Annotated in this window: 42 protein-coding genes; 17 read left to right on the forward strand and 25 right to left on the reverse strand. The window is 64.4% G+C overall.

All coding sequences use genetic code 11. The annotated features are described in order from the left end of the window. Positions 1-2,587 (forward strand): cation-translocating P-type ATPase (locus tag L21_RS06560; RefSeq protein ID WP_074369694.1); only part of this gene is annotated, 2,587 nt, incomplete at its 5' end. Here the strand turns inward: L21_RS06560 and L21_RS06565 are convergent. Beyond that, complete coding sequence (locus L21_RS06565) at positions 2,545-4,470, reverse strand: beta-propeller domain-containing protein (protein WP_074369695.1); 1,926 nt, start codon at positions 4,468-4,470, stop codon at positions 2,545-2,547. The two genes, L21_RS06560 and L21_RS06565, sit on opposite strands and share 43 nt — an antisense overlap. Before the next feature lie 567 nt (positions 4,471-5,037). Then, positions 5,038-5,973: a calcium/sodium antiporter gene (locus L21_RS06570; RefSeq protein ID WP_074369696.1), complete on the reverse strand. Its 936-nt coding sequence runs from the start codon at positions 5,971-5,973 to the stop codon at positions 5,038-5,040. Between the two features lie 280 nt (positions 5,974-6,253). On the opposite strand from L21_RS06570, the gene L21_RS06575 reads away from it, so the two are divergent. From L21_RS06575 to L21_RS06585, 3 genes are all read left to right on the forward strand, one after another. Beyond that, positions 6,254-6,988, forward strand: coding sequence for a YkgJ family cysteine cluster protein (locus tag L21_RS06575; protein ID WP_256712571.1), 735 nt, complete (start codon positions 6,254-6,256; stop codon positions 6,986-6,988). Between the two features lie 67 nt (positions 6,989-7,055). Beyond that, positions 7,056-8,864, forward strand: a complete 1,809-nt coding sequence (locus L21_RS06580) for an SLC13 family permease (protein ID WP_074369697.1) — start codon at positions 7,056-7,058, stop codon at positions 8,862-8,864. 61 nt (positions 8,865-8,925) lie between these two features. Then, positions 8,926-10,296, forward strand: a complete 1,371-nt coding sequence (locus L21_RS06585; protein WP_074369731.1) for a dihydrolipoyl dehydrogenase family protein — start codon at positions 8,926-8,928, stop codon at positions 10,294-10,296. A gap of 424 nt (positions 10,297-10,720) precedes the next feature. Here the strand turns inward: L21_RS06585 and L21_RS06590 are convergent, their stop codons facing one another. The 9 genes from L21_RS06590 to L21_RS06630 all read right to left on the reverse strand — a co-directional run bounded on the left by L21_RS06590 (position 10,721) and on the right by L21_RS06630 (position 18,546). Next, on the reverse strand, positions 10,721-11,098 hold the full coding sequence (locus tag L21_RS06590; RefSeq protein ID WP_256712574.1) for a 4Fe-4S dicluster domain-containing protein: 378 nt from the start codon (positions 11,096-11,098) through the stop codon (positions 10,721-10,723). 22 nt (positions 11,099-11,120) lie between these two features. Continuing rightward, positions 11,121-12,200, reverse strand: coding sequence for a hydrogenase large subunit (locus L21_RS06595; RefSeq protein ID WP_074369699.1), 1,080 nt, complete (start codon positions 12,198-12,200; stop codon positions 11,121-11,123). After that, positions 12,185-12,565 (reverse strand): NADH-quinone oxidoreductase subunit C, encoded by a 381-nt coding sequence (locus L21_RS06600; RefSeq protein ID WP_074369700.1) that lies wholly within the window; start codon positions 12,563-12,565, stop codon positions 12,185-12,187. The genes L21_RS06595 and L21_RS06600 overlap by 16 nt, the downstream gene beginning before the upstream one ends. Further along, entirely contained in the window at positions 12,562-13,038 is a 477-nt protein-coding gene (locus L21_RS06605) for an NADH-quinone oxidoreductase subunit B family protein (protein ID WP_074369701.1), read from the reverse strand. The genes L21_RS06600 and L21_RS06605 overlap by 4 nt, the downstream gene beginning before the upstream one ends. 5 nt (positions 13,039-13,043) lie before the next feature. Continuing rightward, positions 13,044-13,904: a respiratory chain complex I subunit 1 family protein gene (locus L21_RS06610; RefSeq protein WP_074369702.1), complete on the reverse strand. Its 861-nt coding sequence runs from the start codon at positions 13,902-13,904 to the stop codon at positions 13,044-13,046. After that, entirely contained in the window at positions 13,901-15,805 is a 1,905-nt protein-coding gene (locus tag L21_RS06615; RefSeq protein ID WP_074369703.1) for an NADH-quinone oxidoreductase subunit 5 family protein, read from the reverse strand. The genes L21_RS06610 and L21_RS06615 overlap by 4 nt, the downstream gene beginning before the upstream one ends. Positions 15,806-15,961: 156 nt before the next feature. Beyond that, positions 15,962-16,327 carry an HIT family protein gene (locus tag L21_RS06620; protein ID WP_074369704.1) on the reverse strand — a complete coding sequence of 122 codons (366 nt, stop codon included), beginning with the start codon at positions 16,325-16,327 and terminating at the stop codon, positions 15,962-15,964. Positions 16,328-16,538: 211 nt separating this feature from the next. Then, positions 16,539-17,717 carry a DUF362 domain-containing protein gene (locus L21_RS06625; protein ID WP_074369705.1) on the reverse strand — a complete coding sequence of 393 codons (1,179 nt, stop codon included), beginning with the start codon at positions 17,715-17,717 and terminating at the stop codon, positions 16,539-16,541. 1 nt (position 17,718) lies between these two features. Further along, the gene (locus tag L21_RS06630) at positions 17,719-18,546 is read right to left on the reverse strand and encodes a ribonuclease III family protein (protein WP_256712581.1); all 828 of its coding nucleotides are present in this window, start codon (positions 18,544-18,546) and stop codon (positions 17,719-17,721) included. A gap of 78 nt (positions 18,547-18,624) precedes the next feature. Here L21_RS06630 and L21_RS06635 point away from each other — a divergent pair, with 78 nt between their 5' ends. Beyond that, positions 18,625-19,437 (forward strand): hypothetical protein, encoded by an 813-nt coding sequence (locus tag L21_RS06635; RefSeq protein ID WP_178377693.1) that lies wholly within the window; start codon positions 18,625-18,627, stop codon positions 19,435-19,437. A 14-nt stretch (positions 19,438-19,451) separates the two neighbouring features. On the opposite strand, the gene L21_RS06640 is transcribed toward L21_RS06635, so the two are convergent. The 5 genes from L21_RS06640 to L21_RS06660 are packed head-to-tail and all read right to left on the reverse strand — an operon-like array spanning position 19,452 to position 25,078. Continuing rightward, on the reverse strand, positions 19,452-20,708 hold the full coding sequence (locus L21_RS06640) for a molybdopterin-binding protein (RefSeq protein WP_074369707.1): 1,257 nt from the start codon (positions 20,706-20,708) through the stop codon (positions 19,452-19,454). A gap of 59 nt (positions 20,709-20,767) precedes the next feature. Beyond that, positions 20,768-21,568, reverse strand: coding sequence for a formylmethanofuran dehydrogenase subunit C (locus L21_RS06645; RefSeq protein WP_074369732.1), 801 nt, complete (start codon positions 21,566-21,568; stop codon positions 20,768-20,770). Positions 21,569-21,578: 10 nt separating this feature from the next. Then, positions 21,579-23,291: a formylmethanofuran dehydrogenase subunit A gene (locus L21_RS06650; protein WP_074369708.1), complete on the reverse strand. Its 1,713-nt coding sequence runs from the start codon at positions 23,289-23,291 to the stop codon at positions 21,579-21,581. 3 nt (positions 23,292-23,294) lie between these two features. Continuing rightward, complete coding sequence (locus L21_RS06655; protein ID WP_074369709.1) at positions 23,295-24,665, reverse strand: formylmethanofuran dehydrogenase subunit B; 1,371 nt, start codon at positions 24,663-24,665, stop codon at positions 23,295-23,297. Then, the gene (locus L21_RS06660; RefSeq protein ID WP_074369710.1) at positions 24,665-25,078 is read right to left on the reverse strand and encodes a molybdopterin dinucleotide binding domain-containing protein; all 414 of its coding nucleotides are present in this window, start codon (positions 25,076-25,078) and stop codon (positions 24,665-24,667) included. Before L21_RS06660 ends, L21_RS06655 begins: the two co-directional genes overlap by 1 nt. A gap of 961 nt (positions 25,079-26,039) precedes the next feature. Here L21_RS06660 and mcrB point away from each other — a divergent pair. From mcrB to L21_RS06710, 11 genes are all read left to right on the forward strand, one after another. Further along, a complete protein-coding gene (mcrB, locus tag L21_RS06665) occupies positions 26,040-27,344 on the forward strand; it encodes a coenzyme-B sulfoethylthiotransferase subunit beta (protein WP_074369711.1) in 1,305 nt (434 codons plus the stop codon). Between the two features lie 16 nt (positions 27,345-27,360). Continuing rightward, the gene (mcrD, locus tag L21_RS06670) at positions 27,361-27,831 is read left to right on the forward strand and encodes a methyl-coenzyme M reductase operon protein D (protein ID WP_074369712.1); all 471 of its coding nucleotides are present in this window, start codon (positions 27,361-27,363) and stop codon (positions 27,829-27,831) included. Between the two features lie 90 nt (positions 27,832-27,921). Next, a complete protein-coding gene (gene mcrG / locus L21_RS06675; protein WP_074369713.1) occupies positions 27,922-28,686 on the forward strand; it encodes a coenzyme-B sulfoethylthiotransferase subunit gamma in 765 nt (254 codons plus the stop codon). A gap of 5 nt (positions 28,687-28,691) precedes the next feature. Beyond that, positions 28,692-30,398 carry a coenzyme-B sulfoethylthiotransferase subunit alpha gene (mcrA, locus tag L21_RS06680; RefSeq protein ID WP_074369714.1) on the forward strand — a complete coding sequence of 569 codons (1,707 nt, stop codon included), beginning with the start codon at positions 28,692-28,694 and terminating at the stop codon, positions 30,396-30,398. 732 nt (positions 30,399-31,130) lie between these two features. Next, on the forward strand, positions 31,131-32,216 hold the full coding sequence (gene dinB / locus L21_RS06685) for a DNA polymerase IV (RefSeq protein ID WP_074369715.1): 1,086 nt from the start codon (positions 31,131-31,133) through the stop codon (positions 32,214-32,216). 159 nt (positions 32,217-32,375) lie between these two features. Further along, a complete protein-coding gene (locus tag L21_RS14405; RefSeq protein ID WP_256712583.1) occupies positions 32,376-32,711 on the forward strand; it encodes an SDH family Clp fold serine proteinase in 336 nt (111 codons plus the stop codon). 7 nt (positions 32,712-32,718) lie between these two features. Next, positions 32,719-33,204 carry an SDH family Clp fold serine proteinase gene (locus L21_RS14410; protein ID WP_256712585.1) on the forward strand — a complete coding sequence of 162 codons (486 nt, stop codon included), beginning with the start codon at positions 32,719-32,721 and terminating at the stop codon, positions 33,202-33,204. Between the two features lie 82 nt (positions 33,205-33,286). After that, positions 33,287-33,715, forward strand: a complete 429-nt coding sequence (locus tag L21_RS06695; RefSeq protein ID WP_074369716.1) for a hypothetical protein — start codon at positions 33,287-33,289, stop codon at positions 33,713-33,715. Between the two features lie 61 nt (positions 33,716-33,776). Next, positions 33,777-34,208, forward strand: a complete 432-nt coding sequence (locus tag L21_RS06700; protein ID WP_074369717.1) for an HNH endonuclease — start codon at positions 33,777-33,779, stop codon at positions 34,206-34,208. 76 nt (positions 34,209-34,284) lie between these two features. Beyond that, on the forward strand, positions 34,285-35,157 hold the full coding sequence (locus tag L21_RS06705) for a tetratricopeptide repeat protein (RefSeq protein ID WP_256712588.1): 873 nt from the start codon (positions 34,285-34,287) through the stop codon (positions 35,155-35,157). Between the two features lie 137 nt (positions 35,158-35,294). Continuing rightward, positions 35,295-36,155: a MerR family transcriptional regulator gene (locus tag L21_RS06710; RefSeq protein ID WP_074369719.1), complete on the forward strand. Its 861-nt coding sequence runs from the start codon at positions 35,295-35,297 to the stop codon at positions 36,153-36,155. Positions 36,156-36,165: 10 nt separating this feature from the next. On the opposite strand, the gene L21_RS06715 is transcribed toward L21_RS06710, so the two are convergent. The 3 genes from L21_RS06715 to ablB all read right to left on the reverse strand — a co-directional run bounded on the left by L21_RS06715 (position 36,166) and on the right by ablB (position 39,862). After that, a complete protein-coding gene (locus L21_RS06715) occupies positions 36,166-37,590 on the reverse strand; it encodes an alpha-amylase family protein (protein WP_074369720.1) in 1,425 nt (474 codons plus the stop codon). 143 nt (positions 37,591-37,733) lie between these two features. After that, positions 37,734-38,951: an NAD(P)/FAD-dependent oxidoreductase gene (locus L21_RS06720; RefSeq protein WP_074369721.1), complete on the reverse strand. Its 1,218-nt coding sequence runs from the start codon at positions 38,949-38,951 to the stop codon at positions 37,734-37,736. Between the two features lie 32 nt (positions 38,952-38,983). Then, positions 38,984-39,862 carry a putative beta-lysine N-acetyltransferase gene (gene ablB / locus L21_RS06725; RefSeq protein ID WP_074369722.1) on the reverse strand — a complete coding sequence of 293 codons (879 nt, stop codon included), beginning with the start codon at positions 39,860-39,862 and terminating at the stop codon, positions 38,984-38,986. Between the two features lie 300 nt (positions 39,863-40,162). Between ablB and L21_RS06730 the strand changes: the two genes are divergently transcribed. Continuing rightward, on the forward strand, positions 40,163-41,365 hold the full coding sequence (locus tag L21_RS06730) for a radical SAM protein (RefSeq protein ID WP_074369723.1): 1,203 nt from the start codon (positions 40,163-40,165) through the stop codon (positions 41,363-41,365). A gap of 27 nt (positions 41,366-41,392) precedes the next feature. Here the strand turns inward: L21_RS06730 and L21_RS14295 are convergent, their stop codons facing one another. From L21_RS14295 to L21_RS06760, 6 genes are all read right to left on the reverse strand, one after another. Further along, positions 41,393-42,586 (reverse strand): DUF2795 domain-containing protein, encoded by a 1,194-nt coding sequence (locus tag L21_RS14295; protein ID WP_256712592.1) that lies wholly within the window; start codon positions 42,584-42,586, stop codon positions 41,393-41,395. A gap of 194 nt (positions 42,587-42,780) precedes the next feature. Next, on the reverse strand, positions 42,781-44,397 hold the full coding sequence (locus L21_RS14415) for a DUF2795 domain-containing protein (protein ID WP_256712594.1): 1,617 nt from the start codon (positions 44,395-44,397) through the stop codon (positions 42,781-42,783). A gap of 150 nt (positions 44,398-44,547) precedes the next feature. After that, positions 44,548-45,855, reverse strand: a complete 1,308-nt coding sequence (locus tag L21_RS06745; RefSeq protein ID WP_074369726.1) for a methyl-coenzyme M reductase glutamine C-methyltransferase — start codon at positions 45,853-45,855, stop codon at positions 44,548-44,550. Between the two features lie 66 nt (positions 45,856-45,921). After that, entirely contained in the window at positions 45,922-47,133 is a 1,212-nt protein-coding gene (locus L21_RS06750) for an RNA-guided endonuclease InsQ/TnpB family protein (protein WP_218600634.1), read from the reverse strand. A 98-nt stretch (positions 47,134-47,231) separates the two neighbouring features. Further along, the gene (locus L21_RS06755; protein ID WP_074369728.1) at positions 47,232-47,915 is read right to left on the reverse strand and encodes a hypothetical protein; all 684 of its coding nucleotides are present in this window, start codon (positions 47,913-47,915) and stop codon (positions 47,232-47,234) included. Positions 47,916-47,981: 66 nt separating this feature from the next. After that, a partial coding sequence (locus tag L21_RS06760) for an ABC transporter permease (protein WP_074369729.1) occupies positions 47,982-49,006 on the reverse strand: 1,025 nt, incomplete at its 5' end.

Raw genomic sequence — 49,006 nt, forward strand, 5'->3', positions numbered from 1 at the left:
GACGGTGCTTGAGACCTTCCTCCGCCAGTTCACGAGCCCGCTCATCTACGTGCTCCTTGCAGCGGGGATCATCTCGCTCCTCTTCGCCGACTTCACCGACGCGGTCTTCATCTTCATCGTCATCCTGGTGAACGCCGTCGTCGGGGCGTTCCAGGAGGTGAAGGCGGAGCGGAGCGCAACGGCGTTGCAGCAGATGCTCAAGATCCATACGCGGTTGGAGCGGGACGGTCGCGAGGAGACCGTCCCGGCAGAAGACCTTGTCCCCGGCGACCGGGTCGTTCTGGAGTCGGGCGACCGTGTCCCTGCCGATATCCGTATCGTCAGGGCGCAGTCACTCGCCGTCGACGAGTCGCTCCTGACCGGCGAGTCGCATGCGATTCAAAAGCGTCCGGATGCCCTCGACGCCTCGCTACCCCTGGCCGACCGTCTGAATATGCTCTATGCCGGCAGCACTATCATGAGCGGCCGGACTACAGGAGTCGTGGTCGCGACCGGCCAGAACACCGAGATCGGGCAGATCGCCGAGACGGTCACGACGTCGGAGGCGGGCAAACCTCCGCTCGTCATCCGCATGGAAGACTTCTCGAAAAAGATCAGCATCGCCGTCCTTGCCGCCACCGGGGTGCTTGCGTTCATCGTCCTCGGCCAGGGGGTGCCCCCGCTTGAGGTCTTCTTCCTCGCCGTCGCGCTCGCCGTCTCGGCGATCCCCGAAGGCCTGCCGATCGCCCTGACCGTCGCGCTCTCGATCGCGACGTCACGGATGGCCGGACGAAACGTCATCGTCCGGTTCCTCGCGGCCGTGGAGAGCCTCGGGAGTTGCACGCTGATCGCGAGCGACAAGACCGGCACCCTCACGGTAAACCAGCAGACCGCCCGGGTCGTCGCTCTGCCCACAGGCGAAGTGTTCTCGGTCACTGGAGCCGGGTACGCGGGTGAGGGGGAGGTTGTCAGCGAGGAAGGGAACCCCGTATCCGGTTCCGCCCGCAACCGACTGGAACACCTGGCCCGGGCGGCGACGATCAGCAACGAGGCCGCCCTGGAGCGAACCGATGAGGGGGAGTGGGCGCACCGGGGCGACGCGATCGACGTGGCGTTCCTCGCGCTCACCTACAAACTTGGGCTCGACCCTGCCGGTATCCGTGAGGGCGTTCCCATCGTCGCCGAGATTCCCTTCGAGTCCGAGCGGCGGTACGCCGCCGTCTGGTACCGGGATGGGGAGGAAACCCTGGTGGCGGTCAAGGGGGCCGTCGAGACCGTTCTCCCGTTCTGCCGCACCATGGCCGGCGGGCCGGACGGCAGCGTGCCGCTCGACCAGAATCGGGTGCAGGAGGAGCTCGATACTCTCACCTCCCATGGCTACCGGGTGCTCGCCGTGGCAGAGGGTCGTGCGGAGGGAGAAGTCCCCGCAGAGAACCCCACGCTCCCTCCCCTCGAGCTCCTCGGCCTGGTCGGGTTCATCGACCCGATCCGGCCCGACGTGCCCGACGCCGTCCGGCGGTGCCGTGACGCCGGGGTCGACGTGGTGATGGTGACGGGGGATCACCCCGCCACGGCTCTTGCCATCGCACGGGACCTCGAGATCGCGGATTCTCCGGGTCAGGTGATCACCGGCTCGGAACTGGGCGATGACGAGATCCCGACGTTCTCGGAGTTCGTCGACCGGGTGCAGGGTGCCCGGGTCTTTGCCCGGGTGACGCCGCTGCAGAAACTCCGGATCGTCGAGGCCTACCGGGAGAGCGGGGTCTACGTCGCGGTCACCGGGGACGGGGTCAACGACGCGCCGGCGCTCCGGAGCGCGAACATCGGGGTCGCGATGGGCTCCGGGACCGACGTCGCTAAAGATACGGCGTCGCTGATCGTCACCGACGACGACTTCGCCTCGATCGTTGCCGGGATCGAGGAAGGGCGGTATGCCTACGAGAACGTCCGTAAAGTCGTCTACCTCCTGGTCTCGACCGGGTTTGCGGAGGTGCTCCTCTTCATGCTCGCCCTCCTGATCGGTCTCCCGCTGCCTCTCCTCGCGGTCCAGCTCCTCTGGCTGAACCTGGTGACGAACGGTATCCAGGACGTGGCGCTGGCGTTCGAGGGCGGTGAGCCCGGAGTCATGAAACGGCCGCCGCGTAGATCGGAGGAGGGGATCTTCAATCGGCTGATGATAGAGGAGGTGCTCATCTCCGGGACGACCATCGCGCTCGTCGCGCTCGGAACCTGGCACTGGCTTATCTCAAACGGGTGGGACGTGTTCGCGGCCCGGAATCTGCTCGTCCTGCTGATGGTGCTCTTCGAGAACTTCCATGTCTTCAACTGCCGGTCGGAGTGCCTCTCCGCGTTCCGCGTCCCCATCAGCCGCAACTACTTCCTGGTCGCCGGCGTCATCGCCGCGCAGGGTATCCACATCCTCGCGCTCTACGTCCCCTTCCTCCAGGACGTCCTCCAGCTGCAACCCGTCTCCCCGGTCGAGTGGCTCGTACTGCTCGCCCTCGCCTCCTCGGTCGTGGTCGTGATGGAGATCTTCAAGGCGGTCAGGAGCCACCGGCCTCCGGTTCACCAGACCGGAACCGGGGTCGGGGAGATCCCCCACCGGTAGGGGAGGAAGACCTCGTTGATCCGGCTGCCGTCGGCGAGATCGGTCATGACGATGCTTCTATGCGAGACGGTGTAGAGGGTGTCGTCCATGAAGAGCGACCGCCGCACCGCGTCGGCCGAGTCCCAGGTGTAGGGGGATCCCTTCTCCGCGTGGGCGACCGTGCCCCGGAGAGTGAACCCGTCTTCCGGTTTTACCGAGTAGACGTAAGCCCCCTGCCAGGTCGTGGTGCCGTAGGAGCCGGGATACCTCGATTCGGGGTTCTCCACCCGTTTTATCTCGCTCACCGGGATGACGAGGAGGTTCTTCTCCTTCACAAAGAGGAAGGCCTTGTGGTCGCGAAGGGCCTCCGAGTCGGTCCCGGGCTCCCCGATCACGACCGTATCGACCTGTATCGGGTTGTTCACGTCCGAGACGTCGAAGAGCGCGATCTTGAGCCCTTCCACCGAGACGCCGCCCCAGGTGTTCTCGCTCGTCTCTTTGCCGATCCCGATGATGTGGTCGGCGTCATAGGGGTGGAGGTAGTCGGAGTAGCCGGGGATCTTGAGTTTCCCGAGGATGCCGGGGTGTTTCGGATCCGAGAGATCGATGACGAAGAGCGGATCGACCCGCTTGAACGTCACGAGGTAGAGCCGGTCACCGACGAACCGGGCGGCGTAGATCCGCTCGTCCGGCGCGAGGTGTTCAAGCGTCCCGATGGTCTCCATCGCGGGGTTGAGGACGTAGACGTTGTTGTACTGGAAAGACCTCTCACGTGTCCAGCCCTCGACGGTCGTCGCCACCCGGAGATTCTCCCCGTACTCGTCGAGCGAGAACTGGTTCAGGAGGTGCCCGGGAACCCTGCCCATGGCCTGATAGTCGATCCTTCCGTCATCGATAGCGAACCGGTGGATGATCGTCTCCTCCCGGCTGCCGGCGTAGTCGGGCATCGTTGCGGCGACCGGGCCGGAGTAGGCGGCCCCCATGTAGCGGTAGCCGATGTAGAGGTTCTTCTGCGACACAAAGAGAGTGGTGTCGTAGCCGAGGAGGAACGTCTCGGCGTCGGGGGTGCTCCTGTCGTTTCTAACGGAGAAGGCGCTTGCGGTGTAGAAGACATAGTTCTGCAGAGGTGTCCCGGGGCGGTAGACGTCGGGCATGATGGGCTCGCCGCCGTCCGTCCGCACCTCGGGAAGGGCGATCTCGTCCCGGATCCAGAGGGGTGCTTCCTGCGTGAGGACGTAGACGTCGTCGCCGATCATCCGGGCGTTGTAGTAACTGCCGGTGAAGGTCTGCGTCCGGACCAGGTCGGGATTGCTCCGGTCGCCGATATCATAGATGTATGCGTGCGTCACCATCCGCTGGACGGGGATGGGTGCTACACTCCCTTTCACGGTGGTCATGCTCTCTTCCCTTCCGGCAGCAAAGACCACCAGGCGGTCGCCGGCAAGGAAGAGCGCCGTCGGGGTTCCTTCGATCCGGGTCTCGGATACGATCTTCGCATCCTCTGCCGGGAATGCTTCGAGGATCGCAAGCGACTCGCCCGATATGACGTAGATGTATCTTCCGTCGTTCTTCAGGAAGTCGGCCTCGTCAACCCCCTCTACCTGCACGTTCGTGGTTGAGTAGTCGCGGGCGGCCGTCTGGCCGGGCGGTGCGCTCGTCGGTGCAGGCGCGTCCATGGCGGTCTCCCGTCCGCCGGCCCCCGGCAGCCAGGAGTAGCCGTTACTGTGCTCCACCCCCCGCGCGTGTTCCTTCAGGAACGCCTCGATCTCTTCTTTCGACGAAAACTTCTGCAAATCTCCCAGGGTCTCGTTCCCGGCGTCCTCTGATGCGAGGGCGGTCCCGATGATCGCGGCGATCACCAGACTCCCGAGAACGACGACCAGCACCGGACTCCACTTCTCCATATCCGTTCACCTTCCGATAGAGGGAGATGCACGTGCCGATGCATCAGGTTTGCGTAACCTACGAATATTTTCGAAGTCTTCCGGGTGAGATGGTGGTGGGTTTGGGGAGACGGAGTCCGGTGTATTTTCCAAGTAACTCGGTACAGTGGACCGTGGGAGTATCGCCATGGGGGTGGGGACAGGGGAGGGGGTATCCCCCCTGCAACCCCTCCCCCAGTTGCGATATCCGGTGGAAAGCCGTGGACGGGTTTAGGACCCTCAGTACAACTGGCCTAAGGTGTGATTGACATAACTTTCAGGGTTTGAGATGCCCGAAGGTTTTCGAGGTGCAAACGTACTGAGCGACAATGAGCCATGGGAAACTTGGAGAGTTTCAAGGAAAGACGAATGAAACGCCGATTTGAGCATCGAGAGTGCAGAGCGTGAGACGACTGACGTTCTTCTCTTTCTGCCGAACGGAACCCTATGCACTTGAGAAGACCCGGGATTTTCAGTTACGCGAACCGGGCACGGATCCGGGAGTGGATCGCGTATACGTCCGGTCAACCATTTTTCCCAAAGAAGCTCTCACCTGATCGGCCCCGCCCCGAAGCTCCAGGCGATGTAGGCGGCGTAGCCGAGGAGCAGGAGGGCCGACCAGCCCCGGACGACGGAAGGGCGGGCAAAGAGCAGGGGGAGGATCGCGATCGAGAAGAGGACGACGACGGCGATGTCGACAAGCGACCCGACGGTGACCGGTGCGAGGAGGAGGCTTACCCCGAGAACCAGGAGAAGGTTGAAGATGTTGCTCCCGAGGATATTGCCGATGGAGATGGCGCCCTCGTCTCTCACGGCCGCGACGAGCGAGGTCGCAAGTTCCGGGAGCGACGTGCCGACGGCGACGATTGATACGCCGATGACGAAGGCCGGGATTCCGAACGCCTCCGCGAGCGTAACGGCCCCGTCGACGACGAGCTGCGCCCCGATGATGACGGCCGCAAGACCGAGGCCGATGTAGAGGATGTCGGTCCACCCGTGGGACTTGATATCGACGTCCCCCTCCTCGCGCCCCTCCCGTATGAGGAGGTAAAGGATGACCACGAAGAGGATGAGGAGCAGCGCTCCGGCGAGGGCGTCGAGCGTGCCCCTTGCGGCGAGCAGGGCGAACGCCACCGTCGCAACGAGCATCAGCACGGTGTTCCGGACGAGCGAGGAGCGGGACGCCCCCGACATGGCGACCATATCGGGCCGGATGAGGGTGCAGAGGGCGAGGATGAGTGCGATATTTGCGATGTTGCTTCCGATGACGTTTCCGAGTGCAATACCGGTGTTCCCCGTGGCTGCGGCGTTCGTGCTGACGACGAGTTCCGGAAGCGACGTGCCGAACGCGATGATCGTTGACCCGATCAGGGCCGGTGAGATACGATGACGGAGGGCGAGGCCGCTCCCCCCGCCCACAAAGAGATCGGCTCCTTTGACGAGGAGAGCCAGGCCGACGATGAACATAATGGCGGTCACGATCATGAGAATGCCCCGGATATGGTGGTTATAGTTGGGTGGAGTTCTCCTAATACGTTTCCGAACCTTTACCCGGGGCATCCGGCCGCCCGATGGGGCGTGCAGGGTTGAAGGTCGGCTGTACGCGTGGTGTTCGGGGTCTGTGCGGTCGCCGCCTTCGACGACGCGGCGATGAACCGGCTCCAGATCTCCGTTGCTACCTTTGGGAAAAAGCCGTAAGAAGGCGGGTGCCAAAGGGCATATCCCTCCCCGCATCCAACACCTGAGGGAAGAAGTCCCGGCATTCGTGCCGGGCGGACAATGGAGGCTGCCGGTTACGTTCACGTTCGACGAACAGATTGCTGCCCTTGAAGCGGAACGGGAGAGGCTTCTCCGGTTCCCGGAAGAGGAATTCATCGCGATCATCCGGGAGGTGGGGTTCTCCTGCGACTGCTGCGGCCGGTGCTGCACGCGGGAGTTCAACGGCCACGTCTTTCTGCTGGAGGAGGATACCGACACCGTCCGCTCGCTCTTGCCGGACGCCGTCATCCCGGCGCCCGCGTTCGACGCCTGCGATCAGGAGGGGCGGTTCTATGTGTCGGGCTACGCTCTCCGGACAAAACCGGACGGTTCCTGCATTTTCCTCGAGGACGGCAGGTGTAGCATCTACGATCGGCGGTTCGCCATCTGCCGGGTCTACCCTTACATGCTCCACCGGGAGGCCGACGAGAAGGGCGTCGTCGACTGGCGGCAGATCGGCGGTCTGAACAAGCACGGGTCCTACAACAACCCAATCGACGATGCCGAATGCATCCGGATTGCGCGGGAGACCCGGGCTTACGAGGCGGCGTTTCTCGAGCAGGAGATCCGGTTCCGGCAGGCTCTCCGCGACCTCTTCGACCGGGAAGGGCTGCGCTACGTCCGGCGGACGTACGACCTCCTGATGCGGGACTTCAGGAAGGGTGCGGAGGTCGAGGTCCGGGTCTTCCACCGCGGGCGGTTTGAGCCGCACCGGGTCACCCGCGACGTGTACGGGCAGTAACGCTCCGGCCGGTTTCGAGACCGCCGGCCCGCACCTTTTTTCTGCTCCGCTCACCCCCGGGTGCCCGATGGAGACCGAGATCCTCCTCACCCTGCTGGTGGTGGCCGCCGCCGCCGTCCTCTTCATCTCCGGCGCCGTCAGGGTCGACGTCGCCGCCGTGTTCGTGACCCTCGCGCTCGCGTGGCTCGGGCTCGTCACGCCGGCGCAGGCCCTCTCCGGGTTTTCGAGCAGCGCGGTCATCGCGATGCTCTCCGTGATGGTGCTCGGCCGCGGGCTCGACCGGACGGGGGTGACGATCCGCATCGCCCGCGCGATCGTCGGGTTTGCCGGGATCGGCGAGCGTCGGCTCATTGCCGCCGCATCCATCGTCGCCGGTTCACTCTCGGCGTTCATGCAGAGCGTCGGGGCGACCGCCGTCTTCCTCCCCTCGCTCCTGCGGGTATCGTCGCTCTCCGGGGTTCCGGCATCGCGGCTTCTCCTGCCCGTCGGCTACGCCGCGACCCTCGGGGGTACCATCAGCATGGTGGGGGCGGGCACCCTCATCATCCTCAACGATCTCCTCTCCCAGCAGGGGTATGCTCCCTTCGGGCTCTTTGCCGTCACGCCCGTCGGCGTGCCGCTCCTGATTGCCGGTATCGCCTTCTTCTGCTTCTTCGGCGACCGGGTTCTGCCCCGGCGCGAGAAGGTGCGGCTGAGCCCGCAGGAGGAACTCATCCGGACCTGGTGCCCCCCCTGCGTGATATTCTACCTGCGGGTTCCGGCGGGAAGCCCGCTCGTCGGGATGACACGGGAGGCGGCGCACATGATCTCGCGCTACAACCTTCACCTCATCTCCCTTGCCGAGCGGGGCGAGGTCGTCTACACCCCGTGGCGCTACACCCGGTTCGCCGCCGGGCAGGAGCTCGGCATCCTCGGGCACGACCCTGACGTCGAACGGTTCATGGACGATTTCGGGCTCGAGTGGGTTCGGGCGGGAGAGAGCACCGCGAACGTCATGGCCGACCCGAACGTGGGATTTGCGGAGGTGATCGTCCGCCCGTATGGAGAGATCGTCGGCAAGACGCTTCGCGACCTCGAGTTCCGGGTAACCTACGGCGTCGAGGTGCTGATCCTCCTCTCCGGCACCGAGGAGCAGCGGCAGAACCTGGCCGACCGCCCCCTGCAGGCGGGGGACGCGATGGTCGTTTTAGGGCGGTGGGAACGGCTCCGGGCGCTCGCCACGAACCGGAACTTCGTCCTGGCAACCCCCGTCGAGGGGCGGGCGGGGGTTCGCGAACGCGGTGCGCCCGCCGCCGTCCTCTGCTTTGTTGCCGCCGTCCTCTGCTTTGTTGCCGCCGTCGGCCTCACCTACACGGGCCTTTCGATAGCGACAAGCCTTCTCTCGGGGGTGCTCGCGATGATTCTCCTCGGGGTCGTCCCGGTCGGCGAGGTCTACCGGGCTATCGACTGGCGGACGCTCACGCTGATTGCCGGCCTCCTCCCTCTGGGCATCGCCATGGAGACGAGCGGGGCCGCCCGGTTCATCGCGGACCAGACGGCCGATCTGGTCGCCGGGTACCCGACGCTCCTCATCCTCGTCGCGGTTGCGCTTCTCGCGACCGCCTTCTCGCTTGTGATCTCGAATATCGCCGCAACCGTCATCCTGGTCCCGCTCGCGCTCGTGATGGCGGGTTCGTTCGGGCTCGATCCCCGCGGTCTCGCGCTCCTCGTCGGGATATGCACCTCCAACTCATTCCTCCTCCCGACGCACCCGGTGAACGCCCTCCTGATGGGCCCGGGGAACTACCGGCCCCGGGACTATATCGTTCCCGGGAGCGTCATGACGGTCGTCTTCATCCTCATCGCCGTCGGCATCGTCTCGCTCCTCTACTTCTGATCTCCCGGCCCCCGTCCCGGGGTAAACCTTTATGGCGCCCTGCAGCAACCGCAGCCTCATTATGGAGCGGGAGTACGATCTCGTCGTTATCGGGACGGGGGTCGCCGGTTCCGACGTCGCCTGGCACTGCAGGAAGGCCGGGATGCGGGTAGCGATCGTTGATTCCGGGGAGTACGGCGGGACGTGCGGCCTGCGGGGCTGTGTCCCCAAAAAAGTGCTCGCCGGTGCCGCCGAGGTGGTTTCCCGTGTCCGTGACCAGCAGGGGAACGGCATCCGGGGAGCGGTCTCGATCGATTGGCCTCAATTGGTTGCCTTCGAACGGACCTTCACCGATCCCATTCCCCGGCGAAAGGAGGAGGGGTTCCGGGGGGCAGGGATCGATACCTATCATGGGCTTGCCCGTTTTGCCGGGCCGGATCGGGTGACGGTCGGCGACGACACCCTCATCGCCCGGTACATCGTGGTCGCCGCCGGTGCGCGTGCCCGGCCGCTCGGCGTCCCGGGCGAGGACCTGATGACGTCGAGCGACGACTTCTTCTACCTTGAAGCGCTCCCCGAACGGATCGTCTTCGTCGGCGGGGGCTACATCTCGTTTGAGTTCGCCCACGTCGCCGCCGCTGCCGGGTCGGCGGTGACCATCCTGCAGCGAAGCGGCCGGGTCCTCTCGGGGTTTGACCCCGATATCGTCGACCGCCTGCTGCTGGCCTCGGTTGAGGCCGGGATCGACGTGCAGACGAATATGCCGCTCGTCTCGATCGAGAGGAGCGGCGCCGGCCTTCGCGTGCGGGCCGGAAAGGAGGGGGAGGAGAAGACCTTCGGTGCCGATATGGTCGTCCACGGCGCCGGCAGGGTCTCTGCGGTCGAGGAACTCGACCCTGTCGCGGGGAACGTCGGGACCGACCGCCGGGGGATCGTGGTCGACGACCGTCTCCGGAGCGTCTCGAATCCCAGGGTCTACGTTGCCGGGGACGCGAACCCGCGGAGCCCGCAGCTGACCCCGGTGGCGGTGATGGACGCCCACATCGTCGTCGACAACATCCTGGGCGGCGACGCCCGCGCCGCGGACTACTCCGTCGTCCCGAGCGCCGTCTTCACGAATCCGCCCATCGCATCCGTCGGGCTCACGGAAGAGAAGGCGAAGGAGAAGGGAATCCCCTACGTCGCCAACGCCGGCGATCTCTCCGGGCGGTTCACCAACCGGAGCATCGGCCAGAAGCACGCCGGCTACAAGATCCTGGTCGACGAGGACTCCCGCCGGGTCCTCGGTGCCCACCTCATCGGGCCGCACGTCGAGGAGGTGATCAACATCTTCGCCCTCGCGATCAAGCACGGTCTGACGGTGGACGACCTCACGCTCGACGCGATCCCCTGGGCTTACCCGAGCAACACCTACGATATCATCCACATGGTGCATCCGCTGGCGAGGAAGTGAGCGATGGGGGCAAAGGGGTGGTATGGCTCTTACATATCGAAGGTCGCACCCCATTCCTTGCGCCCGATGGTGATCGAATTCATGTCGATCACGTATGCCCATCCACGGCTTTCCACCGGTTATCGCCGTGACTGCCCCCGCAGGAAGGGGGAGGAGGCCGGAGGCCGGGCGGGGTGGGGTCACATGCTCCCATAAGTGGCGGAGACAGGGGAGGGGGGATGCTCCCCCCTCCCCGTCAGCCCCTTCCCCCTGTGGCGATATTCTCACGGTCCAGTGTACGGGATTTTCTTATAGTTCCGGCTGTTTCAGTAGTTGCGATTGCATGTGCTAACCTTTTGACCCCCTACCGTTCGATAGTTGCCAGTCAAAAAATTGCAAAAAAAAAGATCGCGGCGGGGTTTCCTCGCCCCGGCCCCCCCTCACTTCACGCGCCCGCGCTCTCATCAACCGGTTTCTTCGCCGGCTTCTCGGGTTTTACGTAGGTGATAGTGTAGCGCTCCACCACGTGCTCCACCACCGGCGCGAAGTACTCCGGTTCCATCGTGAGGCTCCCGAACGGGCACCCTTCGACGCAGTCGCCGCAGGCGATGCACCGCATCCGGTCGATCTCCCAGACCTTCGCCTCCTTGTCGAGACGGATCGCCTCGCACGGGCATCGTTTCGAGCAGAGGCTGCAGGAGCGGCAGGTGGCCGGGTCGAAGACGACGTGCCCCCGGGTGAGGGGGCCTGTTCGCGCCGGGACCGCCGGGTACTGCCGGGTTGCGGGCCCGCCGGCAAGGTTCCGGAGAACCGTCTTTGTCATCTGAAATATCCCCATGCTCTCTTCACCTCTCCGTACAGCTGATGCAGGGGTCGATCGAGAGGACGACGACCGGGACGTCGGCGAGCTGGGCTCCCGGGAGCATCTTCACGAGCGGCGGGATGTTCGCGAGCGTCGACGTCCTGATCCGGGCCCGGGCAAGGTGCTTCGTGCCGTTGCCCCGCAGGTAGTGGACGACCTCGCCCCGCGGCTGCTCCACGCGGGAGAAGTACTCGCCGTCGGGCGCTCCCTTGACCTTCACGTCGAGGGGTCCTTCGGGCATCTCGCTGATCGCCCGGCGGATCAGGTCGATGGAGGCGTAGACCTCCTTGACCCGGACGGCGCACCGGGCGTAGCAGTCCCCGGCGGTCTCCACGACCGGCTTGAAGCCGAGATCCCCGTAGGCGGCGTAGCCGGTCTCGCGGTGATCTATCGCGACCCCGCTCCCCCTGGCGGTCGGTCCGGCCGCCCCGAGGGCGTAGGCCTCGTCCTTTGAGATGACCCCGAGGTCCTGGAGGCGGTACTTCACCGTCTCGTCGTTCAGGAAGACGTCGCCGAGGTTCCGGCACTGCTCCTCGAAGGGGTCGAGCGCGCGGTGCATCTCCGCGAGTTTCTCCGCACCTATGTCGCGCCGGACCCCGCCGATTTTGCAGGTACCCTGGATGACCCGGCCGCCCGTGGTGTCCTCGAGCACGTCGAGCACGCTCTCCCGGAGCTGCCAGGACCGCATGAAGAGGTTCTCAAAGCCCATCCCATCCGCAAAGAGGCCGAGCCAGAGGAGGTGGGAGTGGAGACGCGAACACTCCGACCAGATCGTCCGGAGGTAGCGTGCCCGGTCGGGGACCTCGATCTTCATGATCTCCTCGATACCCTGACTGTAGCAGAGCGCGTGCATGAAACTGCAGATCCCGCAGATCCTCTCCGCCACGTAGACATACTCCGTGAACTCGCGCTTCTCGATCAGTCGCTCAAGCCCCCGGTGGATGTAGCCGATCGAGGGGATCGCCTCTACCACCGTCTCGTCCTCGAGGACGAGGTCGAGGTGGATCGGTTCCGGCAGCACCGGGTGCTGCGGCCCGAACGGGACGACTATGCGTTCCGGCATCGGTCACCCCCCCTTCTCGTGACGCTGAACGGATACTTCTCCGCCGTCTTGATGAACGTCCCTTTGAAATCGATGTTGATCCCGGCGACCGGGATCCCGAAGAGGTCGTGCATCTCGTTCTCGTAGACGAACGCTCCCCAGTAGATCCCGGAGATGCTCGGGACTTCCGTCTCCGGCCCCACCGTCAGGCGGAGGTTTCTGAACTGGTAGCCCTTGTCGAACGAGTAGTTGACCTCGTAAGCCCCGCCGATGTCCGTGCACCCGATCTGGACCAGGCGGTATCCGCCGGTCTGGAGCCCTTCGACCTCACGCATGAGGTCCTCCAGCGCGACGCCGATAGTAGTCTGCTCTTCGTTAACCGTCATGTGCTCTCACCTGCCGCATGCCGCGCATCATCTTTTATCTGCGCCGCCCCGGTCATCTTCGCCCGTTTCTCCTCGAGAATCGAGAGCGCCGCAACGACGCCGTCGATGATCATCTCCGGCCGCGCCGCGCATCCCGGGACATAGACATCGACGGGGATAACCTTGTCGACGCCGCCTGCGATGTTGTAACACTCCCGGAATATGCCGCCGGTCGCGGCGCAGATGCCTATCGCGACGACAACCTTCGGCTCCGGCATCTGCTCGTAGAGGTTCCTGACCACCGCCCGGTTCAACTCGTTGATCCCGCCGGTGATCATCAGGATATCCGCGTGCTTCGGGTTTCCGGTGTTGATGATGCCGAACCGTTCCACGTCGTAGAGCGGGGTCAGGCACGCGAGCACCTCGATGTCGCACCCGTTGCAGCTGGATGCATCATAGTGAAGGATCCAGGGCGATCGCTTCAGAAATGCCATGGTACTCATGCACCCCCAAGCATCATATAGGAGAGGATCGCCAGGTTCGCGATCCCGAGGAGCGTTGCAAGCCACCCGCTCTTCAGCGCCGCCTGCCACCGCGCCCGTGCGGTGACGTTATCGACGAAGATCTCGGCGAGGTAGGTGATTGCGACTGCAACGACCCCGATCACGGGGTTCCAGGCGAAGAAGAGGAAGACGAACCCGAGGAGGAAGACGTTCTCGTACCAGTGGGCGATCTCGACCTGGGCGAGCGTCGATCCCGAGAACTCCGTCGTGATTCCCTTGACGATCTCCTGGTGCGCGTGGTGCGACGTCGATATGTCGAAGGGCGACTTCCTGAGTTTGATCGTGAGAATGACGGCAAAGCCCAGGAAGACGCCGGGGAGGTAGAGGATCGCCGGTACGGTCGTGGCGGCGATCTCCGTGACGTAGAAACTCCCGCTGACCATGTAGAACCCGACGGCCGCGAGGATGATCATCGGTTCGTAGGCCATCACCTGGATCAGTTCCCGCTCCGCCCCGATGTGGCTGTAGGGCGAGTGGACCGCGTAGGCCCCGAGCACCAGGAAGACGTGGGCGAGCGTGAAGGCGAAGACGATCAGTAAGAGGTCCCCTCCCGCGAAGAAGAGCGCGCCGGAGAGGGCTATGAAGATCAGGTACGCGAGGACGTAGAAGTTCTGCGCCGTGGTGACGACCGCCCGCTCCTTCTCGAAGAGTTTGCCGACGTCGTAGAAGGGCTGCAGGAGCGGCGGCCCAACTCTCCCCTGCATCCGTGCGGTGATCTTTCTATCGATGCCGGCGATGAGGCCGCCGGCTATGGGCGCGAGGATGAGGAAGAGGACTGCGCCGATGAGCCAGTTCATAACGCCACCCCCGCGAGGATCCAGGAGACCAGGATCAGGACGATACAGACCGCCGCCCCCGGCCGGAAGAGCTTTGCCTCACCGAAGTACTCGGTGAGGTAGTAGTTCCGCGTCTGGGCCTCCCGGGTCAGGCCGAGGGAGCCTGCGAAGTGCAGGTCCGGCGTCGCGGGCCTCCCCCCCATGTAGGCAGGGAGGTGCCGTGCGGTCCTCTTGAAGAGGAGGAACGAGACGGGGAGGATCAGCAAGAGGGCCATCATCAGGAGCATGATGGCGACGTTCGCATCTGCAAGGTGTGCCGTAACCCCATAGATCGCGAGGACGTAGGGCTCAATCAGCATCGAGGAGATGACCGGGAAGAGGAAGACGGCCGCTATCACGAGGCCGGTGATGATGTAGAGGGGGGCCCAGGATTCCTCGAAGAACCCTTTCTCGACCCGCTCCGTATTCTGCGTGACCGTGACGAGTTTGCCCATCCACTTCGCCCAGAAGAAGACTGTGACGGCGCTCCCGTAGGCAAGGATGGCGATGAAGATCAGGCCGAAGGGGACCTGGACGAACGCCTCGATCGCCGCCCACTTCGAGATCAGCATACCGAACGGCGCAAGGAACATACCGGCGATCCCGATAAACATCATCACCGCCATCTTCGGCATCCGGACGATCAGGCCCTCCATGTCCTCGATGTTACGGCTCCCGGTCCGCTGCTCGATCACCCCGGTCCCGAGGAAGAGGAGCGCCTTCGCGACGGCGTGGAAGACGATCAGGAGGATCGCTGCCCAGACGAGCATGTAGGTCCCGACACCCGCACAGGCGGCTATCAGCCCGAGGTTTGCTATCGTCGAGTAGGCGAGGACCGACTTCGCGTCGCTCCGTGATATCGCTATCGCGGACGCAACCAGGAAGGTCACTCCGCCGACGAGACCGATGGAGAACCCGGCGAACGTCCCGGCGAAGACCGGCGAGAACCTGACCAGGATGTAGACGCCGGCCTTGACCATGGTGCTCGAGTGGAGCAGGGCCGAGACCGGGGTCGGGGCCACCATCGCCCCGAGGAGCCAGGAGGAGAAGGGCATCAGCGCGGCCTTCGTGATACCGGCGAACCCGATCAGGACGACCGGTATCAGGACGACGGCCGCATCAGGGGACGCGAGCACCCGGGCGAGATCGATACCCCCGCTCGTCGGTTCGGTTGCGGCGAGGAGGACGATTGCCACGACGAAGGCGACGCCGCCGAGGAGGTTCATCACCAGGGCGCGGAAGGCGTTCTTCGTTGCTTCCTCGGTCTCCGAGTAACCGATCAGCAAGAACGAGCTGATAGTGGTGATCTCCCAGAAGAAGAAGAGCCACATGAGGTTGTTCGAGAAGACCAGGCCGAACATAGCGGCGAGGAAGACGAAGGTGACGAAGAAGAAGAACGTCTGCCGGTCGCGCACCTCCGGGTGGTGGTGGTGATAGGTCTCCATGTACCTGACCGCGTATACGGCTATGAGACTCCCGATCAGCCCGATGATCAGGGCCATGATGATGGAGAACTGGTCGATGAAGAGGTTGTTCGCCGCATGAAGGCTCCCCGAGAACGTCATCTCGAGGTAGACCACCAGCGCCGCCTGGATGACGGCCAGCAGGATTGCCAGGTAGTTCCTGAACTTCGCTCCCATGTAGATGATGAAGAGCGCAAGACCCATCTCGATGGCCACCATAGCGAGGTCGATCGCACCCGACGGCGCGGCGAAGTAGACCGCGCCCTCGAAGGCATACCGCATGAGCAGGTATATCGAAGCCCCGCCGATGGCAAGAGCCGAGAGGGCGACCACCGCGTAGCGAATTGTCGTTCGCTTCACGAACAATAAAAGGCACGCAACGAGGATGGGGAATACTATTAGGAAGAGCAGCGTCTGCACTATTGTCCCTCGTAGGGTACCTATGCCTTACCTTCATAATTAATCATTCCAAATGAGCACCCGGGGGATCGACTGGTGCATGCCTGCTGCCGCTCTGCCGGGCGCGGCGGCACGGTGAGAAACCCGGGAATTGTGCTCAAAGATCAACGTTCACCGTTATTCCGGTTCGCACGGGAACACGCCCCGAACACCTCCTCCGTGTTCTCCGGCACCTCCCCGGTAGCGCGGGATGAAGTGGATGTGGACGTGCATGACGTTCTGCCCCGCGGCCTCCCCGACGTTGACGCCGATGTTGTAGCCGTCGGGGTGGCGGTCGTGGTCGGTGAGCGCCCTGCAGTCGTCGATGAGCCGGGCGAGGGCCGCCCTCTCTTCATCGGTCGTATCGAAGTAACTCTCGACGTGCCGGAACGGGATCACCAGCAGGTGGCCGGGGCTGACCGGGTGGATGTCGTAGCGGGCGTAGCAGAGATCGTTTGCGGCAACGATGTCTTCGGGGGCCGGGTTGCAGAACGGACATGGCATGGCCCCTGCACCTGACCGGATCACTCATGAGCCTTTTGGCTCAATACCTCGCGAAATCTGGTGTCCGGCAACGCGGTTCCGCGTGATCCGGTCAGGTTGAGCACCGAAACGGCTTCGCGCGAGCTAACAGTATATGTGACAATACGCTCTCACGCGAGAGCGCGAAGCCGCGAAAAGAAGCCGGTGTCCGGGGGTGTTGCCCGGTGTATTCTCACCCGAGCAGGCGGGCGAGGAGCCGTCCGGTGAGGCTCCGCGAGAGGCCGATGGCATGCTCGGCGCAGATCTCGTGGCAGCAGTAACACCTGATGCAGCGCGCAAGATCGATCGTTGCTCTGCCTTCGGCGACGGTGATCGCGTGCACGGGGCAGATCCGCTCGCACTTCCCACAGCCTATGCACGAAGAAGCGATCACGCCGGGCCGGGGGGCGTAGGTCCTCCCGAACCGCTGGACGACGGCCTGGACGACCCGCCGCCAGATGCCCGTCCGGCCGCCGGCGTAGGTCGAGGGTTTCCGGAAGTCCGGGACCGCGAACTCCGCCGGGTCGTCGCCGACCGTCCGGACGTCCTCCGGATCGAACAGCCCGCGCTCGGCCGCGCTTCTCGTGCTTCCGATCTCGAGCGGGTCCATGCCGATGAGCCGCGCGAGGACGGTGTCGACGGCCGCGTAGTCGCTCCCGGCAAGGACGACCCCGATCTTCCGCGGGCTCCCCGCCTGGGGGCCGTCCCCCTCCATCCCGACGACCGCGTCCACGATCTGGAGCCGGGGCTTCATGCACTCGTTGAGATCGACGAGCATCCTGCCGAAGGTGTACTCGTCCTGGAATCGGAAGTGGTGGACCGGTTTTTCCAGTCCCGGAATCAGTCCGAAGAGGTTCTTTGCGGCGCCGGTCATCCGCGTCCACATGTGGGTCTTCACCTTCGAGACAACCACGATCGCGTCGGCCTCTACGGCGGGAGTGATGATGGAGAACTGTTTCATCACCTTGCCTTCCGGGAACGAGACGATCTGCGAGCCGGTATTGTAGTTCAGGGTGGTGCCGGTCTCCCCGGCCGCCGCGGCAAACCCGCTCCGCGAATACGCCCGCCGCAGGTTCGCCTCGCTGTAGACGATCCCGGCGCCGGGGCTGTCGCCGATGACGACCCGGCACCCGTGCTCCACGAGGAGCCGGGCGACGGCAGCGACGACCGCCGGGTGGGTGGTGACGCACCGCTCCGGTTCCTGCCCCTGCAGGAGGTTCGGTTTGAGGAGGACACGCTCTCCCGGCGCGACGAACCTCCCGATGCCGCCGACGAGTTCGACTGCGCGGCGGACGGCCGCATCGACCTTCTCCGGCACGTAATCGTCGCACCGGGCGACCGCGACGGTCGCGTCCCGGCTGTCCGTCCGCACCTCACCCCTCCCCGAAACGTCCGAGCGCCTCTTTTGCCGCGAGCATCGCCGCGCCCTGTTTGGTCTTTGCTCTCCCCTCTCCGGACGGAACACCTCCGACAGTCACCCGTGCGGCCCAGACCGGGCAGTTCCCGGGCCCGGTCTGGCGAAAGGCGTACTCGAGTTCGCCGAGGTTCTCCCGGGCGACGTACTCCTGGAGCCTCCCACGGTAGTTCCTGTGGGTATCGCACCCCGCGATCTCTTCCTCGAATATCGCGAGCACCACATCCCGCGCCACGCTGAGGCCGCGATCGAGGTAGATCGCGCCGATCAGGGCCTCGAAGGCGTCGGCGACGATCGAGTCGGTCGGCGCCTGCCCGTGCCCCCTGACGGCGGCGTCGATGCCGAGGCCCTGCCGCCGCACGATCTCGGCGAGTTTCGTGTTCCTGGTCACCTGGAGCCTCCGGTTCATCTCACCCGGCGGGAGGTCGTACTCGCCGTAAAGGTGGTCGGCTATGACGAAGTCGAGGACGTAGTTCCCCAGGAACTCGAGCCGTTCGTTGTCCTCGAACGTCACCGCCGGGTACTCCCCGCCGTTTGCGTACGACCGGTGGGTCAGCGCCCGGTCGTAGAGGGGGAGGGCGGAGTCGGCGACGTCGGTGATCCCGAACGGGGGGCGGGCGAGGAGCGCACGCACTTCCGTTTCCCGGTCGAGAGCGATGGGCTCCGGACGGCGCCGAGAGAGCCTCTTCCCGAAAAGGCCGGCGATATTTATTCTGGTCCAGATGGTGGAGAATTTCATGTCCGTCGGATGCAGGGCGCCCTGCCGCTCTTCTCTATAAGATGGCATATGTCCTGCTGGATAAACCTTTGCCGGATACGGAGCATCCGCGAAACCTTTTCGTTGCCGCCGAAGAGATACTTACTCGTGGTGCAGCCGGAAGCGGACGAGGCGGGCAGGCGGGTCTACCTGGACATCGAGTTCGGTTACGTCTACGGCACCTGCCGGGCGGTCATGATGCCGATCGAGATCGGCGCGGTTGTCCATCGGCCACAGGACGACAGCGTCCGCTACCTGGGCGAGCAGTTCCGCTACGACGTCGATGTCGAGATATGGAAGAAGGTGACCGACGAGTGCGGCAGAACCGCCGGCGTCGCGACGACCGTGGCGAACATGGGGCGCGGCGAGTACGGGATGCACTACGATCACTCCTACCGGATCCCGGGTGGCGGGATGCCCGCGGCAAGGGCGACGGCCCGGAATGCGTTTGCCGATCTCCGCCTCTTCATGGAGTCGATCGTCTCGGCCGGGGATGTCCCGGCAATCGTCGTCTTTGCTGCCAGCATGGAGAAGCGGGCCTTCCGTGCCGCGGGCTTCTCGCTCGACGGGTGCATGCTCGTCGACCTCCAGAGGGAGATCCGGCGGCACTTCAGGATGAAACAGGTTCTCTCCCTCGATCGCCTCGCCCGGCTCATCGATTTCTCCGCCGACGATTCAACCGTCACCTCGACGCACTTCAGGTATCCCGTCCCGCAGGAGTGCCGGCATCTCCTCGCCGCCCATCGCGGGATGGGCGACGCCGTCCGGACGTTCCTGCTCGCACGCGAGTTCCGGGAGAGACTCCCGCATCTTGAGGCGCGCATCCGCCCCCTGATGGAGACCTGTGAGAGCGACGGCGAGGAGGGAGGCTGCCGGACGGGTTCGGCCGGGAGTGCGGCCGACGGTACGGCGGGAACCTGAGCGCGGAAATCCCGTCAGGTGCCGTCCTTCACGGAAAACGTCTCTTTTCGATCCTGCACCGGCTGTTCCGGCGTGGGTTTGCAGATTTCGTCCTGCTCCCGGCACTGCCCGGTCGGCAGGATCTCGACCTCGGTGCCTTCGCCGATGCCCCCGGTGCCTGCGGGGACGTGCAGGTAGGCGTTTGCATGGACCAGCGCCATCTGCGGCCCGGCCCCCCGCGGCAGGGGGATCGCGGCATATCCGTCGCCTGTCCGCGAGACGGTGAGGAGGACGAACTCGTCGTAGCCGGGGTTCGCCGTGACCGTCCCGGAGAGCCGGGCGCGGAGGCGCTCCGCCGGCGGGGGAGAGAATCCCCATGCCGCGAGCAGCGGGAGGGCAAGTTCCCGTGCGGCCGTCAGGGCGGCGATCGGGTAACCCGGGACCCCGATGACCGGTTTGCCGTCTATCCGGCCGACGATCGCCGGTGCACCCGGTTTCATCGCGATGCCGTGGACAAGCACCTTGCCGAGGTCGCCGATGACGGCGGCGGTGAAGTCGCGCGTGCCTGCCGATGAGCCGGCGGAGATCAGGAGAAGGTCGTTTTCGCGGATGCCGTCCGTGATGGCCTGCCGGAGCAGCACGGGTTCGTCGCGGACGATCCCGTAGCGGGTGCAGGTGGCGCCGGCCTCGCCGAGCAGTGCCGCGGCAACGGCGGTGTTGCTCTCGACAGCCCCTCCCGGCCCCGGGAGGTTGCCTGCCGGAACAAGTTCGCTCCCCGTCGGGATGAGGCCGACCTTCACCTCCCGGACGTCCACCGTGACGATCCCGCAGGAGAGGAGCGCCCCGATATCGCAGGGGCGTATCCGGTGCCCGGCCGGGAGGATCAGGTCGCCCCGGCGGATCTCGGAGCCGGCCGGATGGATATGTTCTCCGGGGAGCACCGGTTTTTTGGTATACCAGGCGCCGTCTCTTCCGATGACGTCCTCGATCATGACGACCCCATCGTAGCCGGGAGGGATCGCATTCCCCGTGTTCACCCGGCTGGGGTTCCTGAGCGGGACGGGGCTCGCGTCACCCGCCCGGAGGGTCTCGCCGCTCACGACGGCAAATCCGTCTCGTGCAGCGATCTCCGTTGCCGGGATCGTCAGGGACGAGTATACGGGCCCTGCCGTCACCCTTCCGGCCGCCCCGGCAACCGGAAGGGTGACGATCCGGTCGGGGCACGGGAAGGCTGAGCGCATCATCGCCCGGACTTCCGCGAGCGGTTTCGCATCGAAGCGCGCCCTCACCATAACGTCATGCCCATATCATCGCCTGTTCCCGGCGGCCCTGCCGCTTTCGCATAAAAAAGTTAGATTCGGGTATAGAGGTTCGCATACACCGGTTTGCCCTTGGAGACCGGGTGGCGCTCGCCGAGGTCGCCGATGTAGTGGGCGAAGCGGCCCTTCTCACCGTCGACCTCCTGCTCGACCTCGCCGACCATCTGGAATCCCGGGAGCGGGTTCTCGATCTCCCCGAAGACGTAGATGTCGCCTTTCACCATCTGTCCGCCGACACGGCCCTTGGCGTTGCCCTTGACGATGACGGTGCCGCCTTCGCCGTGGGTGGAGATGTGGATGTCCGCGTCGCCGCCGATGACGATCGTCCCGCCGTTGATGAACGTGGCGGTATCGTTGCCGGCGTTTCCGGCGACCCGGATCACTCCGCCCTGCATGCCGCGCCACTCCCCGCGGGGGGACGATCCCAGGTGATGTCCGGCGTCTCCGTCGACGACGAGCTCGCCGCCTTCCATCCCGATGCCGCAGAACGAATCGACGTTTCCTTTGACGTGGATCTTTCCGCCCTTCATCCAGCCGCCGATGTACATATCGGCGTTGCCTTCGATGACGATCTCGCCGGCGGTCATCTGCTGTCCGATCCTCTTGACACGGGTGCAGTCGCCGCGGAGGACGATCTTCGTCTCTTCCGCCGTCGCTCCGCCGTCGCCTTCAACGGTGAAGTATTTCCCGAGCGGGCTCTTCTGTTTGCCTTCCCAGACGTCGAGAGTGGCTATCTCGGCGGCTTTCTTGCCTGCGAAGTTGTCCGGAGTGATGTTCTGCCCCTCGAGCATGAGCTCGGGGGGATTGGTCAGGGTGAGGGTTACTGTCTTCATGTTCATCGCCTCATTCTGTCGTATCGACCTCGATCACCCGCGGGTTGTGGAGGTGCTCCTCAAAGAGCGAGTAGTTGTCAAGTTTCACACTGTAGTGCCGGAGGAAGTGCTCGTAGATGTCTCTCTGCACCTGTGCGTTCTCCGGGACCTTCACGTCGACCCAGACCGTCCGCTTCGCGGGTTCCGCGACGATCTCACCGTCACGGACGGTCACGATGCCGTCTTTGACGAGCCAGGCGCACCGGGCGAAGGCCTTCTCGATCTCCGCCGGGTTCGAGGGCATGTTCTCCGGGTTGAGGGCGTAGACGGCGATATCCGCATCCATGCCGGGGGCAAGCCCGCCGTAGGTGTTGCAGACGCCGAGCGCCTTTGCCGGCCCTGCACGGGTCATCTGTGCGATCTCATAGAGCGTGAGCTCGCGGTCGATACCGTCGATGGAGGTGGCGTCGATCGTCCGCTCGAGCCACTTGAACGTCTTCATCGTCTCGTCACGTGCGGCCCTGCTCATCAGCCAGGCGATGACCTGCGGGTAGCGGGTGAACGGCCCCGCGTTCGGGTGGTCGGTGGTGATGAACGTCCGCATCATGTCCTTCGAGTAGAGGGCCAGCTCCAGGCCGACGGCCCACTGGATGGTGCAGACCTTGACGTTCGGGCTGTAGATGTAGGGGACGACGCCCGCAGCGGTCTCAAGTTCGACGTCTGTGTTCGCCCACTTCAGGTGGTTGAGGGAACAGAGGTGGTGCTCGAACGGCCCGTCGGCGGTCATTGTGGTGGTCTCGTCGAGGGTCACCTGGCCCATATCGACGGTGAGGTTGTCGTGAGCGTTCACGTAGTCCATCACGTCTTTTGCCCGGGACTCGAAGTTCCCCCAGGAGTCGCCGCCGTAGGAGTGGAACTGGAGGTGCGTGAGGTGCAGCACCTGCTCGCGGCCGAACTCGTTCTTCGGGGTGTAGCCCTCGGCAAGTTTGAGCGACTCGAGCGTATCGGTGTAGTTGCCCGGGTTCCCGAGGTTGTTGCAGTGCAGGTGCACCGAGTGCGGGAGGCCGAGGTATTCGTTCGTCTCGATGAGGCCCTTCACGATCTCCGCCGGCGTGATGTCGAAGTAGGGAACCGGGTCGTGGATGTTGACACAGTTCAGCCCCCATCCCCATGCCTCGGAGCCGCCGGGGTTGACGACCTTGATGCCGAACCCGCGGGTTGCCCGGAGAAGCCAGGCGGTATACGCGGCGTTGTTCTCGATCTCGTTGTTCTTCAGGTATTCGAGGGTGAACCAGTTGTTCCCGAAGACCGGCATCGCGGCGTTGTCGATGATCGGGGTGTCGCGGATCTCCTCGTGGACGTGCGGGGAGTGGAGCGGGGGCATCGCCGCCTCGTTGACGAAGACGTAGCCCATCCGCGCGTAGTCGTAGCCGGTCTTGAACGTCGAGGGGACGGAGCAGCCCATCTCCATACGGCTGCACGTAGGAGATTTGTGGGGGCTCTTGAAGAGCTTGTCCTCAGGCCGGAAGAGCCGGCCGACGTTCACCTTCGGCCCGACGACGTGGGAGTGGACATCCACGCCGCCCGCCATCACGGTCATGCCGGCGGCGTCGATCGTCTTCGGGCTCGAGAGAGTGCCCGGTTCGACGATCTTGCCGTCCTTGACTCCGATATCCATGCGGTCGCCCTTGATCCCCCGCAGGGGGTCGAAGACGAACCCGTTCTTGATCAGTAGTTCGCTCATGCTTCACTCCTCCGCGCGGACGCTGACCGGGGCGACCTTCGCAGGCCCCTTCGCAGCCTCTTCCGCTTCCAGTTCGCCGAGCCGCTTGAAGATCCGCTCGAAGAGTTCCTCGTCGCTGATGACACCTTCGGGCGGGTCGATGACCTTGCGGTACTGGATCGGGACGTTGTCCATCCGATAGACGATGCCCGGAACCTCGACCCCGACGATCCCTACCGGGATATGGAGGTCGGAGATCTCGCTCGCCATGCATATGTTCGGGTCGATGGTGATCCAGGGGTGCTTCCGGAGATGCTTGACCGCCTCGATCGGGAAGTGGGCGCCCGCATCCGTCCCTATGTTGACGAAGGCATCCACCTCGTCCCGCATCGCAAGGTCGACGGAACTCGTCTCGCCGGGGTTCATGTGGGCGATGTCCTTCTTCGTCAGGTCGAGACAGTAGGGGAACCCGTACTGCCATGACCAGACCGCGCCCGGTCCGGTGATGTTGTAGTGGCCCCGCATCGCCATGATCGTCCACTTGGTGAAGTCGTTCAGGTCGCGGGTCAGGCTGATGGCGATGTCCACGTTGTGGTTCCGGCCGTCGGAGTGGCAGAGGCCCATGCCGTAGAAGATGGTGCCGAACCGGGCCTTCTTCATGATCTCGATGACCTCGAGGATCTTCTCGCGCTTGATCCCGGCAACCTCGGCGGGAATCTCGTGGCCCCGGGCGGCGGTGCGGAACGCGTCGAAGAGATCGTAGTCGTGCCCCTGCTTCACCTGGAGGTAGATGTCCGCCACCTGGGCGGTGTCGGTGTGGCGGGGGTCGATGACGATGATCTTGCGGCTCTTGTGGCCCTTGCCGGTGAAGAACCCGCGGGGGAAGATCGAGTAGCGGGACATGTGCCGCGGGTGGGCGTGGGCCGGGTTTGCGCCCCAGTAGACGATGACGTCCGCCCGGTTCTTCGTCTCGCCGAGGGTGCAGCTCGGGTAGCCGTTGTCGAATATCGCGAGGAACGAACTTCCGTGGCAGATGGACGCGCAGTTGTCGAGCACGGCCCCTGCCCTCTCGGCGACCTTGGCCGCGGCGGCCATGCCCTCGCAGTTGGTCGACCCGAATCCGTAGATCAGGGGTTTCTTCGCATTGTAGAGGACTTTCGCCGCGTAGTCGACCGCCTCGTCGTAGGAGATATCCTTGTAGGTGCCGTCCGGCTGGCGGAGACGGGGCAGCTTGACTCTCTCGCTGCCGGTCGCGTGGTGGAAGATCTGGTTGCCGATAGCGCAGGCGTTCTCCACCTCGAGGATCTTCTTTCCGTCGTCCGATACGGTCACGACAAGGTCGTCGCAGCAGACGCCGCAGTATGGGCATCCGACGTTCTCAATCTTCTTTGGCATTATTGATCACCTCTCCACATCCCGACGGCCCCCTGAACGAGTTCGAGCGCGCTCTTGCGCCGCTCACCGTTCGCCGGTTCGACCGTCACGGGAAAACCACTGTACTGTGGTTCCCCGGTCGCCTGGGTCCGGGGGGGCACCACCTGGTTTGCCCAGACGCCCTGCGGGATGAATGCAAGGCCGGGGTAGAGCGACTGACGCCCCTTGACGACCTTGACGACCACGCTTCCGCATTCACTCGTCACCCGTACCAGCTGGTTCGGAACCAGACCGAGCGCTTTGACGTCGTCGTCGTGCATCTCGATGATCGAGCAGGCCTCGAAGTATTCCGGGGTCGTTTTGCCCTTTTCCATCGCAACGCCTTCTTCGATGGAGCGCTGGGTGATCATGTTCAATGTAATCCTGTTCGCCATGGTTTTGCCTCGATGTAGTTGGTATGGCCGGTCTCCCGAACACCGGGAGGCCGGCCGGATGGGGTGCGGTAACCCCGGCAACGCCCATTATCAGGTACTCCGTTCTGGGAGGATCTGCCGGGATTCTCCGTACCCGGCAAGCAGAACCTTCCGGCATGGGGGGCCTGCTCACCCGGGGAAACGAAACATCCGGGCGGAGCACCGGGCGGATCGTTTTGTCATAACTTGTAATGTTTTGTATTTAACCATTCCGGATTTGTAATCAACTAAAGGTTACGGGATTTATTTCCGGGTGTTTGAAACCGGTTATTTTTTACCTGGTGGAATGATCCGTGATGTATTGCAGGATAGCCGCAGGATGGGAGCCGCGGAGTGGCGGCAGAACGATATGTCGCGCTCGTCGCCCGGTATAGATCGGATCGTAGAGGTGTTATATAATTACATTCTTTTTACTTCCAGCTTTTGTCAGGGGTATTTGAAAAAGGGGGTCTGGATATCAGGTTATCGGGAAAATCCTCCCTCAGGGGGGTAGGATTATATATCTTTATGACCAACCTGGATACTCAAGTACATTTGGGTACTTTTCTGGTGAAACAATTTTAATTATTATTATTAGTATTGTCCCACGTAATATTTAATATGTCTCCTTTGCCTGCCTTCTCTCCCGGGCGATAACGCCTGATAGGCAGCGTTGAGAAACCCTTTTTAGGGAGCAAGTTCAACCATTCGATCAATCGCATCCCGATTTTAAAATATCCGATTAGGAATATATTCGATATTAATATTATTTTTTGCAAAAAAAACCCATCTTATTTCGCAAATTTTATTAACAACTCTCCTTCTACTCTTATAGTCCCTTTTGGGACGTGCAGTAGCGGCCTTCAGGGATCTAGAACAGATGACTGTCATGATCCCTTGCATGAACGGAACGTATTGAACAAGGGTAAAAGGATGAAATACTATGGCTAAATACACGGAAACAATCGATCTCTATTCTGATGATGGGAAGCTGCTCAAGAGCGGCGTCACCCTCGACAGAATCAGCCCGCTGGTTAACCCGGCCACAGGTAAGATCATCGACCTGACCAAGAGAACGATCAGCGTAAACCTTGGCGGCATCCAGGACGCGCTCAAGACCGGGAAACTTGGAAAGGGCAAGATCAAGGGAAGAGAACTCGACCTCCCCATCATGGAGAACAAGGACGCGATCGTCGCCAAGATCAAGGAGATGATCCAGGTCGAGGATGGCGACGACACCGAGATCATGGAGTTCAACGGCGGCAAGCTCCTGCTTGTCCAGGTCCCGTCGAAGCGCCTGATCAACGCGGCAACCTACGACGCCGCGATCACCTCGGTCGCAGCCGCGGCCACCTTCTCGATCGTCGACCAGTTCAACGTCGACGCCTTCAATGCATCCACCGTCAAGGCGGCCTGCTGGGGCGGCTACCCGCACACGCAGGACATGCAGGGTGCACTCGTCACGTCGATCCTGAACATCCCCCAGAACAACGAGGGTATCGGCTACGCTCTCCGGAACATCCCGGTCAACCACACCGTCATGATGACCGGCAGGAACGCCCTGCAGGGTGCAGCACTCGCATCCACCCTCGAGACCGCCGGTATCTTTGAGATGGGATCCGCCGTCGGGCCGTTCGAGCGCGCCCAGCTGCTCGCCTACGCCTACCAGGGCCTGAACGCGAACAACATGGTCTACGACCTCGTCAAGGCGAACGGCCAGACCGGAACCGTCGGTACCGTCGTCCAGAGCCTGGTCGAGCGCGCCATCGAGGACAAGGTCATCGTCCCCGGCAAGAAGGGCGGGTACTTCCAGTTCTACGACACGAAGGACCCCATGCTCTGGAACGCCTACGCCGCCGCAGGAACCATGGCAGCCACCATCGTCAACTGTGGTGCCGGACGGTTTGCCCAGGCAGTCTCCGCGACGCTCCTATACTTCAACGACCTGCTTGAGCACGAGACCGGTCTCCCGAGCACCGACTACGGCCGTGTCATGGGTACCGCCGTCGGGTTCTCGTTCTTCAGCCACTCGATCTACGGTGGTGGCGGCCCCGGTATCTTCAACGGCAACCACGTCGTGACCAGGCACGCAAACGGTGTGGCTATCCCGTGCGTGGTCGCCGCAGCGGCACTCGACGCCGGAACGCAGATGTTCTCGCCCGAGAGCACCTCCAAGCTCTTCGCCGACACCTACGGTAAGATCGACGTCTTCAACAAGCCGATCGACCAGATCGCCAACGGAGCCTGAGCGAGCAGAGATTCGAATGACGAACGCCGAATTTCCGCAGGTCCGGATTGTGCCCATACGGATGCTCAAGCCCGCGACCGCAGAACGCCTGCTCAATATGCTTGCCGGCACTGCCGGCATCCGCCGGATGATGATCCACGGGCCCGGCCTGCCGAAGACAGTCCCGTACGGGCCGGCACGGGGAAGCCCGAACCCTCACTCCGACCGCAAAGCAATTCGCGTCGCCGACGCCGAGATTGCGTTGCGCGTCCAGGTGGGCACGGTCATCCTGGAGGTCGAGGACGCTTCCGTTATCGAGGAGATCCGGTCGCTCTGCGACGATTTCTTTGTGGAGTTCCCCTATCTGCTCCAGGAAGGCAAGTTCATGAAGACCTCCCCGACGCTCGTGGACTACGCGAAGTATGGGCCGGACGCCGATACATCGCTCGTCGGTCTCACGGACCCCCGGAACAGGGAGAGCCCGGTGATTCTTCGGACGGAACAGTGACATGAGGCGCATAAATTCCGGAAATATGGCTGAAACTCATTCAAGACAGGAAATGGATAAGATATCAATCACTTTGAGGTGAATGGAAAAATGGCATACAAGCCCCAGTACGGTCCCGGGACATCGGTTGTCGCCGAGAACCGGCGCAAACAGATGAACCCAGGCCAGAAGCTTGAGAAGGTTCGTTCCGTAACGGATGAGGACATCGTGCTGATCCTCGGCCACCGTGCTCCTGGATCGGCATACCCGACGGCTCACCCGCCGCTCGCCGAGCAGCAGGAGCCCAACTGCCCCATGCGCAAGCTCGTCAAGCCCACCGACGGTGCGAAGGCAGGCGACCGAGTCCGCTACATCCAGTTTGCAGACTCGATGTTTAACGCCCCCTCGCAGCCCTACCAGCGGACTTACACCGAGATGTACCGCTTCCGCGGCATCGACCCCGGTACGCTCTCCGGCCGTCAGATCGTCGAGTGCCGTGAGCGCGACCTCGAAAAGTACGCAAAGGATCTCATCGAGACCGAGATGTTCGACCCCGCCCTCGTCGGCATCCGTGGTGCGACCGTGCACGGCCACTCGCTCCGTCTCGCTGAAGACGGCATGATGTTCGACATGCTCCAGAGGAACGTCCTCGGTGAGGACGGCATCGTCAAGTACGTCAAGAACCAGATCGGCGAGCCTCTCGACCGTGCGGTTGCCGTCGGCAAGCCAATGGACGAGAAGTGGCTCAAGGCCCACACGACGATCTTCCACTCGCTCGTAGGAACCGCCTACCGTGACGACACCGAGTACATCGAGTATATCCAGCGCATCCACTCGCTGCGGACGAAATATGGCTTCATGCCGAAAGAGGAGTGATTACAATGGCAAAGATTGAAAGATCCCAGAAGCTGTTCCTGAAGGCCCTCAAGGAGAAATTCCAGGGTCAGGACGTCGAATCTGAGACCGCTGAGTTCTACAAGTTCAACGGTGTCCGCCAGTCTCCCCGTAAGATGGAGTTCATGAAGGCGAGCCGCGCCGTCGAGATGGACCGCGGCATCTCCATGTACGACCCCGAGCGCTGCCACCTTGGCGGTATCCCGATGGGCCAGCGCCAGCTGATGACCTACGAGGTCTCCGGCACCGGCGTCTTCGTCGAGGGTGACGACCTGCACTTCGTCAACAACTCTGCGATGCAGCAGATGTGGGACGACATCCGCCGGACCGTTATCGTCGGGATGGACCTCGCCCACCAGACCCTGCAGAAGCGTCTGGGGAAGGAAGTTACCCCTGAGACGATCAACGAGTACCTCCACATCCTGAACCACGCGATGCCCGGCGGCGCCGTCGTCCAGGAGCACATGGTCGAGACCCACCCCGGCCTCGTCGACGACTGTTACGTCAAGGTCTTCACCGGCGACCAGGAACTCGCCGACGACATCGAGCCTCAGTTCCTGCTGAACATCGAGAAGCTCTTCCCCGCCAAGCAGGCCGAGGAACTCAAGGCCGAGGTCGGCAAGAGCATGTATCAGGCGATCCACATCCCGACCGCGGTCTCCAGGACCTGCGACGGTGGAACGACCTCCCGGTGGTCTGCGATGCAGATCGGTATGTCCTTCATCGCTGCGTACCGGATGTGCGCCGGTGAAGCGGCCGTTGCCGACCTCTCCTACGCTGCAAAGCACGCAGGCGTCGTCCAGATGGGATCCCTGCTGCCCGCCCGGCGTGCCCGTGGCCCGAACGAGCCCGGTGGTATCAAGTTCGGTCTCTTCAGCGATATCGTCCAGGCGAACCGGAAGTACCCGAACGACCCCGCGAAGGCTGCCCTCGAGGTCGTCGGCGCCGGAACGATGCTCTACGACCAGATCTGGCTCGGCTCCTACATGTCCGGCGGTGTCGGATTCACCCAGTACGCGACCGCGGCCTACACCGACAACATCCTCGACGAGTTCACCTACTACGGTATGGACTACGTCAAGGACAAGTACAAAGTCGACTGGAAGAACCCGAGCCCGAAGGACAAGGTCAAGCCGACCCAGGAGATCGTCAACGACATGGCGACCGAGGTCACCCTCAACGCCATGGAGCAGTACGAGATGTTCCCGACCATGATGGAGGACCACTTCGGCGGTTCCCAGCGTGCCGGTGTCATCGCCGCTGCGTCCGGTCTGACGACCTCTATCGCGACCGGCAACTCGAACGCCGGCCTGAACGCCTGGTACCTCTCCATGCTCCTGCACAAGGACGGATGGTCGCGTCTCGGCTTCTTCGGCTACGACCTCCAGGACCAGTGCGGTTCCGCGAACTCCCTCTCCATGGAGTCCGACCGCGGTCTGATGGGCGAACTGCGTGGCCCGAACTACCCGAACTACGCGATGAACGTCGGTCACCAGGGCGAGTACGCCGCTATCGTCGGTGGTTCCCACTACGGGCGCGGCGACGCGTTCTGCTACAGCCCCCTCGTGAAGGTCTGCTTCGCCGACCCGGCCCTGAAGTTCGACTTCGCCGAGCCCCGCCGCGAGTTCGCGAAGGGTGCCATCCGCGAGTTCATGCCCGCCGGCGAGCGCTCCCTCATCATCCCGGCGCGGTAAACAACTCCATAACCCCTTTTTATTTGCACGTCCTCATAATCCGCGATCGCAAGCATTCCTGCCGATCAGCTGGAGAAGGTGGAGCGAGTGGTTCTCACTCGCCCACGTATTATGAGGTTAAACGTTTGTACCACAATATATGCTGTTTTTACAGCGAAGCGTCGCATCTCCTGGTTTCTCCGTCCGTAAAGAGCCCGCCCCGGTCACCGTGAGGCGCGCGGGGGTTGGGTTGGAGTGCGTGGTGGTGGGCGAAACCCCTGTTGCAAAGATGCTCCACACCCTGGGTGCCTGGAGGTTCAGGCAAGTGTAAGGCTCGAGGGAAGCCCGAAAACGGCTTTGTACAACAGATGGATATGTTAGACTCATGGAAAGTGTCCCGTACAGTGGACCGTGGGGATATCGCCACGCACTGCCCCCGCCCCGAGGGGCGGGGGAGGAGGCCGGAGGCCGGGCGGGGTGGGGGTCACATGCTCCCATAAGTGGCGGAGACAGGGGAGGGGGGATGCTCCCCCCTCCCCGTCAGCCCCACCCCCAATGGCGATATCCCCTCGAAATCTGTTTTCGGGCTTTCACAGATCATCGCCGGTATGATCAGGGGAAGCCGCTTCCGGCTCATATCCGGCACCCGTGGAACCCTCTTTCACCCCTGCACTTTCGCCCCACGCCACCAAACCCCCTATATCGCCGGACCTCCAACACTCCCGTAAGAAACCGGGAGGAGGAGTTCATAGAGTGACAGCCGGCGGCAGGATCGTCCTGCACGTGGACATGGACAGTTTCTTCGCCTCCGTCGAGGTCCGCCGCAATCCGTCCCTTGCCGGGAAGCCGGTGATCGTGGGTGCCGACCCGAAGGGTGGGGCGGGCCGCGGGGTCGTGAGCACCTGCTCGTACGAGGCCCGCCGCTACGGGGTGCACTCCGGCATGCCGATCTCCCGGGCATTCGACCTCTGCCCGCACGGCGTCTATCTTCCGGTGGATCACACCTTCTATGCCGGAGTCTCGGAAGAGATCATGGCGATCCTCTCCCGGCACACCGGGCGCATCGAGCAGGTGAGCATCGACGAGGCCTACCTCGACGTCAGCGGTACCGGGAGTTTCGCGGCGGCGGGAGCGCTTGCCGCCGCGATCAAGCGGGAGGTCCGGGAAGAGACGGGGCTCACCTGCTCGGTGGGAGTCGCTCCGGGCAAGGCCGTGGCGAAGATCGCCTCCGACTACCAGAAGCCCGACGGGCTGACGGTCGTTCGCCCGGACGAGGTCGCCGGATTCCTCGCCCCCCTGCCGGTAGAAAAGATCCCCGGGATCGGGAAGAAGACCGGCGAGGATCTCCGGCAGATGGGCATCCTGACCATCGGCGACCTTGCACGCCGCGACGTCCAGGAGATCGTCGCCCGTCTGGGGAGATCCGGCGTCCGGGTGCACCGCCTCGCCCGGGGCATCGACGACGGGGAGGTTCAGGGCAGGGAGGGATGCAAATCCATCTCCCGGGAGACGACGTTCGAAGCGGATACCGCCGACCCGTCGCTCCTCGCAGGAACCCTCGCCGAACTTGCGGACGACGTCGCCGGGACGCTCCGTGCCGAGAACCTCCGGTGCCGCACCGTCACGGTCAAGGTCAGGTACCGCGGGTTTCAGACGCATACCCGGTCCCGGACGCTCCCGCGGTTCACCGCCGACCCCGCGGCGATCCGGCAGGCCGCGTCCGGGCTGCTCGACCCGTTCCTCAACGGCGAGCCGGTTCGCCTGATCGGGGTCCGGCTCTCGGCGCTCGAGGGCGGGCGCACCCGGCAGACGTCGATCGACGAGTTTTTCTCCCCCTGACAGGTCACGCAGGGCGGTTTCTGCACGGATAGTGTCCTGCTGATCATGGAAAACTGCTTCATTCAGCCCTGGACGGTAATCTGTTAATGGGGAGAAGAAGATTTTTACAGTGCCGTGGGGCGAACCTTCTTTACGTGCGGTGCCCACCATGGTGCCGGCATGGCCGACCTCTGGACGGTGCTCCTCACCGGCGTCATCCTCCTCCTCTTCGCGGTGCCGGTCGTCCAGCAGCAGGTGATCCGGGCCCGGCGCCTGCGGGCGATCCGGGATCTCGAAGCCGAGCGGCACACCCGGGTCATCGCCCTCATCCACCGGCAGGAGCGGATCGGTTTTCTCGGCATCCCGCTCTTCCGCTACATCGACATCAACGACTCCGAAGAGGTTCTCCGGGCGATACGGCTCACCGCCCCGGAGATGCCGATTGACCCCGTCGTCCACACCCCCGGCGGCCTGGTCCTCTCGTCGGAACAGATCGCGATGGCGCTCCGGCGCTAAGGGGAAAGTGACGATCTTCGTTCCCCATTACGCCATGTCGGGCGGGACGCTCCTCTGCCTCGCCGCCGACGAGGTGGCGATGGACGAGAACGCCGTGCTCGGCCCGGTCGACCCCCGGATCGGGGAGTACCCGGCGGCATCGCTCCTGCGGGTTCCGCGCCTGAAGCCCCCGGAGGAGATCGACGACGAGACGTTCGTCCTGGTCGACATCGCGGCGAAGGCCCAGACCCAGATGCGGGAGTTCGTGACCGTTCTCCTCCGGGAGCGGATGGACGCCGGGCGGGCCGACCGTCTCGCACGCCTGCTCTCCGAAGGGACGTGGACGCACGACTACCCGATCACCTTCGAACAGGCCCGGGAACTCGGGCTCCCCGTCACCCCGGGCATGCCTGCCGGGATCTACCGGCTGATGGATCTCTTCCCTCAGGCGATGCCCCGGCGACCGTCGGTCGCCTACGTCCCGGTGCCCTACCGGGAAGAGAAGAAGGGGTGATGTTCTGCCGCATCCCTCGCAAAAGCAATTTCTATCTTCCGATGCCAACACTTCTCTGTCCGTACCGGACAGGGAGGCAGTAATGACGACTACGACGACAATGCGCCTGGTTCTCGCGTGCCTGTGTATCGCGGCGTCGCTCCTCTCCGCCGGGTGCACCGGCGAAGAAGGGCCTTTTACGGGGCAGGCGGCCACGGAGTTCCGGAGCGAGACCGCCGGTTACGACGACCGTGTGGAGTTCCGGTTCGTCCCGGACTCCGATGAATCGGGAACCTACAGCGCAACCTGTACGATTGAGCGTGACGTCTCTTGGGGCACCACTATCGAGACCCGGGAGAACGTGCGATACGAGGGTATCTCCCGTGCCAGCCCCATTGAGTTCGTCGTCCCACGCGAGGATCCCCTGGGCCGCGTAGCGCTTGAAATCGAGATCCGGAACGCCGCAGGCGACGTCCTGCACCGGAGCCGGACTTCCGTAGCCCCCGCGACGCCCGTCCCGACACCACCGTGATCCGCGGGATGGGGGGCAAACCCACCACTTATCCCGTCCTGGAACCCACTTTCTTTAGATCGTGAGCACTGATATTCAACTCTGCCTGGATGCGTTTGATCGTTCGCGCCCCTCTCTTTGCGGGGACGATCCCGCCCGGAACGGGTTTCGCCGGCTCTGCTGCCGCTGCCCGTTTGCCGTGAGGGGCAGGGGCCTCATCTACTGCGAACGGTTCGAGACCCCCATCCGTGCGCGGGAGAAGTACGGCCTTTCTGGGTGGAAGGAGGTTCGCAACGCTGTGCTTGAACGCGACGGGCAGCAATGCTCTGTCTGCGGCGGGGAAGAGGACCTCCACATCCACCATCTCGACCGCGACCCCACGAACGACGACCTGGAGAACCTCATCACGCTCTGCGGCATCTGCCATGCTCGGGTGCACACCGAGCTCCGCCGCGAGGGAGGGGCAAAGAGGGTGGCCCGGGTGCTTCCGGCAGCACGGCGTCGTTTGAGGTGACGCACCCGGCAGGACTCCCCTGAAAGCCGGCAGGCCCACCTGCCGGGTCCGGCCCCCGGGGCAACGGTTATATGATATGCGCGCTACCAGTTGCCTGACCATGGGGGGAATGTCCGGCGTGAGCATCACCGAGAGACTCTTCGGCAGGAGTGAACCCGAGGACCGGGAAGGCGCCTGCACCGATTCCACAGTGAGCAGGAAAGCCGTCTCCCTTGCGCAGCAAGGGCGGTTCGGCGAGGCAATCGATTGTTTCGACCGGGTGCTCAAGGATGATCCGGCAAACGTGAAGATGTGGAACAACAAAGGGGTCTTTCTCGATCTCCTGGGACGGGACCAGGATGCACTGGACTGCTGGGGAAAGGCGCTCTCGATCGACCCGGATTTTGCCCCCGCCTGGGTCTCCCGGGGGATGCTCTACCGCCGCCGCAACCGGCTCGAGGAGGCGCTCGCCTGCTACGACCGGGCAGTGGAACTGAGCCCGGACTCTGCAGTCGCCTGGTACAACCGGAGCGGCGTCTTCGTCGCGATGCACCGCCTGGACGACGCGATCGCCTGCTACGAGCGCGTTCTCGCGATCGACCCCCACTTCGTGGCGGCCTGGGCGGATCTCGGCTACGCCCACTTCCTCCAGCACCGGCACGAGGAGGCGATCGGCTGTTACGACCGCGCCATCGCCGACGATCCCGGGAGCGTCCGGGTCTGGAGCCTGAAGGGCGGCGCCCTGTACGCGCTCGGCGAGTACCGCAAAGCGCTCGAGTGCTTTGATAAGGTGCTCTCAATCGACCCGAAGTACGCCGCCGGGTGGAGCATGAAGTGCAGCGTCCTCTACCACCTCGGGATGTACCGGCACGCGCTTGCGTGCGCTGACAAGGCGCTCGAGATAAACCCTTCCTGCGAGCTGACCGCACAGGTCAGAAAGATGCTCCTCTCTCTTATCCAGAAGTGGTGAGGGCCCCCGGACCCTTTCGGAAGGTTGACGCCTCCGGCCGTTCAACCGCGAACCACTGCGCCGGAGGTCGGGAACTCTTCCCCGGGGGAGACTCCGACCGTCTATTACCCGGCGACCCCAACGGGTTGATGTAATCCATGCCGGCCGATCAGATCCCCATAGGCACGTTCTCGCGGATCACACACCTCTCGCAGAAAGCGCTCCGCCTCTACGATGAGCGGGGGCTCCTCGTCCCCGCGGCAAGAGACATCTGCACGGGGTACCGCTACTACACATTCGTCCAGGTCGAGCGGGGCATCCGTATCCGGCACCTGCTCTGGCTCGGGTTCGGCCTCTCCGAGGTGGAATCCATCCTCGAGGCGCGGGAGCGCGGCGATGCCGGGACGATCCGGGAACACTTCGCACGGCGTCTCGCTGAGACCGAACGGGAGGCCGGCCGGCTGCATGCGATTGCAGAGGCCCTGCGCAAACAGAAGCAGGACCCATTCAACGGAGGATTCAGTATGGCAATCACCGAACCTGTTATCAAGGATATCCCTGCCACGCGGGCGCTTTCCCGCCGGGAACGGGGTGTTTACCAGGAGGCGATCCCGAGAATGATCGGGGAACTCTGCGCTTATGTCTCTCCTGCCGACGGGCGGCAGCCCGCTGCAAAGGTGACCGGGCCGATCATGTTCATCTGCCACGACGAGGAGTACCGGGAGACGGACGCAGATATCGAGGTCGCGCTCCCGATCGTCGGGTCCGTCAACCTCGACGGATCCGCCGCCGGGGTCGTGACCCTTCCGGGCGGCCGGTTCGTCTCGGTGCTCCACACGGGCCCCTACCCCGGGGTGGGGAAGGCCTACGAGCGGCTCTTCGCCTATATGAACGAGCACCGCCTCGTGCCGGCCGGCCCCTCGCGGGAACTCTACCTCAACGACCCTGCCGAGGTGCCGGAGGAGGAACTCCTGACCGAGGTCCAGTTCCCGGTGCAGGACCTTCCCCCGTCCCCCTGAACGGGAGCGGTCACTCTCCCGCGACCTCGAAGATGTGGCGGCCCCACCCGGGGATGTCGAGGTAGAGCCCGGGGGAGAGGAGCCCCTCACCGTCCCGGTCGTACGCCGCCTCCCCGATAAGATCCCGGAGCCGGATCGCCTTCCCCGCGAGATCGCCCCAGGGGAGCGGGACGTAACACTGGCCCCGGTCGGGGGCGTAGTTGACGGCGACGATGTAGCGCCCTCCCTCACGCTCCCGGGCGAAGGCGACATACCCGTCGTGGGAGGGGTTCCCTTCCCATGCGGGGGTGCAGTCGAGGAGCTGCCACTCGCCGTCCCGGAACGCCGGCAGGCGCAGGCAGGCAGCGAGCTGCCGGTAGAACTCTTCTATGGATGGGTCGGCCGGCTCCTCCGGTTCCCGGCAGAGGTGGACGGGGGTCTTCTTCTGCCGCCCGGAGAACTGCCCCCGGTGAAAGAACCGGAGCCCGGGGGAGAGGAAGGCGAGGACGGCGGCGGCCCGGTGCTGTTCCGGCGGAAAGACCGCCGCCGCCCGATCTTCGTCGTGGTTCTCGAGGAACCGGACGGACTTATCCCGGTATTCGGAATCCGCCCGGAGATGGTCCCGCACCGGTCCCGCCGCTCCGTTCCTGAGCCGGTCGTAGAACCGTTTGTCGTAGGTGTAGTCGAACCCCTGCTGCTGGAGTGTCCACTCGAGATCCCAGTAGACCTCCGCCATGAAGGTAAACGCCGGGCGCTCGTCCCGGACACTGTCGATTGCACGGGGCCAGAAGGGCTCCATCTCCCGCCCCCAGGTCCGGTAAAAGACCTCCGGGAGGACGAGCATCGCCATATCGCACCGCAGGCCGTCGCACTGCCCTGCAATCTTCTGCAGTTCGACGATCATCGCGTCCTGCAAAGCAGGACTACCGTAATCGAGCTGCAGGGTGTCGGGCCAACCGCCGGAGTAGGGGTCGCGGCCGTGGGCGAGGTTCCCGTCGGTGTCGCGGACGTAGTAGTCCGGGTGGTTCAGCACCCAGGGGTGGTCGGGTGCGGTATGGTTCGGGACGAAGTCGAGCATGAGGAGGAGCCCCTCTCCGTGCAGGCGTTCGCGGAACCTCACGAGTGCCTCCGGATCCCCGAGGCCGGGGTGGAGCGAATAGCCGGAGACGGCAAAGGGCGAGCCGCAGATGTCTTCCTCCCGGAGGTCGGGGAGCACGTCCCGGTAGCCGCGGAGCCACTGCTCGTTCGAGCCCGAGACCCGCCGCCCGGCCTCCCCGGTCTCCCAGGCCCCCATCAGGTAGACCCACGAGATGCCGCATTCGGCGAGCCCCGCAAGCCATGAGTCGGGGATGTCGTCGAGCGTGAGGCGGTGCCCGGTCCCCCTCGCGAGGCGGCGGAGCAGGACGCGGGCGTTGACCTCGTAGAGAGAAGGGTGGCGTGGGGTGTAGGTGTTCATGGTATCTCCCCGGATCCCGGGGCGGATAGAGGTATCCCCGGACTCGACCCCTGTTCCTGCGGGGAGTCGCACCGTTCGCGGAGGTCGTTACTCGAAAACGCTTTGCGTTTTCTCGAACTCCTCCCCCTTCGGGGGAGTCGTTTTCACCACACGGAGGAATGTAACTCGTCGTCCCGCTGGAACCCCCGGAATGACCGGTGTCCCTGGATTGCATCGATGACCCGGCCGTTCGTCGCCCGCATCATGGCTTCGAGAGGCAGGTGTATCCCGGCATCCAGGCAGTTGTAGAGAAAGTTCCGCAACGTCTTCTCCGCTCGCAGTTCGGGGATGAGGCGGCGGTTGAGGAGGGCGGTATAGGTCTCGCCGAGCGGCGCCCCGGACGTGAGGTGGCGGTCGACGGCGTAGGCGGCGAGTTCTGCGGTCCGGTGGGCATAGAAGATCCCTTCGCCGAGGATGGGGCTTGCAAACCCGCCCGCATCGCCGACGAGGACCGTCCCCTCGTGAGCCGGGGAGGGGATATAATTGCCAAACGGCAGCGGGTATGCCGCTGGTTTCCGGTCGGCGAACGCAGCAAGGCCGATGTCGTTCAGGAACTCCCTGAAGCGCTCGGGGAGGGCTTTCCGGTTCTTCTGCAGCAGTCCCCCAAGCCCGACGACGATCGCTTCCCGGTTCGGGAAGACCCACCCGTAGCCCCACCGGCAGGCGTCAAGGACAAGGTGCGGTGTCGCGAGTTCGGCATCCAGTCGGATCGCCCCGTCCCCGTTCCTGAGCGCCTGAGCCTCCTTGCGGGGGATTGCAAGTTCCATGGCCCATCCGAGGTTCTCACGCCACCGGTCATGCTCGAAGACACTCTCCGGGAGGGAGCGACGGACTCCGCTGTGAATCCCGTCGGCCCCGATGATGACCCGGCCGGTGTACCGGTCCCCATCCGAAGTCGTGACGGTCCGGCCGGCATGGTCGACTGCGGTGACTTCCACGCCCTCACGGACCTCCACCCCGGCATCCGCCGCCCTCCGGGCAAGGCAGGCGTCGTAACGCTCCCGTCGGGTGAAATAGAACGGTTCGGTGAGGTCCCCGGCGAGAACGCGGTTGCTCCCGACATAGAGTGCGTAGTCGATCCCGGCAGAGTCGAGCAGCCCTTCCTCCCTGAGGGCGGGGACGGGCAGGTCAAAGACCCGGTCGAGGAACCGGATGGACTTCTGGCTGAGGCAGCCGGCGCAGACTTTGTCCCGTGGATACCTCTCCCTCTCCAGGAGTGTCACCCGGTATCCGAACCCCGCGAGCAGGTAGGCGGCGGTGCTCCCGGCGGGTCCGCCCCCGACAACAACCGCGTCATAAGCCGGTAAATTATCCGTGTCCATATTTGGGTGGTAGTATGGATCCGGGACTTTGCTTATTCTTTTCCCCGGGCGTCTCCGGCCGGCCCGGAGATGCCCCGTGGGGGTGCTGCCATTCTATCGTCGAGCAGTCTGTACCAGACGTTCATATCCTCAAGGGAGCCGCATATGTTGACGCAGCCGGGAACCGTCCCCGCGTGGGTGTAGCCGGCCCGGGCAAAGATGATGTTTGCCGGGTATGAACGGGCCCGGACGATGGCGAATGCGGTCTTTATCCCGATTGAGCGCATCTTCGCCTCCATCCACCGCAGGAGGTGACTTGAAAACCCGCGGCCCCGGTACTCGGGTAACGTCGCGAACCCGGTCATCTCCGCAAATTGCCCCTCCGGGTCAACTGCAGCAGAGGCGATCGCGGCGATCTTTTTGCCGTCGCGGATGCAGAAGCAGTGCAGGTTGTGGTGCATCTCCCGCACGAGGTAGGCGGGGTCATGGACGGGGACCGGATAGGTCACGAACACCTTCCGGTAGATGGCCGCGAGCGCCGGGGCGTCCGCCGGCGTGGCGGGGGTACAGGTGAGGCCGGGCTCAAGTGCCGGGCTCGCGGCGCTCCTCCGACCCTTCTCTTCTGCAACCGCAAGGACGTCATCGATCCCGTCCTGCCAGCCGCTCTGGAGGGGGTCACGGTAGGCTGCCATGTAGTAGCCGTCCACCTCTCCCCGGTAAAGCCCGGGAATCCGTGCCCTGGGCCGGTAACCGGACGATATGAAGTGGCCGCATGCCGGGGCAGGGATCCGTGCGAAGATCCGTGAGTAGCCCCGTCCGCGTGCAAGCGCGAGGAGCCGGTCGGTGATCCCCGGGAAGTCCGTCGGATCCAGACGGAAAAGGTAGGCCCGGTCGTTGAACGGGCCGTGGTGGACCAGGCTCCCTCCGAGCATCGCGACGGTGTCGGCATAGGCACCCTGGTATGGGCGAGTTCCTGTCTGCCCCCGGCGTTGAGGCGAACTGTTCTTTGCCGGATGCCGGGTTGTGGTGTTCCCGGCACCGGTGTGTGATCGTTGGACATTCTGATTTTTCTGATCTTGTAAAAAACGAACCATTGTTTCCAGGGATACTATAGTTTTCACAATACATAATAGATTCCAATATTGCGTTTTGCGGTTTGCACAATAGCCCTTCAGTACACTTTCGCCCCGCGCCCGGCGTCGTTTCTTCTTCCCGCGGGCCGAGCTTCCGGTATGTCGACGCGAGAGCAGAAACTCACCTACCTCACCGCTGCCGGGCGGTTCGACATCTGCAGCCCGGGCGAGTGCCTTCAACTCCTCCCGGTCACGGTCGAGACCCGAAGGAGCTCTCAAGCGTCGGAGATCCTGCCCGTCCCGCTCGATACCCTTCGTGCATCTCAAGAAGCCCTCGGCGGTCTCGAAGACCCAAATGGGCGAACCGTGATCGCTCCCTACATCTCCTACAACCGCCGGACCGGCGGGTGCGGGCGGATGCTCAAGATGCTCCTCAACGGCACCTGCTCCTACGACTGCGCCTACTGTCCCGTCCGTACCCGGCGAGAGCCGGTGAGTTTCTCCCCCGGGGAGTTCGCCGATACCTTCCTTCGCCTCTGGCGGGACGGACTCGTCGAAGGACTCTTCCTCAGTTCCGGCATCCCCCGGGACGTCGATTATGTGATGCACGACCTCGTGGAGACGGGGGAGATCCTGCGCCGCCGGGGCTACGACGGCTACCTTCACCTGAAGATTCTTCCCGGCGCAACCCGGGCGGATATCCACGACGCCGCCCGCGTGGCCGACCGGATCAGCATCAACCTGGAGACGACGTCGCCCGACCGTCTCGGGGGCATCGCCGGGGTGAAGGACTACCGGCAGGATATCCTGAAGCGCCAGTCCTGGGTGGCGGAGGAGAAGCCCGGCGGTCACACCACACAGTTCGTCGTCGGGGCCGCGGACGAGACCGATGCGGAGATCCTCTCCTGCCTCGCCGACCAGTACCGGCGGGTCCGGCCGTCACGGGTCTACTTCTCGGCGTTCCACGCCCTTCCGGGGACTCCCCTCGCGCCGCACCCCGACACCCCGGCATGGCGGGCACGGCGGTGGTACCAGGCCGACTACCTGCTCCGGGACTACGGCATCACGGCCGACGAACTCCGGGCTGCTCTCGACGAGGAGGGGTTCTTTGCAGACCGCGACCCGAAAGCGGTTCTTGCCGCCGGGAACGCGCCGGTGAACGTCAACCTCGCCCCGCGCCGCGACCTCCTCCGCGTCCCCGGGATCGGGCCGAAGGCAGCGGACCGGATCCTCAGCCTGCGGAGGGTGCGGCCGTTCACCGGTCCGGCCGACCTTGCGCGTGCCGGTATCCGGGGGAAGGGCGGCGGGCGCCATCTCGTATTCGGCGGCCGGGATACCATCCAGACGAAACTCTTCCCGTAACTGTAGTTCCTTCTGGAAAAAGTAGGGTCATCTGACCTTTCCGAACTCCGTGCTCACGTCTGCGGCCGAGCGGTAATCCCTCTCCTCGAACCGTTCGAGCACCGCGATCACGTCCTGCGGTGCAGCGTTCCCCCGGGCTCGGGTTATGAGATCCTGCCTGCCCGCCGGGTAGTCCATTCCCTTGAGGTAGGCCTGCAGGTCGGCGGCCGAGAGGTGGGCACGGGGCGGTACCGTCCCGGTCTCGCGAACCTCCCCGGCAGACGTCTCGGTTCCGGTCGGCTGCCGGGTTCGGGCCTCCCCGCCGAACTCCGCGCTCACGTCGGCAGCCGACCGGTAGGTCCGGTCGGGGAACCCTTCGAGCGTCGTGAGCACACTCTGCGGCGCGTCGTGCTGCCGGGCGTGGGTTATGAGATCCTGCCTCCCTGCCGGGTAGTTCATGCCCGCAAGATAGACCTGCAGGCCGGCGGCCGAGAGACGCCCGGGAGCGGGTCCCGTCGTCGTGGGCCGTTCGGGCTCCATTGTCGGCCGGGTCTCCGGGGGCGCAGTCCCGGTAACGGGCACCGTCGTCGTGACCCTGCCCTCCTCCACGTCCTCGGCCTTCATCATGGACTCGAGCGTCGGCGCATGAGCCTCCGTCACCGGCCGGGTCTCCGCCTCCTCGACGACGGTCTCGCGGGGCGGGGCCTCCGTCACGGGCACCGCCGTCCGGACCCGGGTCTCTTCCACCTCCTCGGCTCGTATCGGCATCTCCTCCCGGGGTGCCCGCTCCCGCACCTCCACCCGCTCCGTCGTGACGACCTCGCGGGGCGGCGGCTCCGTCCGGGTCACGGCCCGTGCCTCCTCCTGGCTCGGGGGCCCCATGGGGCGTCTCGACTCGATCAGGCTCCAGTTCGCTTCCCTCGGCCAATCCCCCTCCGAGAACCCGGGTTCGTTGTCGAGCCGGTACTTGCTGATGTTCGCCACGAAGACATCGTCCCCCGGCCGGTAGACCATGGCCTCGATGGGGATGGCAAAATGCTTCGCTCCGAGGCCGAACATGCCGCCGGTCCTGAGCACCGCGTACGCCACCCTTCCCGTGGGCAGGCCGACCCGCAGGCTCGAGATCTCGCCGAGATCATAGCCCTCCGGGTTCTTCACCCGCTTCCCCACGACATCTTCGGATGAGAAGAACTCCTGCCCCTCCGTCCTCCTCACCTGCTGCTCCAGAATCGTCTCAGCCATTGCAACCACCATACCCTGTTCGAAGGCGATCATCACCTTCGCGCAGAGCGGGCGATGCGTGTTGCGACTATTTAACAGTTCCCCGGTTCCGGTACCGGGCTACCGGCGAAGAGTTCTCCGCCATAGAATCGGCGTGCCGGGGAGGTTGGGAGGGATGTTTCCCGGCTGCCGCCCGTGGCGGCGGGCCCTCCCCGTCACCGGACCTTTCCGAACTCCGTGCTCACGTCTGCGGCCGACCGGTATGTCCGGTCGGAGAACCCCTCGATCGCCGTGATCACGTCCTGAGGAGCGTTGTTCTTCCTGGCCTGGACGACGATCTCCTGTTTGCCCGCGGGGTAGTCCATGCCCTTGAGGTAGACCTGCAGGTCCGCAGCGGAGAGGCGGGTGAGGGATGGTACTGTCCTTCGTGCCGCGGGGGCCTCCTCGACGTGGGTTTCAGATCGGACCGTCTCCTCTCTCCTGACCTCCTCCGCAGTGATCCCGGGCTCCCGCCGCGTTTCCATCGCGGCCGGCTGCTCCCCGCGGACCTCCCTCCCGAACTCCGTGCTCACGTCGGCTGCCGACCGGTATGTCCGGTCGGAGAACCCCTCGATCGACGAAATGACTTCCTGTGGGGCATTTTTCCCCCGGGCGTGGGTTACGAGATCCTGCCTCCCTGCCGGATAGTCCATGCCCTTGAGGTAGACCTGCAGGTCCGCAGCGGAGAGACGGGCGCGGGGTGGTACCGTCCTCCGGGTCGTGGGTGCTTCCTCGCGGACCTCCTCCACGGTTGTCTCGCGAACCTCCCGTGCAGGCATCTCGATTCCGGTCGGCTGCCGGGTTCGAGCCTCGCTGCCGAATTCCGCGCTCACGTCTGCGGCCGACCGGTATGTCCGGTCGTTGAAGTTCTCAAGTACCGAGACCGCGTTCTGCGGCATGTTGCTCTGCCGGGCATGGGTTATGAGATCCTGTTTGCTCGCCGGGTAGTTCATGCCCGCAAGGTAGGTCTGCAGCCCGGCGGCCGAGAGGCGACCGGCGGAAGGCCCCGGGGTCATCAGTGATCGTTCGGCCTCCGTTACCGGCCGGCCCTCCATCGCGCCTGCCGGCTCTCTCCTGACCTCCTCGACGACAGCCTCGCGGGGCGCGGTCTCGACGATGCGCTCCCTCCTGACCTCCCTGACGCCGGGTTCCCGGGTCTCCCTGGTTGGCGGGGCCTCCGTCGTCACCGGTCGCTCCTCGACGGGCTGCGTCGTCGGCTGCTCTCCCCAGCCGCGTGCGACCGTCTGGACGGGCGGCGGTGTCGGAACGATCCGCTCTCCGGCAGGGGTCGTTGTCTCCGCCGGCTTCGTTGCGCCTGCCACTGCTGCTCCGGTGGCCGCTGCTGCAGCCGTGCCCACCCCCCGTGAAGGCGGAACCTCCCTCTCCGTTACCGGGGCCGTGGGCACCGCTGCTGCGCGTGCCCGGGGCGGTGTCCGGACCAGACTCCAGTCGGCTTCACGAGGCATCCTGTCCCGGGAAAACCCCGAAGAGCTATCCAGCGTCCGCTTGTCCGCGTCCACGGTAGCACTCCTCTCCCCCGGGCGGGTGCGAACCGCCTCCCAGGGTATGGCGAAATGCTTCTCGCCGAACCCGAGGATCCCGCCGTAGGAGAGCACGGCGTATGCGATGCAGCCGCTGTCGCGGTCTATCGCGATATCGCTGATATCGCCGAGGTTCTCTCCTTCCGGGTTTCGCACCTTGACGTCCCGGATGTCGTGCGCACGCATCAGGTTCACCGTCTCTCCCCGCCCCGGCCGGGTCTCCAACATCGATCCTGCCTGTTGTTCAGCCATCGTATCTCCCTCCAGCTTGTTCTTCTCGAAGAGGTATCCCTTCAAGGCGGGGGAGTAGATGTTCGAGGATACTTAAGGGTTTCCGGCTCGGGCAAGCCGGGCTGTTTCAGCAGTGAGAACGAAGAATGGAAGCGGATGCCGGTCCGGACCTTACGGTCGGGCGTAGCGGAGGATGAGTTCGGTCGCCGCCCTGATATCCCGCCCCTGCTTCCGTGCTTCGGCGAGATAGGTGTTGTAGACCTCGTCGGTCACGAGCCGCAGTTGCGGGCGGAAGAGATCGGCGTGCATCATCAGGTCGAAGCACCGTGCCTCGCTCTCGGTCAGGTTGAGCGCCCGGTACTCCCCGGCATGCGGGATGAACGCCGGGTTTTTGTCGCGGGGCGTCCTGACCGCGAGGTCGGCGAGCGGCGTCGCCGGGATGGGTTCGGCGCTGCTCACGAAGACGTCGTCGAGGGAGAGTGCGGCGATGAGATCCTTCGTCGCTTCGTAGTCCCGTTCCGTCTCCCCGGGGTAGCCGACGATGAAACTCCCCGCAACCCGGAGACCGTGCTCCCGGCACCGCTCCACCGCCTCCTCGACCTGCCGGACGGTCGCGCCCTTGCCCATCATCCGGAGAACCCGGTCGCTCCCCGACTCGATCCCGAAGAAGACCCACCCGATGGTGTACCGCCGGACGGCGTCCAGGACCTCGTCGGTGATGCAGTCGACGCGGATGTCCGGGGAGGAGACGTTTCGCGCTCCCATCACCTCCGCCATCGAACGAAGGAGGGCGATGAAGGCTTCCGGGTTCATCTCCCCGTCGGTGGAGCCGTAGAGCGACCCGGTCCCCCCGGAGACCGAGAGCCTCGTCGCGCCGTGCGCCGCAAAGGCCTTCACCTCCTCGACGATGCTTCCGAGCGGCCGGCTCCGGATCGTCCTCCCGAAGAACCGGGGCACCTGGCAGAAGGTGCACGCCCCGATGCACCCCCGGTGGGTCTCGATGTAGGCGCTCGCTCCCCTGACGCTCTGGCTCCCGATGTCGTCCGGGATCAGGGGGAGCGGCCGGTCGATCGACGCCGGCGGAGCGGGCGGCGTCACGACCGGCCGGCCGGCGTCGAGGAACGCGATCCCCGAAAGATCGGGCGACACCCCCTCCTCGACGAGCCGGACCACCGTCTCCTCGCCCTCGCCGACGACCACCGCGTCGGGGGCGAGCTCCCCGAGCACCATCTCCGGTGCGGCCGAGACCGGCCCCCCGACGTAGACCACCCCTCCGCGCTCGCGGTGTGCCCGGATCAGGTCGCGGATCGCGGGATCGAGGAGGTGCTGGGTCGAGAAGAGGCTCATGAGCAGGACCGAATCGCCCGGGGCGGCGGGCGTCCGGGTGAGAGCCACCCGGTGTCCCGCGTCGCGGAGGACACCGCCGATCAGCATGGCGCCGTAGGTGTAGATGCCGGGGGAGAGGATCGTGATCTCCATGATACAGTATCGCCGGAACAGTATACAAAAGGTGGGGATCTGCCGGTCAGAGCGGTGCGGGCTGCGTCAACTACCCCCGACTGAAGTCGGGGGCATGATACCATAGGTGGCACCATGCTCTTTACAGGCTTGCGATTCCACCTCTCCTCCGGTGTCGGGGGAGCAGATCGCAATAGGCCGGTTGACGGCGGCCCTGGCAGCGATGTTCCTCGCTGCATTCAGATCAGCGTTCTCCGTATGCCCGCAGGCGAGGCAGCGGAACGCTGCCTGGGTCTGGCGGTTATCGGGGTGGATGGACCCGCAGGCACTGCACTGCTGGCTCGTATACGCTCCATCGATCACCTGCACCTGAACCCCGGCCCTGCGGGCCTTGTACTCGATGAAGGATCGAAGTTGGTGGAACGCCCACTTATGATGTCGCTCGCGCTGCCCCTTCGTAACCGTCGTCCGCAGGAGGATGCCTTTCAGGTCTTCGAGAGCAATCCCCCGCTTCGTGCCTTGTGCCGCGCAAACGATTCTCTTGCTGATGACGTGGTTGGTATTCGTCTTAAACCGGTGTTCTCTGCCGGAGATCTTTTGCAGTTTTCGTTTGGCCGACCTGGTGCCGACCTTCTGGAGAACCCCCTTGAGTCTACCGTACCGTTGCCGCACCTTCTCGGTGGCGTCGCTGGAGAAAGTTACTCCGTCGCTCGTGGTGGCGTTCTTCACCACCCCGAGATCGACCCCGAGGTACCCGGAGGGTTCGGCAGGCTCGATGTCGGGAGTCTCCACGGTCGCGTAGAGCCAGAACGCCCCATCCCGGTAGACGAGGTCCGTCTGCTTGACGGTCGCGACCGCCGGGAAATGATCGGGCTTGCGGTACCGGAGTTTGATCCTGCCGTCCAGCGTCCAGATGCTCACCCGGCTCCGGCCGAGGGAGAGCACCCGGGCATCGTAGCAGATGGCCCCGTGCTCCCGGAATGAGAGCTCGGTGAGGGACTTCAAGGGTTTGCCAAGAGCGGCAAGTACCTTGTTCTGCTCCTTGATCGCCTCTCTGGTGCTCCGGTAACTCCCGGCAACCTTGCGGATAGCAAGCTGGGCCATCTGCGCCGAGAGCCCGAAGGTCTCCCGAACGTGACGGTACAGCCGCTTCTGCAGACCGATGTTGGAGAACTGTCGAACAGAGGCGGCAATCGGTGACACTGTGTTGCAGGCGGCATTGTATCGCTCCATCGTGGCGAACAGCGTCTGCCGTTCGTCAGGAGACGCAACCAACCGCAATTTCGTCACCGATTGCATACATCGTTTCAGTGGGAACTTCCCCAGCATAAAGAATAGCCGCGCGGGACGGAAGTGCATTGTGATATACGGAGGGTCGATTCCGCCCCGGACTGAAGTCAGGGGGCTCCTCGACCCACGATCCTGAACCGCCGGGCCTCGGCGACGGTATGGACACCCCGATCCGATGCGGCGATCAACCGTGCCTGGAGCCGCATGATGTCGGCGATGATGGGTTGCGGGTGCTTCTCCAGCGCCTCCGCGACAACGGCGCGGGCCTCCCGGAACCTCCCCGCCCGGCGGAGCAGATCCGCGAGGACGGCCTCGTCCGCTCCCTCCAGGGCGGCCAGCCGTTCGCCCTTCTCCCACGCCCGCCGCAGGAGATCAGCGGCACGTTTCCGGCAGATCCGGGCGGGCACATCCTCCCCCTCGTCGTCGCAGACCCAGGCGGCATGGAGAGACGCCCACGCTGCCTGGGCCGGGAAACCGAGATCTTCCTGGATGATCGACCAGCAGAGGAAGGTGTTTGCTATTCCAGGGAACTTCCGGGCGTCGAGTTGCCAGCGATAACGCGGGAGTTTCACCACGTCGGCCGCTCCTTCCGGTGCCTTGCCCGGGTCGGGCGCACAGTAGCCGCAGGACGGGCACCGTTTCACCCATGCGTAGATGGTGGAGCGCAGGGGTTCCGCGGGGCGGGTGTCGAGGTCTCGCGACCCGACGCTGCCCGCGGCCTCGGGGATGGTGAACCGGCAGGCCTCGCCGCAGACTGCACAGGTGGTACTGAGGTGACGGAGGTGGGTCATCGATGGGCTGAATGGCATATCTGCCGATATATATTTTGCCCACGATGGAATGCCGCGAGATGACGGCTACGCTGTAACCCCTTCCCCGACCCGGCGGGCGTAGGCCGTTACGGCCCACCCGAGGAGGGCTGCTACTCCCGCGACCAGCGCGAGGATCGGCCAGTGGACGGGGCCGGCGGTATCCACCGCGAGCCGGACCATGAGGTTTAACGGATTGTAGGGAACGGCCATGACGAGGAGGAAGACCACGACGAGCGCGGTCGAGAAGATGAACTGGGCGCTCGTCCGTTCACGGTAGTGGAGCGCCACGAGCGCCCCGAGCAGGATGAGGAAGAGCCCGCCTGCCGAGGCGTGGAGGAGGATCGCGGCAGCGTTATCGACCGCGATGCCGTTGAACCCGAGGAGGAGGAGCCAGGCTCCGGCCTGCACCGGAACCAGAACCTCGCAGGCCACAACCTTCCCCCAGACCATCTCCGCGAACGTGACCGGCGTCGACATCAGCGTCTCGAGCGTCCGGCGCTGGTACTCCTCGGTGATGAGGTCGATGATCAGGGCGGCTGAGACGATCGCCGGGAGGAGGACGAGCAGCGGGATGAGGAGGCCGTAGACGAACTCGAAGAAGTTCTCGCCGCCACCGGACTCGGGGAAGTTCAGCGAAACCGGGAAGGTGGTCATCCGGTCGGCCCGAACCTCCCGCAGTTCCTTCTCGTAGCCCTGGAGCACCTCTTTTACCTTGACGTTGATGACGCTCGACTGCAGGTCGTTCTGGATGAGGTAGAGCGTGACCATGACCGCCCCCTCCGCATCGGGCGGGGTGTCCGGGACGTAGACCACCGCCGAGACCTGCCGTTCGCGGAGCGCCGCAAGCGCCTGGCCGAGATCCATCCGGTGGAGGATGAGGTCGTCTCTCTTCTCGAACTCGTCGATGAGCGGTGAGTCCGCTCCGGCGTAGCCGACACCGTAAGCGATCGTCGAGTAGCCCTCGATCGCCTCCGGGTCGTACATGGCGGTGAGCCCCACCATCAAGAATGACGAGAACATCGCGATGAAGACCTGCAGGAGGATCGCAAAGACGATCGTCTTCTCCGACG

The sequence above is a fragment of the Methanoculleus chikugoensis genome, assembly GCF_900095385.1.
GTDB classification, from domain to species: Archaea; Halobacteriota; Methanomicrobia; order Methanomicrobiales; family Methanoculleaceae; genus Methanoculleus; species Methanoculleus chikugoensis_A.

What these genes read in the sequence shown, in the direction of transcription:
- L21_RS06715 (WP_074369720.1), bottom strand. Translation starts at nt 37,590, where the DNA reads ATGAACACCTACACCCCACGCCACCCTTCTCTCTACGAGGTCAACGCC.
- L21_RS06570 (WP_074369696.1), bottom strand. Translation starts at nt 5,973, where the DNA reads ATGATCGTGACCGCCATTATGTTCATCGTCGGCCTGGCTCTCCTCGTC.
- L21_RS06590 (WP_256712574.1), bottom strand. Translation starts at nt 11,098, where the DNA reads ATGACAAAGACGGTTCTCCGGAACCTTGCCGGCGGGCCCGCAACCCGG.
- L21_RS06705 (WP_256712588.1), top strand. Translation starts at nt 34,285, where the DNA reads ATGCGCGCTACCAGTTGCCTGACCATGGGGGGAATGTCCGGCGTGAGC.
- L21_RS14415 (WP_256712594.1), bottom strand. Translation starts at nt 44,397, where the DNA reads ATGGCTGAACAACAGGCAGGATCGATGTTGGAGACCCGGCCGGGGCGG.
- L21_RS06655 (WP_074369709.1), bottom strand. Translation starts at nt 24,665, where the DNA reads ATGCCAAAGAAGATTGAGAACGTCGGATGCCCATACTGCGGCGTCTGC.
- L21_RS06600 (WP_074369700.1), bottom strand. Translation starts at nt 12,565, where the DNA reads ATGACGGTTAACGAAGAGCAGACTACTATCGGCGTCGCGCTGGAGGAC.
- L21_RS06650 (WP_074369708.1), bottom strand. Translation starts at nt 23,291, where the DNA reads ATGAGCGAACTACTGATCAAGAACGGGTTCGTCTTCGACCCCCTGCGG.
- mcrA (WP_074369714.1), top strand. Translation starts at nt 28,692, where the DNA reads ATGGCAAAGATTGAAAGATCCCAGAAGCTGTTCCTGAAGGCCCTCAAG.
- L21_RS06730 (WP_074369723.1), top strand. Translation starts at nt 40,163, where the DNA reads ATGTCGACGCGAGAGCAGAAACTCACCTACCTCACCGCTGCCGGGCGG.
- mcrG (WP_074369713.1), top strand. Translation starts at nt 27,922, where the DNA reads ATGGCATACAAGCCCCAGTACGGTCCCGGGACATCGGTTGTCGCCGAG.
- L21_RS06595 (WP_074369699.1), bottom strand. Translation starts at nt 12,200, where the DNA reads ATGCCGGAACGCATAGTCGTCCCGTTCGGGCCGCAGCACCCGGTGCTG.
- L21_RS14295 (WP_256712592.1), bottom strand. Translation starts at nt 42,586, where the DNA reads ATGGCTGAGACGATTCTGGAGCAGCAGGTGAGGAGGACGGAGGGGCAG.
- L21_RS06720 (WP_074369721.1), bottom strand. Translation starts at nt 38,951, where the DNA reads ATGGACACGGATAATTTACCGGCTTATGACGCGGTTGTTGTCGGGGGC.
- L21_RS06660 (WP_074369710.1), bottom strand. Translation starts at nt 25,078, where the DNA reads ATGGCGAACAGGATTACATTGAACATGATCACCCAGCGCTCCATCGAA.
- L21_RS06630 (WP_256712581.1), bottom strand. Translation starts at nt 18,546, where the DNA reads ATGCCATCTTATAGAGAAGAGCGGCAGGGCGCCCTGCATCCGACGGAC.
- L21_RS06695 (WP_074369716.1), top strand. Translation starts at nt 33,287, where the DNA reads ATGACGACTACGACGACAATGCGCCTGGTTCTCGCGTGCCTGTGTATC.
- L21_RS06710 (WP_074369719.1), top strand. Translation starts at nt 35,295, where the DNA reads ATGCCGGCCGATCAGATCCCCATAGGCACGTTCTCGCGGATCACACAC.
- ablB (WP_074369722.1), bottom strand. Translation starts at nt 39,862, where the DNA reads ATGCTCGGAGGGAGCCTGGTCCACCACGGCCCGTTCAACGACCGGGCC.
- L21_RS06605 (WP_074369701.1), bottom strand. Translation starts at nt 13,038, where the DNA reads ATGGCATTTCTGAAGCGATCGCCCTGGATCCTTCACTATGATGCATCC.
- mcrB (WP_074369711.1), top strand. Translation starts at nt 26,040, where the DNA reads ATGGCTAAATACACGGAAACAATCGATCTCTATTCTGATGATGGGAAG.
- L21_RS06565 (WP_074369695.1), bottom strand. Translation starts at nt 4,470, where the DNA reads ATGGAGAAGTGGAGTCCGGTGCTGGTCGTCGTTCTCGGGAGTCTGGTG.
- mcrD (WP_074369712.1), top strand. Translation starts at nt 27,361, where the DNA reads ATGACGAACGCCGAATTTCCGCAGGTCCGGATTGTGCCCATACGGATG.
- L21_RS06580 (WP_074369697.1), top strand. Translation starts at nt 7,056, where the DNA reads ATGGAGACCGAGATCCTCCTCACCCTGCTGGTGGTGGCCGCCGCCGCC.
- L21_RS06610 (WP_074369702.1), bottom strand. Translation starts at nt 13,904, where the DNA reads ATGAACTGGCTCATCGGCGCAGTCCTCTTCCTCATCCTCGCGCCCATA.
- L21_RS06745 (WP_074369726.1), bottom strand. Translation starts at nt 45,855, where the DNA reads ATGGAGATCACGATCCTCTCCCCCGGCATCTACACCTACGGCGCCATG.
- L21_RS06620 (WP_074369704.1), bottom strand. Translation starts at nt 16,327, where the DNA reads ATGCCATGTCCGTTCTGCAACCCGGCCCCCGAAGACATCGTTGCCGCA.
- L21_RS14405 (WP_256712583.1), top strand. Translation starts at nt 32,376, where the DNA reads ATGGCCGACCTCTGGACGGTGCTCCTCACCGGCGTCATCCTCCTCCTC.
- L21_RS06640 (WP_074369707.1), bottom strand. Translation starts at nt 20,708, where the DNA reads ATGGTGAGGGCGCGCTTCGATGCGAAACCGCTCGCGGAAGTCCGGGCG.
- L21_RS06755 (WP_074369728.1), bottom strand. Translation starts at nt 47,915, where the DNA reads ATGACCCACCTCCGTCACCTCAGTACCACCTGTGCAGTCTGCGGCGAG.
- L21_RS06645 (WP_074369732.1), bottom strand. Translation starts at nt 21,568, where the DNA reads ATGAAGACAGTAACCCTCACCCTGACCAATCCCCCCGAGCTCATGCTC.
- L21_RS06750 (WP_218600634.1), bottom strand. Translation starts at nt 47,133, where the DNA reads ATGCAATCGGTGACGAAATTGCGGTTGGTTGCGTCTCCTGACGAACGG.
- L21_RS06585 (WP_074369731.1), top strand. Translation starts at nt 8,926, where the DNA reads ATGGAGCGGGAGTACGATCTCGTCGTTATCGGGACGGGGGTCGCCGGT.